The sequence below is a fragment of the Rhodoblastus sphagnicola genome (assembly GCF_002937075.1).
Classification (GTDB): Bacteria; Pseudomonadota; Alphaproteobacteria; order Rhizobiales; family Beijerinckiaceae; genus Rhodoblastus; species Rhodoblastus sphagnicola.
The window spans coordinates 1-42,968 of the sequence record NZ_NHSJ01000109.1; the positions used below are offsets into that span (position 1 = coordinate 1).

Annotated in this window: 21 protein-coding genes; 10 read left to right on the forward strand and 11 right to left on the reverse strand. The window is 64.9% G+C overall.

Annotation, left to right across the window (positions count from 1 at the left end; translation table 11 throughout):
- Positions 1-123 precede the first annotated feature (123 nt).
- Positions 124-672, reverse strand: a complete 549-nt coding sequence (locus CCR94_RS26705; protein WP_104509192.1) for a DUF1190 domain-containing protein — start codon at positions 670-672, stop codon at positions 124-126.
- 2,127 nt (positions 673-2,799) lie between these two features.
- Here CCR94_RS26705 and CCR94_RS17830 point away from each other — a divergent pair.
- The 4 genes from CCR94_RS17830 (at position 2,800) to CCR94_RS17845 (ending at position 7,353) form a co-directional block, all read left to right on the forward strand.
- Positions 2,800-3,471: a PAS domain-containing protein gene (locus tag CCR94_RS17830; RefSeq protein ID WP_104509194.1), complete on the forward strand. Its 672-nt coding sequence runs from the start codon at positions 2,800-2,802 to the stop codon at positions 3,469-3,471.
- Positions 3,472-4,218: 747 nt separating this feature from the next.
- The gene (locus CCR94_RS17835) at positions 4,219-4,710 is read left to right on the forward strand and encodes a PAS domain-containing protein (protein WP_104509195.1); all 492 of its coding nucleotides are present in this window, start codon (positions 4,219-4,221) and stop codon (positions 4,708-4,710) included.
- A 296-nt stretch (positions 4,711-5,006) separates the two neighbouring features.
- Positions 5,007-6,773, forward strand: coding sequence for a tetratricopeptide repeat protein (locus CCR94_RS17840; protein WP_146090080.1), 1,767 nt, complete (start codon positions 5,007-5,009; stop codon positions 6,771-6,773).
- A gap of 190 nt (positions 6,774-6,963) precedes the next feature.
- Entirely contained in the window at positions 6,964-7,353 is a 390-nt protein-coding gene (locus CCR94_RS17845) for a helix-turn-helix domain-containing protein (protein WP_158254819.1), read from the forward strand.
- 145 nt (positions 7,354-7,498) lie between these two features.
- Here CCR94_RS17845 and CCR94_RS17850 read toward each other — a convergent pair whose 3' ends face one another.
- On the reverse strand, positions 7,499-7,792 hold the full coding sequence (locus CCR94_RS17850) for a hypothetical protein (RefSeq protein WP_104509198.1): 294 nt from the start codon (positions 7,790-7,792) through the stop codon (positions 7,499-7,501).
- A 488-nt stretch (positions 7,793-8,280) separates the two neighbouring features.
- Here CCR94_RS17850 and CCR94_RS17855 point away from each other — a divergent pair, with 488 nt between their 5' ends.
- Positions 8,281-9,507, forward strand: a complete 1,227-nt coding sequence (locus CCR94_RS17855; protein WP_104509199.1) for a winged helix-turn-helix domain-containing protein — start codon at positions 8,281-8,283, stop codon at positions 9,505-9,507.
- Positions 9,508-9,600: 93 nt separating this feature from the next.
- On the opposite strand, the gene CCR94_RS17860 is transcribed toward CCR94_RS17855, so the two are convergent.
- The 5 genes from CCR94_RS17860 to CCR94_RS17880 are packed head-to-tail and all read right to left on the reverse strand — an operon-like array spanning position 9,601 to position 15,946.
- Positions 9,601-11,526 carry a bifunctional 2',3'-cyclic-nucleotide 2'-phosphodiesterase/3'-nucleotidase gene (locus CCR94_RS17860; protein WP_104509200.1) on the reverse strand — a complete coding sequence of 642 codons (1,926 nt, stop codon included), beginning with the start codon at positions 11,524-11,526 and terminating at the stop codon, positions 9,601-9,603.
- Between the two features lie 18 nt (positions 11,527-11,544).
- Positions 11,545-12,207: a MotA/TolQ/ExbB proton channel family protein gene (locus tag CCR94_RS17865; RefSeq protein WP_104509201.1), complete on the reverse strand. Its 663-nt coding sequence runs from the start codon at positions 12,205-12,207 to the stop codon at positions 11,545-11,547.
- Positions 12,208-12,209: 2 nt separating this feature from the next.
- Positions 12,210-14,735, reverse strand: a complete 2,526-nt coding sequence (locus CCR94_RS17870) for a TonB-dependent receptor (RefSeq protein ID WP_104509202.1) — start codon at positions 14,733-14,735, stop codon at positions 12,210-12,212.
- 36 nt (positions 14,736-14,771) lie between these two features.
- Positions 14,772-15,539, reverse strand: a complete 768-nt coding sequence (locus CCR94_RS17875) for an energy transducer TonB (RefSeq protein WP_104509203.1) — start codon at positions 15,537-15,539, stop codon at positions 14,772-14,774.
- Positions 15,536-15,946: an ExbD/TolR family protein gene (locus tag CCR94_RS17880; protein ID WP_104509204.1), complete on the reverse strand. Its 411-nt coding sequence runs from the start codon at positions 15,944-15,946 to the stop codon at positions 15,536-15,538. The genes CCR94_RS17875 and CCR94_RS17880 overlap by 4 nt, the downstream gene beginning before the upstream one ends.
- A 115-nt stretch (positions 15,947-16,061) precedes the next feature.
- Between CCR94_RS17880 and CCR94_RS25195 the strand changes: the two genes are divergently transcribed.
- A complete protein-coding gene (locus tag CCR94_RS25195) occupies positions 16,062-16,205 on the forward strand; it encodes a hypothetical protein (RefSeq protein ID WP_158254821.1) in 144 nt (47 codons plus the stop codon).
- Positions 16,206-16,324: 119 nt separating this feature from the next.
- Here the strand turns inward: CCR94_RS25195 and CCR94_RS17890 are convergent, their stop codons facing one another.
- From CCR94_RS17890 to CCR94_RS17905, 4 genes are all read right to left on the reverse strand, one after another.
- A complete protein-coding gene (locus CCR94_RS17890; protein ID WP_210302435.1) occupies positions 16,325-29,341 on the reverse strand; it encodes a filamentous haemagglutinin family protein in 13,017 nt (4,338 codons plus the stop codon).
- A gap of 169 nt (positions 29,342-29,510) precedes the next feature.
- Positions 29,511-30,491, reverse strand: coding sequence for a FecR family protein (locus CCR94_RS17895; RefSeq protein WP_104509207.1), 981 nt, complete (start codon positions 30,489-30,491; stop codon positions 29,511-29,513).
- A 102-nt stretch (positions 30,492-30,593) separates the two neighbouring features.
- Positions 30,594-31,103: an RNA polymerase sigma factor gene (locus CCR94_RS17900; protein WP_104509208.1), complete on the reverse strand. Its 510-nt coding sequence runs from the start codon at positions 31,101-31,103 to the stop codon at positions 30,594-30,596.
- A gap of 131 nt (positions 31,104-31,234) precedes the next feature.
- A complete protein-coding gene (locus tag CCR94_RS17905) occupies positions 31,235-31,981 on the reverse strand; it encodes a TonB family protein (RefSeq protein WP_210302442.1) in 747 nt (248 codons plus the stop codon).
- Positions 31,982-32,518: 537 nt separating this feature from the next.
- Here CCR94_RS17905 and CCR94_RS17915 point away from each other — a divergent pair.
- The 4 genes from CCR94_RS17915 to CCR94_RS17930 form a co-directional block, all read left to right on the forward strand.
- Positions 32,519-33,262: an STN domain-containing protein gene (locus CCR94_RS17915; protein WP_104509211.1), complete on the forward strand. Its 744-nt coding sequence runs from the start codon at positions 32,519-32,521 to the stop codon at positions 33,260-33,262.
- Positions 33,259-33,807, forward strand: a complete 549-nt coding sequence (locus tag CCR94_RS17920) for an RNA polymerase sigma factor (protein WP_104509213.1) — start codon at positions 33,259-33,261, stop codon at positions 33,805-33,807. The genes CCR94_RS17915 and CCR94_RS17920 overlap by 4 nt, the downstream gene beginning before the upstream one ends.
- Positions 33,740-34,873: a FecR family protein gene (locus CCR94_RS17925; protein WP_244594120.1), complete on the forward strand. Its 1,134-nt coding sequence runs from the start codon at positions 33,740-33,742 to the stop codon at positions 34,871-34,873. Before CCR94_RS17920 ends, CCR94_RS17925 begins: the two co-directional genes overlap by 68 nt.
- Positions 34,874-35,287: 414 nt before the next feature.
- A partial coding sequence (locus CCR94_RS17930; RefSeq protein ID WP_158254822.1) for a two-partner secretion domain-containing protein occupies positions 35,288-42,968 on the forward strand: 7,681 nt, incomplete at its 3' end.

Below are 42,968 nucleotides of genomic sequence, written 5' to 3' on the forward strand. Positions count from 1 at the left end.
CCCGTTGGTAAGAGGCGCCTTGATCTCTGGCTTGATGCATGGATTTACGAAGCTCGCTCAGGTTCAACCCCAGCGAGTCTCAACTATTCCAACGAAAACCGCCATGTGGGAGGCTCGTGCCGCTTACGATTGAACCGGACTGTCGTCAGGCGGAGGAAAATATTTGGCGGCGTCGGCCGGCGGCGTTGTATTCGCCGCCGCGAGCGCGCGCTGAATGCCCAACCAGCGCGCCTGCGCCTTTTCGCGCGAGCTGAACGAGACGCAGGTGTCCGCTCGCACAGCCGTTCGGGCGCGAAAGTCGAGCGCCGACGCATCTTTCTCGATGACGGGCGTGACCGATGGTTCAGAAGCCCCGAGAGCGGAGATCTCGAAGCCGCGCAACGCAGGCTGGAATTCAACGCGTCCGCTTGCGAACCCCGCAATCATGCAGCGATGGAAATGGCTTTCGCAATCGGCCCGCGAAGTGAAGCGCGGGGATTTTTCGTTCAGTTCGGCGAGCGCATTGGCATGCGCATGGCGGCACAGTTCAGCGGGAAACGCCCTTGCCGCTTCGCAACTCGCGCTGGTCGCAAACAGCCGGTTCTGCGGAGATTGCGCTCTCGCATCCGCTGTGAGAGCGGCTATGGCTAGAGCCGCGCACCCCATGAAATGGCCGACCTGCAAATGATTCATCCCTGCCGTTCCGCGCCGGTTGAAGGCCCAAGCCCGGCTGTTTTCGCCTGCGGACGATAAGTCCGGATCGACAATCCGCCAATGTTACCTCGAGGCGCTCTGCGTCTGCGCGCCGCTTCTTGGATGCGCCGTCGCCAAATGTCGCATCGGCGGCAACCGTGACATCGTCGGGCGCGTCGGCGCCCATGCGACCTCGAACATTGACGCCGGCTTGGCGTCCCGCCTTGCCTCTCGGACGGAGCCGCAATGACGGCGCGCGCGATTGTTCCGGGCGCTCAGAACTGGTATCGGACGCATCCGACCACATCCGGGAAAGCGACATGAATTGAGGCTCCGCGCACAGAGCTGGCCCGATACGATTCCATCAAAGCCGAGTGTGTATGCGTCAAGACCCGTCTGACTGACCAGCGCCGACGCCACTATCATGTGTTTCGATTTCATATTGGTCGAAAAGGCCGAGAAGGTGACGGAGCTCTTCCAGTCCAGCGCCCGCATGTGCTCGTAGAAGGCGACGAGTGAAAAGCCCCGCGACAGGTTGAGCGAGCCGTCCGCGTTGGCGAGATAGTCAATCGCGATAGCGGGGATGCCGAGATAGGCGAGGGCGCGATGCCCGCGCGCAGGCCGGCCAACGGAACCCACGCCTGAGTCAGCGTGCGCGCCATAGCGCTCCCGGAGACCGTGGCGCAGAAGCCCGAAACGCCGGCGGCGAAACTGAACCCGCCCAGTTCGCTACAGGACTCATAGGGTTTGGCGAGGGAGACCGCCTCGGGGACGGGCGAAACCGCCGCCTTCGCCGACGGGAGATCCGTGGCCCCAGCCGGGCGCGGCGGGTCCGGCAGGGGCCACGGCCGATGGGACTGACGCCGTAACCGTTCATATAAGCGAGGCTCAATCCGCCGCTCGTGAACTCGACGAGATATCCGCCCGCGAGCGCGGAATCATTCCGGCCGGATTGCTGAACCTGGGCCAGATTCTTCTGGTCGTCGCTTTGGAGCACAACCGCATTGTTGAGGGCCCCGCTCTGGGTCACGACGACGGTGGTTTCCTGCTGGCCAGGCGCGATAAACGCATAATTGGCCTGAGACGACTGATTGACGGCAATGGAATCGGCCAGAGCGGCGAAGGGAATCCCCCAGGCGACACAGAAAACGAAGCCCAATGTTGCATGATCATCTCCGTTTCCCAACGGCCGGGCATGTTCCCTTCAAAGCGCCCGTCCATCCGACCGAACCCGTCATGGTCGCCAACGGGCAAAGGCCGCTGGCCCGAAAATTCACACCCGCCCCGCGCGCGCGGGTCAGGCGTCGGACCGTGAACCCACTTCCGGACTCGGATATTGCGATGGTCCCATCAATTCGAGCGTAACAGGAGTCCGCTGCGCATGGCGGAGGCGCCGCCAAGTGACATCGCGGCGACGCCGCGCCAGCCCTGCCGATATGCCTTGTATTTCATATGCTTGGATATGCGTGTGCGAAGGCGCTCATAGCGCAACGTCACCGTTGCGTGGTCCCGCCATTAATGTCGCGCGCGAAAACAAGCGTTCCGCGACAGAATCGGCCCGGCGTATGAGCGGCAAAAGATCGCAGCCCTACCGGGGACGCGCCACGCCTTCCCCGAATTTGGCGATCAATGAGCCGAGGCGTCCGCCGGGACAAGCCGCGCCAGCAAGTTGATCCATCATTCCACCGCCTCGGACGTCATCGTCGACTTTTCGGCCCCGGCGCGTCGTTGTCCGCGCTGCGCCGAGATCAACGTCCGAGCCGGCAAGTCTTGCCGTCAGGCTCCCATGACATCGCGATAGCGCAAGATTTGTCGAGGCAAATGGCATTCTTCAATGTCGCGTCAAGGCGCAAATTCCGCATAATTGTATTGACAATATTCCGTTAAAATAGAATCTTAAATTTTATTAGTTTTATAAATGTATTTTACACAATCTGTTTTGTAACGCCACAATACATAACGATACGTTGTATTTGCGGAAGAGACGCTCTTCTATGACGCAGCGATCACGCCCGGTGTGTTTGCCGAGGCGATTGGAATGCTTGGCGAGAGTTCAAAAACTCTTCTTGCGGCAACAGACGGCGCGTGTCCGTCCAAGACCGCGCGCCGCTTCAAGGGGGCGACCGAATGCGTCAGAAATCAACTCAGGACTTATTCCGCTATTGGCGCAACCTAAGCGGGCGTCGCGCGGCGCCGGATCGCCAGGAGCTCGATCTTCGCGTCGTGCGGCGGATTTCGGCCGAGGCGATGATCCTCGACCGCGATCCCGACAATGATTTTGGCATTGCGCCCTGTGGGTCCAAGCCAGATATTTTGGGTTTGTTCGAACTACGGAAGGCGACGTTCCCGTCGCTGTTGGCGCCGGTTTCGGCCGGGGAAATGCGGCGAATCCTGCGCGCCTGCGCCGATGAGGCGGCGCCGGTGGTCGCAGGATTGTCCGTCGCGCCTTGCGGGCGGCCGAAAACCTTCATTGAGGCGATATTCTTGCCGCTGCTGGACAATAACGGCGAAAATGACGGGCTGCTTTGTGGTCTTTCGACGTCGTGCGCCCAACCATGGATCGGAAAAATGGGAATGGACCGGATCGAGCTTACGACCATCCGGTTCCTGAACGTACGAATGACCAGCGTCGCGAGGGCGTCGGTCAGGAACGACGCCTCCTCGGTCGGCGCAGTGGCGCCGCGCGACGAGAACAGACGGCTCTGCAACCTCTATTTCGGCCTTTCCGCAGACCTGGCGGCGTTCCGAAAAGCGGATCGGGCCAAAGGTGTCCTCCGGATCGTCTCATCGCGGCCTTGAGGCTTAATGTCGGGCCGCGCATGACGCGACAGCTGCGCGCCCGAACTGGCTCGCAATTTGCTGACGGAAGTGGAGATTGCGAAAGGCGAATTCGAGAAAGGTTCCGGTCAAGAGGGTCCATGAAAACAATTTGGAGCCTATTCCGATCGGAACAGGCTCCAATTGACGGGCCTTGCCTAGCGCGCTTTGACCGCACCGTTCTTTGCATTGCGCTCCTGGATTTCTTGCCAAGTTTTGTACGCGCAAAACCGGCGGAAGACGCCAAAGCAGCAAAGCACGAAAATGATGGCGTAGACCAACAGACTCCATATCAGCATCTCAAGCGCCCGCTTCAGCGTCGCGCGACAGCGCTGTCGACCACCGCGACAACGGCTCGATTCGAACGGGCGCGCGCAAGCTGAGATTAACTTGAACTTATGTGTTACGCAGGTGACGCAAGAAGTGGCGGAAGCCGTGGTCAAGGTGACGCAAAGGACGTAATCCGCCAGCCGCCTTTTCCTTGCGTGAGATCAGCATTGTAACCGCCAAGGCCGCAAAAGCGGCGTTACGTTGCGCTGAACGTCACATCGACCGGGGGTGCGGCGGCGCGCGAAACGTTGCGCCTGTCGGCGGCGAGAGTTTAGCTCTCTTGGAGATTTACAGTCGGGTTGTTATCCGGCCTCTTACAGAAACTACGAACCGGCCCCCAGGGTCACAGTTTCAGATCAATGAAATCTTTGGGTTTTGCGTGACGCCCGGGTGAGCAAGATGTGGCAACAGGGAACAATTGAGGTTTTCAGATACTGGAACCGCTTGCGCGGCGCGCGACGCGCGCCGGACCGCAGCGATATCGACCCAGCGGCGTTCAGCCACTTGCTCTCGGACGCGATGATACTCGAAGCGGATGAAGCGGAAACCTATCCGCTGCGCGTCTCGTGTCTGCGCCTCAATATTCTCTTCAATCACGAGCAACGCGCGCGCTCTTTCATCGACCTGTTCGCGCGCGAAGATCGGCAGGAAATCCGCGCGGTGCTCCGCGCCGCCGTGCGAGAGTTTCATCCCGTCGTCGCCGGCGTCGCCGCCGCGCCGGAAGGGTCGGAGACCTCTCCATTCGAGTTGCTTCTGCTGCCGCTGTTCAATGGGCGGGACGCCAACCCGCGCATCCTCGGCGCATTGGCGCCCATTGCCGCGAGGCAATGGTTCGGCGAAACCGGCGCCTCCTGCCTGCGCCTGTCGTCTGTTCGCTTCCTTGACGCCTAGAGCGCTCGCAGAACGTCTTCCCCCCGCGGCGCGTCCAGCGATCGCCTTTCCCTCAGGCGCGGGCGCCGCTCGCCGCTGTCGGGCCAGGATCCATGATTGGTATGTTGGTTACTCATCACACCGGACTAAAATAGTCCATATAATCCATATGATAGGAGTATCCTTCGTGCAAGATTTGGTGCAAAGGAGCGTGGGTGACGTTGGGGTATGTGCTCACCACAACCCACGCGCTACTAACCGGGAGCGGGTTCTTCTCGCCGCTTGTGTTCGCCTCTCGCAACGCGAGGAATGACATCGTGGACGACAAAGTTGTCAGTGGCGACGAAAAAATAAGAGCTCTCTATCGCGTGCTGGTCGCAAAGGAATTCAGTTCGTCGCCGCGGCGGCGGGCGTTCTTGCGCTACATTGTCGAAGAGGAGATAGCCGGACGCGGCCATCTCATCAAGGAATATTCCATCGCGGTGGACGCATACCGCGAAGACCCCGAATTCGACAGCGCCGCCAAATCGAACATCCGCGTTCAAGCGCGACGGGTCCGAGAGGCGTTGGCAAATTACTACGCGTCGGCGGGCGCATCCGACCCGGTCCGCATCGTCGTTCCCGTTGGCTCCTATAACCCGAAATTCCTGCTGGCGGCCGAAGAAGCAACGGCGCCGCAGCGACCGCCGTCGGCGGAAATCGAAGCCGACGCGCCCCAGGCGCCAGAGCCGTCCGCGCCGCCGGCGGATACAACCGAAATCGACGCAGCCAAGACGCTGGCGGCGCACATTCCCCCCGAAAAGCAACGCTCGCCGCCGCGCCGCCATCGATATGCTTGGGCGATGTTGGTCGTGCTGTGTTTTGCCGCCGTCGTGTCGATCATGGCGACGGACCGGGAGATCGAAGCCTCCGCCGTCCGCCTACCCGAGACCGGCTTGCCCCGAATCTCGGTCGAACGGACGGTGTTTGGCGGCCCGAATACAGGTTCCTCATCCCGCGACCTCGCCTTCGCCGAGGGCCTGAAGACCCGCCTTGGCATTTATGGCACACTCGTGATCACCGATCAGGCGGCGTCCGAGCGAGCCCCTGATTTTCGTGTGAAGCTCACGTCGCTTGATCCGTTGGGCGAACGCGATGTAATCGCCGTTAACGTGCTGAACAAGGACGGCGTTCTGATTTTCTCCGCGAAGGAAGGTCTTTCCGACGTCGGCGAAAACGAGTCCTTGGGATCGGTCGCCCAGATTGCGGCGACCATCGCCGGGCTGAACGGTCCCGTTTATCAGCATGTGATGAATCACAACCCGTCGCCGTCCATCGTGTGCATGACGCGCGCCGCCGCATCCCTCCGTCACCCCGATGGCGAGAGTCTCGCCGAATTGGAAAATTGCCTTGCGGACGCGGCGCGTCAGCCGGACTTCGAGGATCTGGCGACCGATTTTCTCGGCAGACTGCTGCTCCGGGAATATATGTGGGGTTTCCAGAGTATTTCCGGCGAGCCGATCCTCACCCGCGCGGAGCGACTCGCCGTCCACGCGCTGACCGAGAGGAGCCAACCGTTCATCGGTCTGCCGCTGCTGGCCGAGACTTATCAGTTCCAGGGGCGCGAGGCCGAGGCGCTCACGCTGGCCGATACGGCCCTGAGCAAGTACAAGGACGTCCCCTCCATCCTTTGCCGCGTCGGCCGGATTCGCATGGTCTCAGGGCAGATCGCCGATGGCGTGGCGTTGATCAGACGCTGCCTGCGTAGCGATCCCTCCCCGCCCAATTGGGTGCGGTTCTACCTTTTTCTCGACGCTTTCACGCGCGACGACGCCGTCGCCGCGGCGGCCTATGCCGATTCCATCCATATGGACGATCAACCCAGGGGCGTGCTGGCGAAAATCATCGTCGCGCATAGCCGCGGCGACGAATCCGCGGTCGCGGCCTGCGACAAAAGATTGCATGAGCGCTTTCCCGAGGTCGCGCGCGACCTCGAAGGCGCCCTCACGCGCAGCCGCTTTCCCGCGCCGATCCGGCGGAAGCTGGCGAAGGCGTTGAAGGCGTCGGGGGCGGTCTCGGCGAGCAAGCTCGTCATCGACGAATAAAATCGTAAGCCCCGCGCGCGGCGCCCGACCTCGCGAGCCTTGGTCGCCAATGTCACGCCGCGGCATGGACGTTACAAAGCGAAGCGTTTGGCGTGACGCGCGTATTGCATGCGCCGAGTCAATGCAAACAATGGCTTTGAGGTCGAAACGGCGCGGTGGTCGCGCCCGACCGCGAGCGGGAGCTTCGCGAATGCCGGCGTCAGAAAACACCCCGCGGACGATCGATGAGATCGTCGGTTCTCGTATCCGAGCTCGGCGCCAGGAACTCGGGCTTTGCGAGCGGGATCTTGCGGCGGCCCTCCGCGTGACGGAATCGGATATACGGGTTTACGAAGCCGGTTTGATGCGCCCTCCCGCGTCTCAATTGCTGTTGATCGCCGAGGTTCTGCAAGCGCCTCTGTTGGAGTTCTTTGACTTGCTCAATGAGCCGCCGACGACCGCGCCGTCTTCATGGCGCGCGCACGCGCCAAAAGTCGGCGATGAATTGGCCCGGTTGGTCAGCGCCTATCTGGCGATCTCCGATGCGCGGAAGCGCGAGTTCGTTCTCGATTTTGTCGAGCGAATGGGCGACGCCGGCTGAACGGCGCCATGCTTGACACGCCGCTGACGGCTGGCCGCGCATGGTCGCGGGCATTGCGCCGTCGCGGCCTCCGATCCTGGCCTTCGTCGAAGTCCTCGCTCGACGCGCCGCGCCGAACAGCGGAATGAACCCGCCCGGCCTCGCATCAGGCGTTGGGGGGCAACTGGAGCAGCTCGTTGATCGTGTCCATGGCCGCCGTTTTGCGTCCCGCGCGAAACATTTCATCGTCTTCGACCGAGGTCTTGACGACGATGGAATAGGCCAGATTCTTTATGGACGCGCGGAATCTGGTCGAATCCGCCTCATGCTGCGCCAATGTCTGGATCAGCGCCTGCAGGACAGCCTTGCAACCCAGAACAGCTCCGGTCGATTCGCCCGCCGCATAGGCGCTCATTTCCTCGTCGGTCGGATCCGCTAATTCATTTTCGTCCTGAAACATTCAAGGTCGCCTTCCCCACCCCGCTGCTGAACATCGATTGTAACTTAAACGACATATGCGAATCTTGACCGGATTCTTACGCGGGCAAAAATAGCGTCATTTTTGCAACTTTTTATAAACTTCCGCGCAGTTTTTCTGCGGAATGCGGCTCGCTTAATATTTGACACTCCGCGACTGCGGGCGGGCGCGTCTCGGGGTGGCGAGAAACGGTCACGGATGAGGCGCCCGCCGGCGCCATTCAGGCCCCTTGGTCACGCAACGCGCCGCCGATACAGGCGCCGCTCGACCATAGCGAACCGCTGTCACCTCTGACCAGGTGATATTTGCCGGCGATCAAAGACAGGCCAGCCAACGGCTAGTATACCCGTCCAGGGCTTATGCCGTCTCGCGAGACTTGGCGCGGATTGGCGCAGACTAATCAATTCCGTTGCAAATACGGCCGTCGGTTCATGACGCAGGATTCGGGCTTGCGTAGTTAAAGCGGGATAATGGTGGATTGGGCTTACAGAAGGTTTCGATTCGATGGCGATATACTTCAGGTCGATGGCCGCGACGTCAGCGTGACGCCGAAGGTCCGAGCCTTGCTGACTCTTTTGGTTGAGGCGCGCGGCAAGATGGTGAGCAAGGAAGAGATCGCAGCTGCGGTCTGGCCGCATGAAAATGTCTCCGACGAGTCGATCACGCGATGCGCACACCAGTTGCGCAAGCTGCTGGGCCAAGGAACCAACGAAGATTTGCTCAAAACGGCCTATGGGAGAGGCTATTATCTGGCGTCTCACCTTTTTGGAGGCGATATCGGGTTCGGCGACGACGGTGCGATGACGGATGCGCTCGTTCGCGCGGCCTATGAGGTGGCGACGATCCCATCGGCCAGAGCCGTGGAGGTCGCCCTCAAAGTCCTGGAATTCGCCGCGAGCGTGCAACCGAAAGCAAACCGGCACTTTGCCGCGTCAGGACACATCATCACGAGCCAGATTCTTCGCGGCTATGTGGAGCCCGTCGCGGCGATCGCGCGCATGGGAAAAATCATTGAGGCCGCGCTCGATGCGACGCCCGAAAACGCCGACGTCCTGGCGCTGCGGGGGTGGCGCGAAGCATTGCTGGGCCGGGTAGCCCTGGGAAGGGACATGATCGATCGCGCGATCGAGAGTGGAGCCCATGGCCAGTCGCCAATTTTCTATCGCGTCTGGCTGCTGGTTGGCGCGCGACAGCTTGACCGCGCGCTGAAGGAAATTGACAGGACCTTGCGCGACGACCCGCATGCAGGACCGCTGTCGAGCTTGCGGGTATGGCTGACCTGTTGCGCGGGCCGCTACGACCACGCCGACCGAATGGCCGCGGCCGCCCTGAAACTGCGTCCGGACTCCGTGTATATGTTGAATATGCGCTCGGTCTGCGCCAGTCTTGACGAAAGACACGACGAAGCCATCGCCTTCGCGCGCCGCGCCGTCAATCTGCTGCCGGTAGACATCCAAAGTCTCTCCTCCCTCAGTTACGCCTTCGCGCGCGCTGGGCGGCTGGAGGCGAGCCGCAGCCGATTGGCCGAAGCCATGGCCCATGGGCGCGTTTCCGCCAGCCAACTCGCCGCCGTCAAACTCGCGCTGGGGGACCGAGAAGCCGCCAAAGCCGAACTGCGAAGAGGACGGCGAGAACATTGTCCGACGGCCTTGATCGCTTGGTGCGACCGGCGTCTGGCGCCGCTGTTTGATCGGTGAAAACTCTGGCCGGTCGGATTTGACTCTTGACGAAAACTTCGGAAGCTCTGAAGCAATCACTTGCTGCGGGCGACACGCACGGTTGGCGCCGCATCAGCCGAGGTCGAAGCCGACGCGCAGATAGCCGGGCGTCCCGTCGCCGATCAGGCGCAGGCCCGCGACCTCGCCAACTTTCTCGCGCGCGCCCAGGCCCGTGTCGAACGCCACGGGAATCTTGCTTGGCAGATCGACAAAACGCCAGGGCGACGCGGCCGGGGCTGCGATCCTGCCCTGAGCGCGAATGAAATCGACGATGGCGTCGCGGTTCAGGTCGGGGGCGCTCAACGCCAGCGACGCCGCGCTCGCGCCGGGCGTCTTGCCTGCGTCGGCGCGATGGCTGTTGGTGATGACCATGAATTCGCGTTCGGGCGCCACCTCCTCACCCTGGTAGCGCAGCTCGACGATGCGGCCGGCTCCGGCCGCGCGCGACCCGTTGCGCTGAAAAAGCGGCGGTCGCGTCGGATCGATGCGGTAGGTCAGGCCGGCGATGGCGTCGAAATTGTAACTTGGCGTGGAGCGGTCGACCAGTTCCTGCGGTTCAGTGGCGTCGGGCCTCAGGGTCAGGAACGCCCGCGCGGAAAATTCCAGCCAGTCGCGCAATTGCGCGCCGGTAAGTTTCAGCGCCGCCACCGTGTTGGCGTAGATATAGAGGTCGGCGACGTCGCGCAGCGCGACCGGGCCGCTCGCGATGTCGACGAACGCGTTCGGCGTAAAGCCCGCCTTGTTGGGCGCCATGGCCGAGAGCAGCGGCAGATCCGCATGCGGCGTGCCCGCCAGCCAGCGGCGGCCGTAATCGAGTTGCGCCGCATTGACGAGCGCGGTCGCGGGATCGTGGCCGGCCCAGACGAAAAAAGAATTCACCGGCGCCGCGAATTCGCCCACCGGTTGGTCCATCCAGGCGATAGTGGCGCGATGGGCGGGCGCGATCGCGGCGACGGCGCTCGCTTCCGCCTCGACCAGCGCGGCCACATGGTCGCCGTCGCGTCGCGCGATGGGTCGCGCCTCGACCTGAGATCCGGCGACGCGCCAGCGGCCGGCGTCCTCGACCAGATCGAGATCGATCACGCCGAGATGGCTTCCCCAGAAACCGGCCATGACCGTCGGCACGGCGCCGATCTTGCCGGCCTGCGCGTCCACTTCCGGATGGTTGGCGAACCAGGGTCCGGGCAGCACCCTGTGCTGATGGCCGAGCACGAGCGCGTCGATCCCCGGCAGTTCGGCCAGAGCGAGCGCGGGGTTTTCCTGGCGCTGGTCGCGCGGGCCAAAATCGATCCCGCCATGCAGCAGCGCCACCACCACGTCGGATTTTTCGCGCAAGGCGGGCAGATGGCGCCGCGCGGCTTCAACCGCGTCATCAGCGGTGATCCTGCCTTCGACGCGCGACTTGTCCCAGCTCATGATCTGCGGCGGCGCGAATCCGATCACGCCGATGCGCAGCGCGCGCTGGACACCCGCCGAGTCCACGAAAGAGCGCTCCAGGACCGTCGTGGGCGGCACGAAACTCTCGCCGCCCGTGCGTAAAATGTTGGCGCAGACATAGGGGAATTTCGGGCCGTTCAGCGCGCGTTCGAGAAAGGCGAGGCCGTAGTTGAATTCGTGATTTCCGAGCGTCGCCGCGTCATAGCGCATGCCGTTCATGACGTCGTAAACGGGATGCAGCGCGCCGTCAGGCAGGCGCCCCGGCGCAGCGCAATAGTCCGCCAGCGGATCGCCCTGCAGCAGGTCGCCATTGTCGAACAGCAGGCAGTTCGGGTTTTCGCGGCGCGCCTGCGCGACCAGGCCCGCGATCTTCACCAGTCCGACATTGGGATCGATTTTCGCGTGATAATAGTCCCAGTCCATCACGAACATGTGCAGGTCGGTGGTGGACAGGATGCGCAATTTTACCCGCGGGGCCGCTTGCGCATGAAGCTCGCGCGTTTCAAGCGCCAGAGCGCCGGCCGCCCCGAGGAAGGTTCTGCGGGAAAGACTGGCGCTCATGACTTTGCTCCTTTGGCTTCACGCGGTCGCTTCAACCATCGCGCCGGTCGCCGGCCGCGAGTCCTTTGAACCCTTGTCCTGCGAACCTTGGGCGGGAATGGCCTCGGTCAGCAGGATCAGGCGCTTGAACCGCTCGGTCAGGTTGTTGGCCATGCGATGCAGGAAGTTGTGGCCGATCAGCCCGCACAGAGCGGTGAAAATGCCGATGGCGGTGGCGATCAGCGCGGCGGCGATGCCGCGCGACACCGCCGCCGGATCGGAAATTCCGCCCGAGGACAGCGCGTTGAACGCGTCCATGATGCCGAGAATTGTTCCGAGCAGGCCCAAGAGCGGCGCGGCGGTCACGATCGTGTCCAGCACCCACAGACGCGCGCTGATGCGCGCGTCCACGTCAATGAAGAGCGCGGCGGAGAGATCCTCCAGCCGCTCGCGCCGGATGCCGACGATCTGATGGGCATCGACATATTCGGCGAGGCCACGGGTGATCGGATCGGCCGCCTTCAGCACGCGCGCGCCGGGAACAAGCCCCCCGTCGCGCGCGGCTTTGGCGAGCTTGCCGGCCTGAAGGCCGACAATCCCAAAATAGACAAGCCGCTCGATCAGGATCAGCGCGAGCAGCGCCATCATGCCCCAGAGCAGGGTGATGCAGATGTGGTGGTAGTGGGCGGTGTCGATGGGCATGGTCAGAACGCCGTCTTCAAGCTGAGGAGAGCCGAAAATCCCTGGCTGACGTAATACTGCCCGGAATTGCCCTTCATCGTTCCGCCTTTCACGCCGGTCACGGCGGCGCCGTTGATGGTCGCGCCGGTGGACGTCAGGCCGGTCAGGACGTGTTTGTCGAACAGGTTGAACAGGTTGAGCTGGATGGTCGGCGCCTTGGCGAAGCCGTAATCGGAGAAGCGATAGCCGATCATGCCGTTGAGTGTGCCATAAGCGGGGATGCGCTCGTCGTTCACGAACGTGCCGTATTGCGCGCCGGTGACCTTGTAGAGCAAGTTGCCGATCACATGGCCGTTGTCGTAATCGACGCCGAGGCCGAACAGATAATTCGGCGACCCCGGCAGTTGCTTGCCCTTGGTCGGCGCGTAATCCAGTTTGTAGGCCGTGGTGTAGCCGGGAACGTTGTCCTGCATTTCGGTGTGCAGCAATTCGAACGAGCCATAGGCGCGGAAATCGTTCCAGCGGCGCGTGCCGACCTCGCCATCGACGCCATAGACCAGCACGCGACCAATATCGTTGAGTTCGCTGACATATTGGTTGGCGTGGTCGGGGTCCGGCACCGAAGCCGATTGCTGCATGTCGAGGATGCGGGCGAGGAACCCGCTCACCGAGGTGGTGAAGGCCTCGCCCTGGTAGCGGTGGCCGATTTCGAAGGAATAGCCGCGTTCGGGCTTCACCACATTGACGCCCTGCGTCAACGACGCAGACGTCAGCGAATAGATATTGTACATCCCGTAATTCGGCGTCGAACGGAAAGTGGTATTGACGCTGGCGAACACCTGGTTGTTGTCGTCGATCTTGTAGCGGATGGCGGCCTGCGGCAGGAACACCGCATCGTTGACGGACACCCGCGGGGTCGGATCATAGGGCGTTTCATTGACCACTGAGCGATTGACGAAGGCCTCCTTGGCGCCAAGCTCCAGGGTCAGCTTGTCGTTCACAGACCAGACATCGCCGGCGAAAATATCATTGGTCAGCGTGTGCGTATAGGCGTTGCGCTTTTCATAAAGGCTGGTCGGGCAGGCTACCTTCGCCTTGGTCGTGGTGACATAGCACACCGCCGTGGAGGGCAGCGAGATGACATTGGTGTCGCCGTAGACATTGCCGATCGTTCCGTTGGACGTGAGCGGGCTGACCGGCCCGGTCTGGATCTGCAACGCGTCTTCGACCCAATAGCCGATCGTCAGCTTGTGGTCGTTGAGGGTGTAGCCGAGCTTGTTGATGATGCCCGGCCGGAAGGTTTCGGTGTTGGAGGGGGTGTAATACAGCGTGGAGCCGCTGCCGGAACCGAGGCCGGTGACGCGAAGATTGCCGAAATAGCTGCCGCCGGACGCCGCGCCCGCGGGAACCGAGGCCAACGAGCTCACGCCGCCGCCATTGCCGTAGCCATACCAGAAATAGGGAATGACGTCGTAGGTCAGTTCCGGCGTGAAGGTGAAATTCGACGGCGCCGAGACGATCAGGTTGCGGAACGGATTGATCTTGTACCCATACCAGTTGCTCGACGTCCCCTGGCCGCCCTTCGTATAGTTGCCGGCATAATTGCCCGACTTGTAATCCGAGAGATAGAGCGAGGGATACGTGTTGCTGTCGGCGTCATTGTACAAAATCGAGAGCCGAACCGTATTGCCGGGGCTGAGGTCCCAGACGTTCTTGAATTCAACATTGTAGCGGTCGTCGCGGCCGAGACCGTTCCAATGCGCGTCACCGACATGGGAAACCGAAAGGAAGGCGCGGGTGTCGCCGACCTGGCCGGTGTCGACGCGGGCGAATTCGCGGAACGTGTAGTTTGTGCCCGCCGAAACGCTGGCGACGCCGCCGGCCGTTTTGGAGGGGTCGATCATATAAAGGTTCATCACGCCGCCGATGGCGCCGATATGCGGCGAGTCGAGGTCGGGCGAGCCCTGCGCGATGGAAATCGACCCCATGTTCTCCGCGTCGATATATTCCTGCGGATAGAGCGCGTAGGAGCCGGAATCGTTGATCGGCACGCCTTCGATGGTCAGGCCGAGATGATCCGAATTGAACCCGCGCAGGCGGATGTTGCCGTTGTTCACGCCAAGGTTGTCGGGATTTGAGACGTTGGCGCCGGGCAGGGCGCTGATGATTTGGTAAGGATTGGCGGAAGGCGACAGCTTGTCGATGGCGTCGCGGGTCGCGGTCGAGCGGCTCTTGGTGGCGTCTTCCTCGATCATGTAGCCGCCGCCGATGTCGGTGCGGGTGACGCCGAACGCGTTGGGCGCGCCGTCGCCGGGTGCGCCCGAGGCGTCGGCGCCGGCGCCGGCGTGAACCGTGCCGAAATCGGTCGGGGAGGCCGTGAGACCGCCCATGGCGCGGGAGTCGCCATGGGCGGCCACGGCGTTGGCCGCCGGGGCCGGAGAGGCGGAAGCGGCGGCGTCAGCCGTTGGTTGCGCAGCCGTTTGCGCCACCGCGAAAGCGGGAAGCGCGGTGCTGGCGAGCAGCGCTATGGCGAGGGTCTTGAGCTTCATCGGGTCCTCGTGGGTTCAGGCATGTTGCATTGAAGGTCAGAAAACGATCCGGCCGGTGAGGTGGGGCGCGCCGCCGGCGGACGAACCGCAGCCGGAAGAGGCGACGCTCGACCGCGCCGCCTGATCGAGCAGCGTCGAGCCAGAGCTGGAGGTGATGGCGACTCCAACAATCGAGCCGCCGGAGAGGGAAACGCTGACGCCGACGGCGCCATGGGGATGTTGCAGCCGCGCCTCCTTCGAGGTGGGGTAATGAGAGCGCGCCTGCAGGCAGGAGCGGAAGGCGGCGGCCGAACCGGCGGAGGCGCGCGGCGCGCCGGCGCTCTGCCGGGCGGCGGCGCGGGGAGCCTCCGCCACATGCCGCGCGGACTCGTCGACCGGTCTGGCCCTGGGTTTCGGCTTGACGATTTTCTGTGGCCTGGGCGCCTCTTCCTCGTCGTCGTCGTCATCGTCCTGCGGGACGGCGGCGATTTTCTTCGGCTTTTTCAACTTTTTCGGCGGCGGCAGCGCGCCGTCGGGCGTCGTCAATTCGGCCTTGGCCAGAGGCTTTGGCGGCGGCGACTCGGGCTCGGGTTTTGGCGGCTCGGGCTCGGGCGCGGGTTCGGCGATGTCCTGTTTGGGATCATCAGGCTTTGGCTCATCAAGCAGCGAAAGCTGGATGTCCTGCGGCGCAGTCTCGGGCGCGCTGGCGGGCTTGTCCGGCATGGCGAAATAAATCGCCGCAGCCATCGCTCCCGTCAGCGCGAAGCTGGACAGGCAGCTGACGACTTCCGGGCGACGCCAGCCTGGGTGTCGCGAAAGGCTCATGGCTGCTGCTTCGCCACGATCTGGGCGCTGGCCACGCCGGCCGCCTTCAGCGCGTCAAGCACGCCGACGAGATGCTGAATATTAGCCCCGGCGTCGCCGCTGATGATGACCGCGAGCGGCCGTTCGCCGGTATTGGCCGCCTTGAGCTTTGCCGTGAGCTGCCCGAGTTCGATCGCGGCGCCGTCGAGGAAAACCCCGCCATTGGGATCGATGCCGACCTGCATGCGGGTGCGCTCGACCATCTGGTCGGGATGCGCGGACGTCGGCGGCGCGATGCGCAGGCCGAGCGCGGGCAGGACGTTCATGCTGATCAGCACGAAGAACACCAGCAGGAACATCATCACGTCGATCATCGGGATGATTTCGATGCGCGCGCGCTTTTCGGTCTTCTGTGGCCAGCTTCGCATGAGTCGCCGAATTCCGTTTGGGTTTCATTGGATGGAAACCAGAAACGGCTTTTGTTGACTTGGCGATGACTGAGACGCGACAGTTCGATCACAAAGCGGAACGGTCGGCCTTTGCTTGACCGCCGCCGTGACGGCGACGCTGAACGACTTGTTACGTTTCCGAAGCTTTGCCCTGCGTCAGGCGATGCTGTGTCAATTTCGCAACATGGGCGCCAAAATTGGCGTCAGGCTTTTCGTAGCACCCATGCGCGAGGGCTGAACCGGTCTCGCCGCGTTGGATTCTGCGCCCTGGGTGGCGGACCCAAGGGCGTTTCGGCGCATTAATCGCGAAATTCATCGGAATCTCACGATTAATGACAACGCGACAACCGTCTCTGCTTATTGTTTGGCGCCGAACGCGACAAATTGCACCGCGCTGTTCTGATTATAGGTCTGTCGTTCACGGTCGTTACGGCGCTTGTCCTCCTGCTGGCGGGGTTCGCCATCGCCGCCGCCATAGCCGAGCACTTCAACGATGATGACTGACGGCCGGTCGTTCCCGGAGCCGGCGTTCGGCGCTGCCGTCTGCTGCGTGGCGGCGGTCGCGTTGGACGCCGCCAGGCTGGCGCTGATGTTCGGCGCCTGAACGGTCGGAACGCCCGTGGACTTGCCCTGCACCTGGATGTTGGCGGCATTGAGAATCTGCAACGCCGCCAGGTTGAGGTTGCCGGAGACGCGGATGCCGGCTTCTCCGGCGTCGATCGCGCCGAGCGGCGCGATCAGATCGACGTCGCCGGCCTTCACCTCGGGGATCGGGTTGAGCGTCGCGATGCCAGCGCCCGATGAGGGGGCCTGCGGCGACAGGCTCACATTGCCGTAGCTGTCGTAGACGCGCCTCGGCGGGGTATAGACCACGGTGGTCTTGGAGCCGCGTCCGGCATTGATGTCGCCTTCCGCGGACCAGGCGATGATGTCACCGCCGAAGGTGGTCATGATGCGCGACAGGCCGAGCAGGATGCTGCCCTTGCTGTAAAGCTGGATGTCGCCTTGACCCAGTGTGACCAGCCCCGCCGACGCCGGCGGCGCTTGTCCCTCGATGCCGATGATGGTCCGCCCGCCCGGCGAGAGCATCTGGATGTCGCCCCCCTTCTGTGTGCGGACGCCGGCGCCGCCATACATGGTGATGTCGCCCGCACGCATGACAGGCTGTCCATTCCCGTCCCGGTCCGGGAACAGCGCGGCGATCGCGTTGCGGCCGCGCAGATAGCTGCCGTAACGGGTGCTGGCGCTGTCGTTGTATTCACGGCCGCTGGCGGTGAGTTCGGCGAAGTAGACCTGACGCAGGAAGATGCGCTGCCGCTCGGGCGCCAGGGCGCCGAAATAGGCCAACGCTTCCGCTTCTGTACCGTCAAAGCCGTAACGATCCTTCAGCCAGGCCGCGAGTTCCTTCTCGTAGGTCTTGGCGACCTTGCCGGGCTGGTCGGCCAGCGGCACGCCTGCCACCGCCAGCCGGCTCGGATCGAGATAGAGCGCCGCCAGATTTTCGTAATCCGGTCCAGCCTCTCCGACGCCGGCCAGAATCGCGATGCTGGCGCCCGGGCGTGTATCGCCCGACGCGATCGCTCCGAGGCTGGTGATCGCGCCCTTGGCGGCCTGGTACAGGTTGCGCCCCGCCGAGATTTCGAGCGCGCCGGGGCCGGCGATGTCGATATTGGCATAGAGAATGTCGCGTCCGGCGGAAAAGATCGAGACGTCGTTCGCATCGCTGTGCACGATCAGGTTGCCGTGCGAATACCCGTTGATGGCGGCGGCGCCAGCCACCGTGACGCCGGGCGCAAGGCCGGCCGCGACGATGTCGCGGCCCGCGCGCACGACGACCGGAGCCGATGCATTGAGCCAGGTCTTGCCGCTCAGAAAGGTCACCGTCTCGCCGGTGACGAGTCCGACGATGTCGCCTTCGCCGGCATAGAAGCGCACGGGATCGGCGTCATCCGCGCGGTCGAGCGCGATTTTCGCATCGTTCGGGCCGAACACGAACAGCGATCCGCTGATCGGGCCGCCGGTATTTACATCCCGGATGCCGTTTGGCGACGCGTTGGTCACGATCAATTTGATGTTGCCATAAACGTCATTTTCGTAGCCTGCGAAGGCCGGATTGAACGGCGTCGGCAATTCCGTGCCGGCGCCGGACAGGCTGAACGCATAGTGCCCGGCATAGATCGAATCCTGGGCCAGCATCTCCAGCGAGCCGGTGGCCGATGGCGCCAGGGTGATGGTGGGATAGACGGCCGAATCGCCACTGTAGCGCATCAAGGGCAGCGCATCGATTCCGTAATAGATGCTGCCGCCGAGCGCCGCCGCCCGCAGGATCGATGGATAGGTGAACCATCCGTCGGTGGTGTTCTGGTCGGAGTTATTATTCCCAGCGCCGCTATGCGCGCCGCTGTCGCTCGTCGAGGTGGTCGGCGTGAGATTGCCGCCGGCGGAGACCAGATTGATCGCTGTGTGATCGGTCCACAGCGTGAACCAGCTTCCGCCGCCGCTGGCGTAGTCGACGCCGCCGACCGAGAAGGCGGAATTGCTCGGCGTCACCGACCGACCGGGATCGCCGGCGCCGCCGAGCACGAGATCGCCCAGGGTTTGCAGATAGACCGTGGCATCGCCGGGCGCCACCGTGATGCCGGAGGTCGCCAGGGACTGCGTCGCCTCATACGGGTCGGCGCCGCGGGTATCGTAGCTGTCCCGCAATCCGTAGATCAGATCGATGCCGCCGATCGACGCCGCGGCCACGCTCAGGGTGCCGCGCAGATTGATCAGCGAGCCGCCGAGGGCCTGCTTCTGGGCGGAGGAGTCCGTGGTGATGGCGAGATTGGGATTGAGCGCGCCGGCAATCCGCATGTCGATATCGCCGCCGCCGGTCAAGGTGAGCGATCCGTCGGCGCCGACGCGGCCGGTGCTGCCGACGGCAACCACCAGACCCTGGCTGCGATCGACGCCGCTGGTCTCGCCGCCCGTGCTGTTGCGCTGCGTGATCGCGCCGGCATTGCCGCCGACGCGGATGGTGATATTGCCGCCGCCGAGCGCGCCGATGCCGGTGAACCCGACGAGATCGGGGATGTCGTAGTTAGTGCTGTTGGTTTTTTTCGGCACGTAGGCGCCGAAATTGATCCACCACGAGGTCTCGATCGTATCATCGACCGCCGCGGTGCCGCTGCCCTGGCGCCACAGCCAGTTTCCGGTCAGCACGCTCGACGGGCTTGCCCGGTAGGACTGACCGTAGATGTCGCCGATCAGATCGCCGCCCGCCGCGATCAGGACGTTGCCGCCGTGATCCGGGTACCACGCCTGATAGGACGCCAGCGCGGCGGTCGCGTAATCGGCATTGGCGCTGCCGAGCAGCGTGCCATCGGCCGTGACTGAGCGGGCGAGGTTGTAGCTTGGATCGACCGCGGTCGCCGTGCCGGCGGTGTAGACGCCGTAGAGCGACTGCATCTTGATGCTGCCGGCGGCGACCAGCGACAGGTCGCCGGCGCCGGTGCGGACCACGCTGAACGAGGGCGCCACCACCGTGGTCGTTGCCGGCAGGGTGATGGGGCCGAGGTTGTTTTGCGCAGGATCCGCGAAATTGGACGGATACTGGCCTATCATATCGTCCCAGCTGTAACTGGGGTCGCCGTAGAGCGTGGCCACCTCGAGCCGGGTCTTGTGGAGCAGCGCGGACGGATCGGTGATGCCGTCGGGAAGGTAACCGCCCAGAGCGGTCATCAGCGCATCGAGTCCCTTCTGGGTCAAGCCCAGTTCGATATTGCCCTTCGCAGGATTCCAGAAATCGGCTGGCATCCCGTAGTAGTCCACGGTCTCCGCCCATGAACCGCCCAAGAGCGTCGCGATTTGGGCTTCCGACTTTCCGATCAGGTCGTTCACCGTAAAATGGTAGTCGCCACAGACCACGGCGCAGAGGGCCTCCGCTCCCGCCTGGTTCAAATTGAGGAGATCGCCACCGGAGGCGTACCGCGCGACGTAGTGGGTATCGGCCAGAATGATGTCGCCCTTGCCCAGCGCGTTGCGCGCCCGCACATTGGCCGAGCCGAGATCGGCGCCGGCCACCAGCGTCAGGTCCGACGATTTCGCCCCGGCGGCCAGCATCGAGGCGAGCGCCCAGTTGCGGCCCTGGATGCCGCCTGTCGTCCCGCGCAGATCCACCGCCTGGCCGCCGACGAGCTTGACGTTGGTCTGGGCCGGGATCAGCGACCCGGCCGCGAGCGTCATCTGCGCGGTGGAGGTCATGTCCACCGGCAGCGGCGCGCCCTTCGGCCAGACCAAGGCCGCAAAGCTGGCGGCGCTCTTCAGCACCGTGCCGGCGCCGAGTTGCATGCCGGCGGACAGCGTCACCGCATTCGGCAGGACCATGCCGGCGGCATAGGCCACCGAGCCGTCCGCATTGTAGATGGTCGCCTGCACCACCGTGCCCGCCGACAGAGCCAGCGAACTTGCCAGGGTGGCGCGCACCGGCAGCACCGTGCCGGATGGCAGCGAGGTCGCACCGGTCCTCTCGGTACCGAAATAGGCCGGAAGGTCGTAATTCAGCGTGACGCCGGCCTTGAACACCGTTCCGGTCTCGAGCGTGACCGCGGTGGCCAGCACCAGATCGCCGCCATAGGGCACCACGCCTTCCTCGAGCAGCCAACCCTTGACGTCGTCGGGCGTCGACGGCGGCGGCGCAAAGCCGTCGTTGATGCTGCCGTGGATATTGAGATTGCCGACGGCGCGGATGTTGAAGGCGCCGGGCTCGCCGAAGCCGTAGGTCGCCGAATTCACGTTGCGATCGGCATTCGGCCCGTAGCGATAGCCGGACAGATCGAGATCGCCGGCCACCGTCAGGTCGCCGTTCGGATTGTCGGCGCTGACCTTGCTGACGATATCGACGCCGGGCCGCAGGTGATAGCTGCCGAGACCTGCGAGCCTGGCGCTCAAGGACGTGTTGGCGAGCGCCGCATTGATGAAGGCGACGCTGTCGCTGTCGAGATCAGCGACATAGCTCTGCGTGATCTCCTGCGGCTTGTAGCCGGTGACGTCGGGCGCGGCGGCGAGCGGCGCGTCGTCATAGATGCGGAACGCATTGACCGCGATGGTCTTGGCGCCCCGGATCAGCGGCGTGCCCTGGACATTGACGGCGACGTCATTGGCGCCGTCGATGCCGCGCGCGCCGGCGGCAACGCCTGAGCCGCCGAGGCGCGGCGCGTTCAGCGTCAGCGTGCCGCGGGCGACGCCGTCATTGAGATAGGTTCCTGCGCCGAACGCCACATTGGCGCCGGCGCGCAGATCGAACGCCGCGTTGCCGCCTATCGTCAGCGTGCCCATGCGCGTCGTCAGATCGACGATGGCGCGGTTCGGCGATTCGATGATCTTGCCGTAGCTGTCGAAACGCATCCCTGTGCCGTGCGCGTCGAGCGTGCCGTTGATGGTCAGGTCGCCCATCGCCGCCAGCCGGATCGTGCCGACCTGGAAGCCGCTGGCGTCGATGGCGCCGTTGACGGTGAGGCTGCCGCCGTCGAGCGTGATCTCGACCTCGCGCGCCTTGACTTCGTTGCCGACGACGAGGCTGCCCTGCTTGATCTGGAAGCGGCGCGCGCCGAACAGCTCGCCGGCATTGAGCCGGGCATTGAGCCCCGCGAAATCGGCCAGCGTCTGCGCATAGACGTCAAGCTCGGCCGCATCGTAGGGCACATAGGTGCCGCCCGCGTCGTAGAAGCCGGTCGCGCCACCGCGGAACGCGCCGGCGAGATCGACATGGCCGGCGCCCGCGCCGAGCGCCGTGACCGTCGCGGTTCCGCCGCTGTTGTACTGCGCCGACAGATCGATCACCGATCCCGCCGCCTGGGTGATGTTGCCGGCGCTGCTGCTCATGACCAGATCGCCGCCCCAGCTGTATTTGGTGACATCGAACAACACCACGGCGCGGCCCGACAGATCGAGCCGCGAGTTGTCGCCGAGCACGATGTCGCCCGCCGCCGTCAACTCCAGCCGCCCGGACGGCAGCACCACGCTGCTATCGATGAGGACATTGGCGCCGGTCAGCTTCAGCGTCGCGCCGAGTTCATCGACGCTGGCGGCTGCGCCGCCCGTTCCGGCGATGCGGATAGCGCCGCCGGCGGTGATGGTGTTGACCGAGCCGGCCGCGCCGGTGAACAGCGGCGTGGTGATCGTGAGGTTGCCGCCGCTGTGTTGATAGCCGGTCACGGCGTCATAGGCGCCCTGCCGGGCATAGACGCCGAGCGTGCTCTTGTTGGTCGAGGTCACGGAGCTGGCGGCCGTGATGTTGACGGCGGCAAAGCCGAGCGCGATGCGGTTGTCGACGATTGTGGTGCTGGGTTGAGTGTTGGGACCGTAGCCGAACACGACCCGGTTCGCCACGATGTTGAGCGCGCCGTCGCCGAGCCTGTCGGCCATCGCCGCGCCCGGCGCCGATGACGAGCCGGTCCAGACGAATTCGCCGGCGCGGATCGTGGCGGTGCTGCCGGCCGCGCCGTAGCCGTAGATTGCCGGCGTCGCCAGCACCAGACGGCCCAGCGTCGATGCGTCGAGCGTGACGTCGCCGAACACATTGACCGCGTCATGCGCAGTGAGCGCCAGCGTCTCCAGCGCCGGCGCGCCGATCGCGGTGTTGCCCGCCAGCAAGCGCGCCAGCACGGCCTGGTTGAGGGTCAGCCCGGTCGGCAGCCGACCGGCGGCGGCGGCGGTCGCGATACTCGCATCGGAGCCGAGATTGATCGCCGACAATCCCAGCACGAGATTGCGGGTGCCGTAGGAGACGTTGTCGGCGACGGTGACGGCGCCCGCCGTCATCACGCCGATGGCGCCTTCGGAGGCGATCGTGGTGGTCCGGTTGCAGGCGGCGGTGACGCAGGCGCCGATCGTGATGTCGACGTTGGCCGACTCCGTCCCGCCCCGCAGCAACGTCACCACGCCATTGGACACGATCAGCATGCCGGTGTCGACGACGTAGGGAGCACTGGTGTCGTTGCCCGGCGATCCGCGACCGATGGTGCTGATCGTCGCGCCTTCCTCGATCGTGATGGCGCCCCTCTCCTGGCGCCACGACCTTCCTCTCGAGTTGAAGACGATCTCGGCCGCCGACAGACGGGCGCCGCTGCGCAGGACGATATCGCCGAAATAGCCGTCGTTCAGGTTCAGACGCGGCGCGTCGAGCTTGCTAAGTTCGTCGGCGGAGACCGAGGCCGCCACCATACCAGCGGTGGCTCCCTGCCCGGTCGCGAGGATTTCGCTGATGCCGGTGATCGAGACAGCCCCGCTATAGCCATCGCTGCCGGCCTCCGCCCTGATGCGCAGCGCGCCATCGAACAGCAATTGCATGCGATCGTCGCCGACGCGCGCCTTGTCGAGCAGCATGGTCAGCCCGCCCGCATCGACCGTCATCCAGCCGCGCGCGACGCTGTTGGTCTCGGCGTTCGCCAGCACGTAGGCGTCATAGGTGGTCTCGTTGAAAGACGAGTGCTTGCGGACCTGATCCGCCGCCGTGATGATGACCCGGTTCGGCAGCGATGAGCGGATCGCCGTATTGGCGACGCTGAGATAGGCGCTGACGATATAAGAACCGCTGCCGGTCGCAGCGACGCCGGTGACGGCGGGACTGACGGTGCTCCCCAGCTCCACCCGATAGGCGCCCGGCAGCAGTGCATAGGTCGCGGGCATCAGGGTGTAGGCGCCGGCGGCAAGACCCGGCACGCCCTCGGGAATGGTGATCTGGCGGCCCACCGCCGGCAGGCCATAGCCCGCTTCCTGCACCGCCGGCGCATAGGAAACGGAGCTGCTCGGCACGATCGCATAGACCTGATTGCCCTTCGCGCTGTAGCTGTAACCGGGATTGGCATTGACTAGCGGCGTGGTCAGGATGTTCACCGAACCGCCGCGCCCCGAGACGAAGCCGGCGCCGGTCAGTTCGCCGCCGCCCGACAGGTCGATCAGCGAACCCGCATCGGCGTCGATATGCAGGCCGTTGAGGGTGATGGCCGGACTGGAAGCCGCGACCGTCGCGCCGTTATAGGTGTAGCTGACGCCGTCGACCGTGCCGCCATAGGGCATCACCAGCCCGACGCCGCTGACCGACGTGATGCTGCCCGGCAGCAGATGGATCGTATCCGCTTGCGGGACGCTGCCGCTTGAGAGGCTGCCGAGCACGATTCCACCGAACGGCGCGCGCACCACGCCGCCCTGGTTGATGGTATCGGCGGCCAGGGTGAGGAGGCCGAAGGCGGAATAGGGCGCGTCGGGATCGGTGTCGCCGTAGCGCTGGATATTCAGCACGCTGCCGACGAGAAGCTTGGCGGCGCTGCCGGCGATATAGCCGGCAGTGATCGTCCCGGTGGCCCGGCTCGCCGGATAGATCTGGGCGGCCGTCACGGTGATATTGCCCGGCGTCTGCAGCAGGGCGCCCCTCGTCTGGGCTCCGCCGAGCATGCGGACATCGCCGCGGCTCAGCAGATCGACCAGCGCGAAGCCGCGGCGATCGAGGGTGTAGCTCTCGGCCTGGGTATTGATGGACTTATGCACCCCGAACACCACGCGGTCGCGGATATCGATGAGATCGGCGGCGACGGAGAAGACGGCGCTGCCCGACTGTTGCGACGGCGCGCCATAGCCCTCGTCCCACCGCACCGTGGGCAACGTGTAGGTATCCTTGCCAGGGCGCGTCACGCCGGCCAGCCGCACATAGGGCGCCGCCAGCGACACCCGCGAATCCACGCCGGCATTGGCGCCGAGCGCGTAGGCGCCGGCATAGAGGCTCAGGCTCTGGTTCATGGCCAGCGTGACGTCGCCGTCGAAGGAGATCAGGCCATCCGACAGCAGCGACAGCGTGCCGAAGCCACCGGCCTTGATGCGATCGACGCCGAGCCGCGCCGTGCCGGTCACCAGGCCGGCCTTGGCCTCGACCATCGAGCCGGCGCCGGCGATGGCGCTGTCGCCCTGAACATTGGCGATGACCAATTCACGATGCCGCAACACGTCGCCGGATGTCGATAAGCTCAAATAATTCGGCGCTTCGAGCGCCAGCGCCAGCGTGCCGCCGGCGGCGTTCGCGCCACCGCCTGCCGCGCGCAAGGTCCCGTCGAGATAGAGGCCGTTGCTCGATTTGATGACGATGCTGCCGCCATTGCTGGCAACTTCGAGCGGCGTGCTGGTTTTCGCCAGCCCGGAACCGGGAATGTCGAGCACCGCGCTGGCGCCGGAGGCATCGAGCCGCGCGCCGGGCCGGATCACCGCGAAGGCATTCGGCGTGAAGGACTCGCCGGTCGTCTCCCAATCCACCGCGCCGCCGATCAGGATCGAGCCGCCATTGCCGACCACGCCATAGCGCTCGCCGCGCGCGTTGGTCGCCGTGACCGCGCGGGCCGCGACATCGAGCACGGCGTCATCGCCGATCCAGATCAGGCCGGCTTTGTTGTCGCCGGTGCTCTGATTGAGGCTCGCCGCGGCCTGGGTCAGGCTGATCGTGCCGCCCGGCGCGGTCAGCGCGCCGTCGATAGTGAAATCCTTGGCCTGCAGGCTGATCGACTGGCCGGTATCGACGCGGATCGACGCGCCGGCCTGAATGCTGATCGGGCCGCTCGCCACCGTCAGGGTCCCCTCGCCGACATTGGAGCGCAAGGTCAGGCTGGCGCCGCCGCGCTGGGTGAGGCTGCTTTTGCTGGCGTCTTCGGTCCATTCGGGCGGCGTCCAGACGCTGAGCGCGCGGGAGGGATCCTCGCCGGTGGCGACCGAGAAGGCCGCGTCCGTCAAGCGATAGATCGGCATCGCCACATCGAGCCGGGCGCCGGCCGCAACCACCACACCTTGCCGGCCATTGATATCGTAACTGGAGAACCCCGACTGCAACAGCGACGCGTCGACCTGCAGGATCTCTTTGACGGCCATCGCGCGCTGGACCACCGTGCCCGCGGCAATCAGCGTTCCGGCCGCAATCGTGCCGTCCGACGGCGCCAGCGTCCCGGCCGCCGCGGTCCGGGTGAACGGGACAGACGACGGCAGACCATTCGGGAACACCGCAGCCGGCAAGGTGTAGAGGTACAAGCTATTTATATAATATGGATCGATGCTGACGACCGTCCCCGCCGGGATCACCACGGTCGACCAATGGCTGATATTGTAATGTGGTCCCTTTTTATCCGCGCCCGTTTCGATCAAATACGTAAAGTAGGGATTCGACGTAAGCGGCGGCGTCCAGTCTGCCGCCAGCGTGACCTTGTCGACGACCGGTTTGCCGCCGGTCACTGTATCGCCGGGCTGGAACCAGGTGGCCTGATAGGAATAGCTCGCCGGAAGCACCTCGCCGGCCTTGACCTGATAGTCCTGCGCCAGCACCAGATCGGCCGGCGCCGTCTCGCCGGCGCCGAGCACGCCGTCGGTCGCCAGCACCTTGCCGCCGATGGCGATCGCCGTGCCGGATTCGAGCTTGAGCGTGCCGCCGCCGCTGACGCCATAGGCGCGGATCGTGCCATCAAGGGTCAGAAGGCCGTTGGCCGTCACGGTGGAATTCTGCTGGTCGGCGATCAGCGTCACGTTGCCGCCGATGCCACCTTTGGTCTTGCCGGTGGCGAGGATCGCCGCGCCCGACGAGACGTCGATGACGCTGCCCGCTTGCAACGTCACGTCATGGGTCGAGCGCAGCGTGACCGAACCGCCGTTGATGAATGCCTGCTTCGGTTCGTCCTCGGACTCCAGCGCCGCGTTGACCCAGAGGCCGCGCAGATCGAGCGTCGCGCCGTCATAGAGAGTGATGGAGGAGAGGCCATTCTTGAGCAACGCCGCATAGGCGCCGCGCCCGCCCGAAGCGGCGCCCGCCAGCACGTTGTCGATCACCAGCGAGCCGCCCCGCGCGGTGACATCGGCCTTGATATCGACCACCGCCGCGTTGAGGTTGATCTTGCCGCCGGCGGCGAGCGTGATCGGGCGATCGATGGTGATGGTGTCGCTGGTTCCGATATCGAGCCCGCCGAGATGGGCTGCATTGATGCGGTCGGCGTCGAACCAGGCGGTGTTGGTGCGGACCGATGGCAGCAGGTTGGTGGCGGACAGGCCGGCGCTGATATCGGCGACATCGCTGAAGCGGACATCCGAGCCGTAGGCGGCAACCTGATTTGGCGTCGCGTCATAGCGGGCAAGACCGAGCGCGCCGGCGAGCGGCGCGGCGTTCTGCGCCTGCTTGTAGCCGTCGGCGACGCCTGTGGCGCGCGCGCTCGACTGCCGCTCGCCGGTGACGACGTTGGCGATGATATCCGCCTCGAAGACCGATGTGGGAGTCGAGAGATTGAGACGGCCGGCGTCGCGGCCCACGGTGTAGCCGTCCTCCCAGCGCGCCGTGGCGCCGCGATCGAGCGGGTTGGTCCACACTTCAGTCAGCGCATCGGCCACCTTGCCTTGAATACGATGCGTGCGCACGAAGCCGCCGCCGGCCGCGACGACCTTCATATCGGCCGGCGCATTGTCGAACGTATACCTGCGACCGTCGCTACCGATCAGCACGGTCGAAAGAATCCAGCCGCCTTGATAGCTGACCGAACCGCCGGAAATATCGAACTTTGCGCCCTGCTGCGCGACGACTTGCGGCGCCGAAAGCGTGATGGAGCCGCCCACAGCCGCCCATTCGCCGATGGTGTGGCCGGTTTTGCCGAGATAGCCGCCGATTTCCAGCAACCCGCCCTTGGTATAGTAGCGCTCGCCGGCATAGCCGCCCGTGCCCGCCGCCACGAAAGTCAGATCCCGGATATCGATCCAGACGTTCTTGCCGATCAACGCGCCGCTGTCGCGATTCACAGGCGAGTCCCTGAGCTCACTGCCCTGGACATTGACCTCCACCTGGTTCGCCGACATCGGCCGTACCGCGCCCTGCACGCCCGAAACATCGATGATCGAACCGGTCTCGGCGAACACGCGCGCGCCGGCGCTGACGGCGACCTGACCGCCTTGCGCCACCGTGAGCGAGCCGTTCTGGAAGTTGACCAGCCCGCCGGTGACGATCTCCACGCGCGACTGGTCGCGACGATCTGTCAGCCGCGACAGATTGTCGAACTGCGCGGCCAGCGGGTTCAGTCCCGAGGCGGCGATCAGCGCATCGCGCTGGGCATTGAGCGCAGTATCGCTGGACTCCAGTTCCGGCACGATCCAGCTCAGACTCTTGCCGGTCATCGTCACGCTGCCGCCGGCGTCGCTGGCCGCGTTCAACAGATGGATGGAGCCGCGCTGGTTGACCGACGTGGTGGAAAGCAGCACGCCGTCCTGCGTCACGCCCCGGCCGGCCAACGTGATGTCGCCCTGCTGCGACAGCACGATGCCGGTATTGGTCACGCGGCCGGCGGCGCTGCCGGCCGCGATCACCGGCGCGATCTCGCTGCCATTGGTGGTCGAGAACTGGTTGGCGTCGGTGCTATACCCCTTGCGCAAAATGAAGTTATCGCCCGCCGCCAGTATCGTCTGGCCCTTCGGCGTGGCGATGGCGCCGGCATTGCTGACCTCGCTGCCGATCATCAGCACATAGCCGCCGCCCGACGTTACCGAAGTCGGCGCAGTCGTGGAGATCGAGGCGCCGGCCTCGACCACCACCTTGCCGCCGGCCGCCGTGAAGCTTGGTGTGTAGCTGTTGCCGGTTTGCGTGGAATAAATGCCAGTGTTGCGGAACTGGGTGTCGCTGATATCGGCGGTCGAGGCGATCAGCGAGCCGACATTGATCTGGCTGCCGCCGCCGAAGATGACGCCGCTCTGGTTGATCACATAGACATGGCCGTCGGCCTTGATGTCGCCGAGGATCTGACTCGGCGCGGTCGCGCCATTGACGCGGTTGAGCGCGACCCAATTGGCGTTGCCCTGCTGATCAAAGGTCAGCGTGGTGCGGGCGCCGACATTGAAGCTGGTCCAGTTCAGGATCGCCTGCTGGCCGGTCTGGCGGATATTGACCTGGGTCCGCCCTGCGCCATCGACGCCCTGCGTCGGCGCATTGGCGCCACTCCAGCCCGCCGGCGGGTTCGGCAACAGACCACCGGCGGCCAAGCCGTTCGGGATCGCCGCCGGCGCCGTCAACGATGTCTGCCGCCCGGTTGCCGCAGCGCGCGCCGCCGCCTGCATAGCCTGCATGTCCTGGACAGCGCGTGCGGCGCGCGCCAGCGAATCCTGCGTCTGCTTAGCCACGCCCGCGGCCTGCTGCGCCCCTTGCGCCGCGGCGTCCGAGGCGACGTTAGGCGCCGAAACCGCGAAGCCGCCACCGTTCAGCGAACGGGCGTGGGCCGGCGCGGCCAACATCAAAGACAGCGCGCTCACCCCCGCCAGCAATGCCGGACGGCCATATCGATGGGAGAAAGACCAACAGGAGAACGAAGAAGGCGTCGAACCGGCATGAACGGACATCGATTTGCTCTTTCGGCGAAAAACACGGGCGCATCGAGTGGCGCCTCCGGCTGCCCGGAGCACCGATCGGATGCCTCTCACCGGTATGACGAACCAGCCATGCCGCGAACGAAATGCTTATTCGAAGATTTTTTGAGAGATGCCCGCTGTCGATCCGGCCTCGCGCCGTTCAAGAACTCAAGACCACAACGCCTCCCGGCAGCCTTGTGACGTTCGCATGAAAAACCAGCTGGATCTGTGTGATGACATCCTCGAGCCGGTCGAGCTTAAAGCGCGCGGTCACCGGGCGTTTCGCCAGGCTGGCATTCGCCACGATGATCTTGCCGGGCCAGTAGCGATTGACTTCATCGACGACCCGGCCAAGCGGTTCGTCATGAAAGGCGAGGATACCCTGCCGCCAAGCCGTCACGCTCGCCGGATCGATCTCAACCAACGGACTCAAGCCCTCATCCGTGCAGGACACCTGCTGCTTTTGCCGCAGCGTGACAGGCTGCCCACGCTGCTCGACCAGGACAGCGCCGGTCACGCATGTGATACAGACCGAAGACCCATTGCGACGCATATTGAACATCGCATCCGTCGCCGTGGCGCGCCCGTCGCCGGCCAGCGCGACGATCGATCGAGCCGCATGCGCCGCCGTTGTGATTGTCGCTTCGCCGGCGATCAGCTCGATCCGCTCGGTGTCGCCGGCCAGCCGTATGTCGATACTGGTTTGGGTGTTGATCTCGATTGTAGCTCCTCCCTCGGTCGTAATCCGCCGCTGCTGGCCGGTCACGGTCCTGTAGTCGGATGTCAGTTCGGACAGCGACGACCACAGGCCGAGCGGAGGTCGCACGATCAGATAGGCCGCACTCGCGGCCAGCGCGCCGCCGAGCATGGCCCGACGCCCCATTCGCATGTCCGTTACGGACGACGTTGCGGCAATGGCGTGGCGTTGCCGCGCAACCCTCTCGACAGCTGGCTTGACGGAATGCCACAGCTTGCCGGCTTCCACGAAAGCCGCCTCGTTCTCGGGACTCTGCGCGCGCCAAAGCGCCAACGCCTGCAATTCCGCCGTGGTGACCTCGCCCGAGGTCAGACGCGTCAGCCACTCGAAGGCTTCATCCTCCCGCGTATCGATTGCCATCTTCTGATCGTCCGACTCGGTCATTCCGCGAATGCGCCGCTCTCGCCGTCTCGCGTCAGGCCGCGATCGCCGCCTGCCCTACTTGTTATGACGATTTCCACAAGCCCGAAGCGAAACATCATGGCGCTATTTTCGCTCCAGACGGCTTTTGCAATGTTGCAGCGCGTATTTCAGCTCGATCTGAACCATCCGCTTCGAAATGCCGAGCCGCTCTGCGATCTTCTGATGCGGCTCCTGATCGAGCCGCGCTGCGATCAAGATGGCCCGACGACGCTCGGACAGCTCCCAGATCGCGGCTTCGAACATCTTCAAGTCGCGACGCGATTCAAGTTCTTCCGCCTGGTCGGGCGCTTCATCGACGATATCGTCGAGCACGGCATTGACATCGGACTTGCGCGCCCGGCGCGTTTCGAAACGCTGACGATCCGTCGCGAGATTGAGCGCCACGCGGGCGAGATAGGCGTCCGGGTTGCGCATCACCGAAACATCGTCAACCCGGTCGAGGCGAAGCCATGTCTCGTGTAAGGTCTCCCGCGCGAGGTCCTCTGAGCCGAGGCGGCGGGTCAACAGGATCCGAAGCTCATCGTAGCTCTCGACGAGGCGTCGGCGCAGCGTCACCCAGGCCGACTCGGTCATGCGGCTGCCACAAGAACACCTCTGCAGCCGACACCGACAGCCGCAGAGACACTCAGGGCGGAATTTGGCGCACGGCGCGCCGCACCCGCAAGGAAACGCCGTTGCTTGTCGGTTGGCATGTCCGCCGCCATTTATCGATTTGCCTGCATTCGATCAACGGAAGCACAATCGCCGGTCAAGTCGGGCGGGCGCGGCGCGATCACCATGGTGATCGGTTGTGGTAGTTGCGAAGGCGGCGCTTCGCTAACCGTCAGCCGCTCCACCACGGCGACGATCTGCGCGTCCCGCTCGCGGTTGCCGGTGGAATTCATCAAAGAGCTCGACAAAACCTCGCCGGAAGATCCGACTGTGAATCTGAGCGCAACCTTGTACTGTCCCGGACGGGTCTGCTCAGTTCTGCAAAGCATGTCGAGGAGACCGGCCTGCACGACTCCCAAAAAATGCCCGAATCTTTCGATCTCCGGCGGTGAACGACCAGGAACGTCGCCGCCCAACGAGGCTACCTCCTGATGCGGAACGAGCGAAAATGAATCCTGGGTGGTGCGCCAAGCGGTCAAGCCGGTTCCGGCAAGCATCGCTTTCAGCGCCGCCTCGGGCTTAAATACACCTTGGAGGTTCGCTGAACGACGCCCCGACGTCAGGGACGTCTCATAGAGAACCTGCACATTGCTGGTCGAGCTAAAGGCATCGAGGCCCTCTTCCAGAGGCTGCGGAACGATGTTGAACGCGACGGCTCCGGCCTTATCCCGTCCGCCCGCTTGTTCCGCCGCAGCTGCGCCCGTCATCGCGAAAACCACCGACACGACCGCAACCCACAGGCGCGACGCCGGACAAGCCAAGAGAAAAATCGGCAGTCTCGATTCATCAGCAAGAAGCATAACGACCACGGCATCTGCCCGCTGTCCGCCTGATCAGCCAAGGCTTCAGCGCACACAATAGCATACCCTACCTACGACGGTGATCTGGCGCTATCGGACAGAGTTAGTGGCAAAGCGTGACAGCTGTGTGGCGCCATGAGATTAACCTGAACCCTATGTTCACCTGGCAAAAGCGATGGCGGCGCGCCGCACAGCATGTCCCTAATCGAGGATTGCGCCGGGTTGGCCGGCGCCGAGCCTCAGACATGGGGGACGGGCCTGATGAATAAGATCGTTTTCGTGGGACTGGATGCCCATAAGGCGACTATCGCGGTCGCCGACTCCGATGCTGTCATGCGGAAAAGCCGCTTATCGTCCTATCCAGATTTCCTGACCCAGATCTCGATCAACGCGATGTCATTAATTCGTAATGCACCGCCTCTAACGTAAGTGAGATCAGATGGAATTATTATTCAGGATTCTGAATGACGCCTCCATCTATATGGGTGCTTTGAAGCCGCAAACTGCTGTCATTAATAGTAGAGGTGGATAGCAAGAGTGCTCAAAACGGACGAGCATCAACTCAAGGCAGATCAGACGATCGGCGCCTATATCTGCGTTTACATATTTTTTTCGTTATTTTTTGTCATTTATTTCATGCTGGCGTCGACGATTACGGTTGCCGCCCAGAAGTCAAATGAGATCAAGCAAGCCCACTTCGGTATCCCTGTCCAGTTTGACATTCCCGCGCAGCCGCTCGCCGACGCTCTCTATGCTTATAGCTCGGTCACAGGCATCGAAATTCTCGTTCCAGGCGACATGCTGACACGGTTTCGAACTTCCGCGATCACGGGCATGCTGACTCCCGAAGATGCGCTTCGCATCTTGTTGGCTGGCACATCGCTCGCCCCCCATGGCATCGGCGACGGCTCCATTACCCTGGTACCCAACGCTTCCGCCGTATCATCGGCGCCGATCCGGGCGCCGCGTTACCCGGAATATTCCGCGGCGCTTCAGTGGGCGGTAACGAAAGCGCTCTGTCAGTTTCGTGAAACCCGGCCTGGCGGATTCCGGGTTGTGGCGCGGCTCTGGGTTGGACCCGGGGGCGAGGTGACGCGTGTCCAGTTTCTTGGCGCAACGGGCGACGCGGACCGCGATACGGCGCTGGCCGGCCTGCTGAAACAAGTGGTCGTCGGTCAGCCGCCGCCGGCCGATCTGTCGCAACCCTCGACGGTGTTGGTGCTGCCACACCAGGCGAAAGAGGAATGCCGCATGATCCGCGGCGCGGGTGCGACGCCATGAAAGAGACCTCATGGGCGTCGCTACGCGATCTTCTCGTCGAGCGCTATAGCGAATTCAAATATCGACTTGCGCGTCGTTTAGGCTCGACCGAGCTTGCCGCCGAGGCGTTGCAGGACACCTGGCTGCGTCTGGAGCGCCCCGGCCATGCCGGCGCCCTCGACCGACCGGATGCATATCTGTTCCGCATTGCGCTCAATGTCGCGGCCGATCATCGCGACGCCGATGGCCGCCAGCTTGCATTATCCGAGATCGAGGCGTTGCGTCATCTCGACGATGATGAAATCGATCCCGAGCGCATCGCGGAATCGCGCTCAGAGATCGCCGCGCTTGCGCGGGCCCTTGATGAGTTGCCGCCGCGGCGCCGGGCGATCTTCATTGCGGCGCGCCTGGATCAGATTCCACACAAGGATATCGCCGCCGCTCATGGTGTTTCCACCCGAATGGTCGAGCGGGAGCTGAAGCGCGCCCTTGAGCATTGTGGTGAGCGGCTGGGCAGAATTTCTCCGCGACCGTTCGGTTCGCCGCCGCAAGAATCGTCCTTATAGTAGAGGCGTCGGCGGCCCGGCTCCGTCCGCCCAGACCATCAGCAATCGAGTCACGATGAGCCCACAACCAGCTAAGGTCGAACCAGAGGCGCTCAAGAGCGAGGCATATGAATGGGTCTTGCGCCTGACCTCCGGCGAGGCCACCGCGGCCGATGTCCAAGCCCTGAATCGCTGGCGGCGGATCAGCCGCGCGCACCGGCAAGCTTTCGCGGAGGCCAATCTGCTTTGGGACCAGTTGCGGCCCGCCGCGGCCGAATCTCTGAGCCGAAGCGCTGCCGCGTCGCAGGCCTTCGCTCGCGGGCGCCCCTCAACATCGGGGGGAGGGCTTGGGCGAAGAGCCTTTCTGGGCGGCGCGCTGGCGGCCTCGGCCGCCGCCGTGGGCTATGTCGCCATGCGGCCGCCGCTCGGTCTTTGGCCTTCGCTCTCGGAGATGGCGGCCGACTTTCGCACCGGCGTCGGCCAGCAGAAGGAAGTCGCATTGCGGCACAACGTGCTCGTCAGGCTGAATACGCGCAGCAGCATCGCGGTGCTTGCGGCCGGGGCCGGCGAGGCGAAAGCCGATCGTGTCGAATTGATTTCCGGAGAGGCCGCGATCGCGGCCATGGACGATGCGTCGCGCCAAGTGACCGTGGTGGCGGCGCAGGGCGAGACAATTGCGAGCAATGCGCGATTCAATGTCCGTTATGATGGCCAGATGGTCTGCGTCACCTGCCTGGAGGGCGATCTTCGGGTGGAGCACCTGGGACGCGCCGCAGGGCTGCGTTCGCATGAGCAGATTGTTTACACGGCATATGACCTGGGGTCGGTGGTCAGCGTGGGTCTCGATACGGTGACCGCGTGGGAGCGCGGATTGCTGGTGTTCCGCAACGATCCGCTCGCGCGCGTGATCGAGGAGGTCAATCGCTATCGGCCGGGCAGGATTTTCTTGATGAACAAGGAACTTGGTCGCCGTCCGGTGCTGGCCACGTTCCGGATCGATCGGATCGATGAAGTCGTGCCCCGGCTTCAAGCCGTCTTCGGGGTGCAGGTCAAGACGCTGCCTGGAGGCCTTGTTCTTTTAAGTTAGAGGCGACGGCCATTGCTGGCTGATCGGAAAAAAAATCGGGCGGAATATGTCGGGTTGGGTCGTTGAGACCCGTCAACATTATTGAGCGGGCGCCGACAAAGTCTCCGATGTCGTCACCCGACCGATCCATTCGCCGATTCCGAAGGTGATTTCCATGTCTGTCCGTCCGCCGATCCGGTCCAACCTGGCCGTCGATGATTGCGTTCAATTGATTGGCGCGAGCCGCCGGGACGAGCGCGCCCGCGCCTGAGCGGGCGACGGCGCGCCGGCTGACGCAAATTTGTCATCCTTATTACTGACCAAAGGCTTGCCATGTCGAACGCTGCTCCCGCCGTCCGGTCGTTCCCTGTCGCCTCCCCGCCCAGGTTGCTTGAGCCTTTCAGACGCAGAGCGCTGCTTGCTGGCGTGAGCCTCATGGCGCTCCTGCTGACGGCGCAGGCGGACGCCCGCTGCATTTGCGGCGGCGCCGCCTCTTCGGGTTCGGGCGCCGTGAGCGTCGCGACGGGCGCCGCATTGGACTCGGCGCAACAGGCCGCCGCGGCGGCGAAGCAGAGCCAGGCCGCCTTGCTGCGCGCGAAGCAGGCCTTGCAGTCGGTGCAGACGGCGGCGCAGGCCGCGGCGCGGGCCGGCAATTCGAGCTTCAACGGTCTTGGCGCCGGCGCGCTCCATCCGGTGGTCAATCCCAACAGCAGCACCGACGGCCTCACCGCCTGGACCGGCGCCAGCCTGCCGACGCAGAGCGTCAGCAACGGCAAATACGACGTCAATATCAGGCAAACGCAGTCGCGGGCGATCCTGTCGTGGGACAGTTTCAATGTCGGTTCGGCGACTAAGCTGACGTTCGACCAGCAGGGCAATAATGACTGGGTGGCGCTGAACCGGGTGGTCGGCAATTCGATCGCTCCGAGCCAGATTCTCGGCTCCATCAAGGCCGACGGCGCCGTGCTGGTGATCAACCAGAACGGCGTCATTTTCGGCGCCGGGTCGCAGGTCAACGTGCACTCGCTGATCGCCTCGACGCAGGAGATCGGGCGCAGCGCCGATGGCGGCGTGGCGCGCACCATCGCCCAGCGCAACGACGAGTTCCTGAACTACGGCTTGACCGGCTATGCCGAGACCTACACGGGCGGGTCGACCTTCGCGGGCGTGACCAGTGCGGCGACGGCGCCGGGCGACGCGGCGGTGAAGGTGGAGCAGGGCGCGACGATCACCAGCGACAGCGGCGGCATGATCCTGTTGATCGCGCCGAGCGTGACCAATGCCGGCAGGCTGTCGGCGGCGGACGGGCAGGTGAGCCTCGCCGGCGTCAAGGCGCTCACCGGCGGATTGACTCTGACGGCTTCGGACGGCAGTTCGACGTCGACCGACCCCTATGTGCGCGGCTATCTGATCGACAGCGGCTACGGCGCGGTGGTCAACAGCGGGCTGATCGAAGCGGAGCGCGGCTATGTCAGCCTCGGCAACAGCTACGCCACAGTCACCAATTCCGGCATTCTGCGCTCGACCACCAGCGTGTCGGCGAACGGCGCCATCGACATCGTCGGCCGGACCATCACGCTTTCGCCGGGCAGCATCGTGATGGCGGCGGCGGACGACAAAGGTGAAACCATCCCGCAGGATGCGACCTCGCTCGCCGCCTTCAAGAGCTCGCAGGTGCGGATCGGCAGCTACGCGTCGGACGTGACGCTTCAGTCCGGCGCGACGATCTGGGCGCCGTCGGGCGACGTGACGATCGGCGCGAAATCGGGCCAGACGCTGGTCGCCGCGTCCCAAAGCTCCTACTGGGACACGGACACCAGGCAGGACGTTTACATCGCCGGCCACATTGTCGTGGAAAACGGAGCGACCATCGACGTCGCCGGCCTCAAGGACGTCTCGGTTCCGACTTCGAGCTACAATCTGTCGATCCTGCTGAAGGGCAACGAACTCGCCGACAGCGGCGGCTACCAGAACAGTTTTCTCAACGGCGCCACGGTGATGATAGACGCGCGACTGTCGGGCGTGCGTTCCGACGGCGTCGCCTGGATCGGCTCGCCCCTGATCTCGGCCGCGGCCTATTACGAGGCGGTCGGGGTCACCGCCGCGCAATTGATGACCAAGGGCGGCAATGTGGCGCTCGGCACCAATGGCGGCGTCTATTCGGGCACAACCAACGGTTCGGCGAGCGTGACGGTCAAGCCGGGCGCGTTGATCGACGTCTCCGGCGGCTGGGTGACTTACGAGGCGGGGCTCGTCACCACCACCAAGCTGTTGACCAGCACCGGCCTCATCGTCGATATCGGCGGCGCTGACCTGTCCAACACCTATGTGGCGATCGCCAGCAGCGGGTTCACCCGGAACCATGCCCATTGGGGCGTCACGGAGACCTGGGCGAACCTGCTGCGCGGCGACGGGCGCTACGAGGCCGCCTATGCCGAAGGACGCGACGCTGGCAGCCTGACCGTGAAGTCGGCCCAGGCCTCGATCGACGGCGTGCTGAACGGAGAAGTCTATCCGGGAGTCCGGCAGATCGCCAAGGGCGAGGCCGGCAGCGGAAAGACCTCGGTCTACGGCGACCTGCGCAATGTGCAAAAGGCCAATTCGCAGCTCCCCGCCGGCGGCATGCTGTTCGTCCAGGAGATCGGCGTCAGCCCCGGCTCCGGGATGGGCGCCGGCGGCGACATCCGGGTGGTGGCCGCCTCGGATTCCGCGCCGGTCGACGGCGTCACCGTGCTGTCCGATGCGCTGCTGAGCGGTTCCGGCCTGTCGCAGGTCTCGCTATGGACCTCCGGCGCGATCAGCGTTGCAAGCAACGCCACGGTCAGCCTGGCCGCCGGCGGCGTGTTCGACGCCTATGCGGGGCGCTCAATCAAAATAGCAGGGACGGTGACGGCGCCGTCCGGCAAAATTCTGTTGGAGACCGCCAATTTTGGCTCTACCGGCTCCGCCTTCAGCAGCGCGGACGACAAGCCCGCGATCGGCTCGTTCGATATCACGGTGACCGGGACGCTGTCGGTCGCCGGGCGCTGGGTCAACGACTATGGCAAGACCGGCCTGGACCTCGACGGTCCGGCCTATCTCGACGGCGGCGGCGTCACCATGGTGAGCGCGGCCACCGTCACCGACCAATCCCTTTACGACATCACCGGCGCCGTCACCGCCTCGACCGACGTCAGCGGCAGCATTTTGCTCGCCGGCGCCAAACTGATCGACCTGTCGAGCGGCGGTCGCGTGAAGCTGGACGGCGCCCTGGATCTGTCGGGGAAGGGCGGCAGTCTCGCGCTGATCAATCAGAGCGGCTTCTCTCAGCTCGAGAACGTCACTTATTCGAGCACCGAATCCTACGCGCGTTTTGGTGAACTCACCGGCTTTCGCGCCCGCTACGAATATGTGACCGGATACTGGGCGCCGGACGCGATCAACCCGACCGCCATCACCTCGACGGTTCAGTTCGATCCTTCGTCGATCAAGGCGGCGGGCTTTGCCGGCGGCGGCGCCTTCACGCTGTGGGCGCCCGACGTGAAATTCGGCTCGGGCTCGGCCGACGACACCGCGCTCGCCACCGCGATTCCGCTCGACTTCTTCCAGAAGGGCTTCGCCAGCTACGACATCACCTCCTACAAGACTCTGCTGGTCGGCAACGCCTTCGTCAACGCCTCGGGGGTGAGCCTTGGCGGCGCCAACGCGCTGCTGCAGACCCAGACCTACACAGTCAAGGCGGGCGAGACGCTGCTGCTGTCGCAGGCGCTGCTGCCGAGCGTGCTGACCTCCCAACAGGCGATCGCGCTGCGCAATCTTGCGACGGGCGACGATGTCACCACCGTCCTGACCGCATCGACGCCGACCGAGACCTGGGATCAGAAGGCGGTGAATCTGACGCTGGACGGCATGATCGAACTGAAAGTGGAGGCCGGCGGCAGCATCGTGTCGGCCCCAGGCGCGGTATTGACGGTGGCGAAACTGCTCAATGAGGGCTCCATTCGGCTGCCGGGCGGCAACATCGTGCAGTCGCAGACGCTGCCAAGCGCCTTCGCGGGATATGAGACGATCACCGCCACACATGCGCTCTCCGATGTCTTCACGGTCGAGAGCGACGGCTCCATCGTCGAGACCAAGGCCTCCAAGGTCTCCGGCAGCACCAACGCCACCTTGGCGATGACCTCGATGGTCTATCTGCTCGGCGATCTCGAGGCCAGCGACGGCATCGTGCTTGCCGAGGGCGGCGTCACGGATCTCTCCGGCGTCAGCGTGATCAATCCCTACGCCGCCGCTTCCAGCGGGATATCCGGCGTGCGCGCCGGCGCGATCCACGATGCCGGCTCGATCGTCCTGGCGTCGGCCTCGACCTCCGACAGCGGCTTCTACCGCGGCTCCTATCTCGACGTGATCAAGATCAAGACCGGCAGCTACCGGCCGGGCCTGAAGCTGACCATCGCGACCGACGCGACCGTGGCGCTGGACGGCGCCTCCGACACCTATTCGCAGTTGTTCTCAAGCTCATCGGGCGCCAGCGGGGCTGCGCTGGCGCGTCGGGGCGCCGTCGCGCTCACCGCCACGCAGGCCTGGAGCGACGCCGGCGCGATCTCGGCCCCCAACGGTTTTACGATCTCGTCAGGCGCGATCCTCAGCGCCAGGGGCGGCTCGGCCTCGGCCGAGGGCGGCGCGCTGGAGCTCGGCGACGTGGTGCTGACGCAAAGCGTCGCCGACGCCGCGAATTTGTTGTCGGCGGACCAGATCATGGCGTCCGGCTTCACCTCGCTCGCGGCGCTGGGATCGCTGAGCTCGCAGGGCGACGTGACGCTTGCCCTCGGCAAGGCGTTGTTCGTCGCCTCGCGGCCCTACGACAGCGGCAGCACCCTCACGACGGCGAACACCAACACCGCCACCGCCAACGCGGTGGTGATCAAGGCCGGCGGCGATCTCGCCGTCACCGCGCCCTATATCGGCCTGCTCAGCTCGATCGACGTGCTGACCAGGATCACGACCGGCCTCAGCGGGTTGAACACCGTCACGCTGCACGCCACCGAAGCATTCGACATCACCGGCGCGGTGCTGTTCGATCGCTCGGTTGCGACGACGAAACTGATCAGCGACGGAGACCTTCGTCTCACCGGCGTGCCGGACTACAAGATCAGCTATCTCGGCTACACCAGCAACGTGAGCAACAATCTCACCGCGCTGCTGGCGGTCAATGGCGACCTCGCCATCGCCGCCGCTCAAGTCTATCCGACCACCGGCGCCACCGCGACCATCAGCACGGCCAAGACCGGCGGCGCCATCAGCTTCGCGCGATCGACGACGGCGCTGCCGGATGCGCCGTATTCCGCCGGCGGCAGCCTCACGGTGTCGGCCGGCGACATCGTGCAGGGCGGGGTGATCCGGACGCCGCTCGGCAGCCTGAGGCTGGCGGCGACCGGCGACCTGACGCTGACCGACGGCAGCTACACCGAGGTCTCCGCCAACGGGTTGATCATCCCTTACGGCGCCACCACCGATGGCGTCGAATGGTATTTTACCCCGACCGGCAGCGCCGCGCTGAGCGCGCCGCCGGCAAAGCTGCTGACGCTTTCCGGCGCCAACATCAAGGTGACCTCGGGCGCCGTGATCAATATCTCCGGCGGCGGCGACATCACCGCTTATGAATTCGCCGCCGGGACCGGCGGCTCGCGCGACGTGCTGAACAGCTATAACGACGACGCCTACACCAGCAAGACCGGTTCCACCTATACCGGCGGCGCGCAGGCCTACGCCATCGTTCCCGGCCTGTCGGACAAGGCGGTTGCGGCCTACGACCCGGTCTATTCGGCGAATTACGCCAAGCTGTCGTCGGTGACGGGCGTCGGCTCGCGGGTGCTGATCGACATCGGCGAGGGTCTGAAATGGTACACGCTGCTGCCGGCGCAGTACGCCACGCTGGCGGGCGGGGCGCTGGTGGTGGAGCAGACCGGCTCGACCAAACTGGCGCTCGGCAGTTCCACCACCCGCGCCGACGGCTCCGTGCTCACGGTCGGCTCCTACGGCAACGCGCTGTCGGGCGCGGCGCAGTCATCGACCGCGCTGTTCGCGGTGCAGTCGCAGAGCGTGTTCGAGAAATACTCCTCGATCAAGCTGACCTCGGGCAACAGCTATTTCGCAAAGCTCGCGGCCAAGAACGACACTGTCACCCCGGCGCTGGCGATCGACGCCGGCAAGCTGGTGCTGAACGCCGGTTCGACGCTGCTGATCGACGCCGTGGCGCGCTCGGCCGCCGCCGCTGGCGGCCGCGGCGCCAAGGTCGACATCGGCGGCGGCGTCATCTCGATCGTCTCGTCGCCGCCCGCGAGCCCGGCCGACGGCGCCCTCACCATCACCGCATCGAGCTTGACCAATCTTGGCGCCGAAAGCCTGTTGGTCGGCGCGATCCGCACCGACAATTCCGACGGCTCCACAAATCTCGCCGTCAGCGCCGGCTCGATCACCATCGCCAACGACGCGGCGCATCCGATCGAGGCGGCGGAAATCCTGTTCGCCGCGAAGGGGTCGATCATGATCGCGGACGGGTCGGCGATCGTCGCGACCGGCGAGATGGCCGACACCCGCAACGGCGTCTATGCGATGGGCGACAGCGCGACGTCCGGCGCCGGCGCGCTGCTGCGGGTCGCCAACGGGCCGGAGCGGCTCACCAGCCGCGCCAATTTCGCCAACACCGCGACGCTGACGGTCGGGGCCGCGACGCTCAGCGGCGCCGCCGTGATGTTCGACTCCTCCGGCAATGTGGCGCTGTCGAGCGGACTCGCGCTGAACAAGGCGAGATATGTCGCGCTCGGCGCCGGCCGGATCGGCCTCGGCATCACCGATCCGGGCTATGCCGGCACGGTGCTGACGCCGGAAATGCAGGCCGTGCTGAGCCAGACCGGCGGGCAACTGACGCTGCGCTCGCAGAGTTCGATCGACTTCGCCGATGGGACCTATTCGTTCGGCGCGCTCAAGCTCGACGCCTCGATCCTCGCGGGAACGCAGGGCGGCGCCGTCACCATCGCCGCCGACGCCGTGACGCTGGGCAATTCCGGCGCGGCGGGCTATGTGTGCGGCGAATGCGCCGCCAACTCCGGCGCGCTCGCCATCAAGGCCGACGAAATCCTGTTCTCCGGCGGGCTGGTGGCGACGAAGGCCACCACCATCGCGGCGACGCGAAGCGCCACGCTCGCGGCCGATACGGTGGTGACCGTCCCGGCCGGCACGGTGTTCGCGTCCGGGCAGTCCTTCTTGCAGGACACCAAGATCATTCTGCAAGCCGGAGCCAGCGTGTCGCTCGCCGTCGGCACGGGCGTGATCACGCCGACGGCGACGAGCGGCGCCACGATCGCGTCCGGCGCCGAGATCACCATTGCGGGCATGACCTATGCCTTGGCGGCCGGCGCCTACAAGGTCGCCGAGGCCACCAGCTATTATGTCGCCTCGAACGAGCAGACGGTCTCGCTCCCGGCGGGCGGCGTCGTCACCGTCACCACAACGCCGACTTTCACCATCCCGACCGGCGCGGCGGTCGATCTGTCGGGCGCGGCGACCATCGCGACGACCAATTATTTCGCCGGCGGGGTGACGCTGGCGGCGACCAAGGGCGTCTACGCCACCGGCGGGAACGCCGGGTTCAACGCCGGATCGGCGGCGCTGACGCTGCATACCCCCTATATCGGCGACCGCGCATCGCGCGCCGGCGCCGTGGTGGTTCCTGATCTGACGCTCGCCACCACCGGCGCCTTGCGCATCGACGATGCGGGCGCGGCGAAGCTCGACATCGCCAAGCTCGGCGGCGTTTCCGGCGCGGCGCTCACCTTCAATGGCGGTTCGGTCGCGATCAGCGGCGCCACTCTGCACGCCAGCGGCGGCCTCGTCCAGGTGACGTCGGCGGGCGCGATCACATTGTCCGATGGCGCCGTGGTCGAGGCGCCCGGCTATACCGGAACCTATGGCGACGCCACCGACTCCACCAGCGTGTCGTCCGCCGGCGGCGCGGTGCGGCTCACCGCGAAGGCGGGCGATATCACGCTCGGCGCCGGCACGCGGGTCTCGGTCGCGGGCGACGCGGGCGACGCCGGACGGCTCGAAATCTCGGCGGTGGCCGGCAATGTCAGCT

Bases quoted from the DNA above. Each gene is read 5' to 3' on its own strand.
- CCR94_RS17890 (WP_210302435.1), bottom strand. From the start codon at position 29,341: ATGTCCGTTCATGCCGGTTCGACGCCTTCTTCGTTCTCCTGTTGGTCT.
- CCR94_RS17895 (WP_104509207.1), bottom strand. From the start codon at position 30,491: ATGACCGAGTCGGACGATCAGAAGATGGCAATCGATACGCGGGAGGAT.
- CCR94_RS26705 (WP_104509192.1), bottom strand. From the start codon at position 672: ATGAATCATTTGCAGGTCGGCCATTTCATGGGGTGCGCGGCTCTAGCC.
- CCR94_RS17845 (WP_158254819.1), top strand. From the start codon at position 6,964: ATGCCGGCGTCAGAAAACACCCCGCGGACGATCGATGAGATCGTCGGT.
- CCR94_RS17875 (WP_104509203.1), bottom strand. From the start codon at position 15,539: ATGAGCCTTTCGCGACACCCAGGCTGGCGTCGCCCGGAAGTCGTCAGC.
- CCR94_RS17865 (WP_104509201.1), bottom strand. From the start codon at position 12,207: ATGCCCATCGACACCGCCCACTACCACCACATCTGCATCACCCTGCTC.
- CCR94_RS17860 (WP_104509200.1), bottom strand. From the start codon at position 11,526: ATGAGCGCCAGTCTTTCCCGCAGAACCTTCCTCGGGGCGGCCGGCGCT.
- CCR94_RS17905 (WP_210302442.1), bottom strand. From the start codon at position 31,981: ATGCTTCTTGCTGATGAATCGAGACTGCCGATTTTTCTCTTGGCTTGT.
- CCR94_RS17855 (WP_104509199.1), top strand. From the start codon at position 8,281: ATGGTGGATTGGGCTTACAGAAGGTTTCGATTCGATGGCGATATACTT.
- CCR94_RS17900 (WP_104509208.1), bottom strand. From the start codon at position 31,103: ATGACCGAGTCGGCCTGGGTGACGCTGCGCCGACGCCTCGTCGAGAGC.
- CCR94_RS17830 (WP_104509194.1), top strand. From the start codon at position 2,800: ATGCGTCAGAAATCAACTCAGGACTTATTCCGCTATTGGCGCAACCTA.
- CCR94_RS17880 (WP_104509204.1), bottom strand. From the start codon at position 15,946: ATGCGAAGCTGGCCACAGAAGACCGAAAAGCGCGCGCGCATCGAAATC.
- CCR94_RS17870 (WP_104509202.1), bottom strand. From the start codon at position 14,735: ATGAAGCTCAAGACCCTCGCCATAGCGCTGCTCGCCAGCACCGCGCTT.
- CCR94_RS17835 (WP_104509195.1), top strand. From the start codon at position 4,219: ATGTGGCAACAGGGAACAATTGAGGTTTTCAGATACTGGAACCGCTTG.
- CCR94_RS17850 (WP_104509198.1), bottom strand. From the start codon at position 7,792: ATGTTTCAGGACGAAAATGAATTAGCGGATCCGACCGACGAGGAAATG.
- CCR94_RS17920 (WP_104509213.1), top strand. From the start codon at position 33,259: ATGAAAGAGACCTCATGGGCGTCGCTACGCGATCTTCTCGTCGAGCGC.